Here is a 56,090-nt window from a genome sequence, read left to right as displayed (position 1 = left end):
TTGTTGCGGATGCAAATGGAAGGGCTGCGGCGGCGCCCAGGGCCGCTCTGCGTGTTAAGTTGATGGCCATGTCTTCGTCTCCCTGTCAGAACGCCAGATAATAAGTTAGTTCGTTGCGGGTCGTGCGCCAGTGTATAGCCCGGTTTGGCGCGCAATTGGATGAACATTACGTGTTCCATGGTTGTCGCCCCGCGATCTTGAAGCTGGGTATGGTGCGACCGATTCGAAACCCCTGCTGGACAAAATCGCGCCTTTGTGACAAGAGCCGCGCCAACAGGAGACATCCATGACAACCACCCGTTTCGCCCCGTCGCCCACCGGATACATCCACGTGGGCAACCTGCGCACCGCCCTGATGAACTATCTGATCGCCCGCAAAGCAGGCGGTACGTTCATCCTGCGCATCGACGACACAGACCCCGAGCGGTCGAAAGAAGAATATGTCGATGCGATCAAGCAGGATCTGGAATGGCTGGGTCTGCACTGGGACAAGGTTGAACGTCAGTCGGACCGGTTGGACCGCTACGCCGAAGCCGCCGACAAGCTGCGTGAGATGGGCCGGTTTTACGAGGCGTTTGAAACGCCGACCGAGCTGGATCTGAAGCGCAAGAAGCAACTGAACATGGGCAAGCCGCCGGTCTATGACCGCGCTGCGCTGAACCTGTCGGATGCCGAGAAAGAGGCGCTGCGGGCCGAGCGCGGCAACGGCGTCTGGCGCTTCAAGCTGGATCATGAACGGATCGAATGGACTGACGGTATTTTGGGCGATATCTCGATCGATGCGGCCTCGGTATCCGATCCGGTGCTGATCCGTGGCGATGGTCAGGTTCTTTATACGATTGCGTCTGTGGTGGATGATACCGAGATGGGTGTGACGGACGTGGTGCGCGGTTCGGACCATGTGACCAACACGGCGACGCAAATTCAGATCATCGAGGCGCTGGGCGGAACTTGTCCGCGTTTCGCGCATCATTCGCTGCTGACCGGCCCGCAGGGTGAGGCGCTGTCGAAACGTCTGGGCACGCTGGCCCTGCGCGATCTGCGCGAGCAGGGCGTGCAGCCGATGGCGCTGCTGAGCCTGATGGCGCGGCTGGGGTCGTCTGATCCGGTCGAGCTGCGCTCGGACATGGCCGAGTTGATCGATGGGTTTGATGTGAACCGCTTTGGGGCTGCGCCGACCAAGTTTGACGTGCAGGACCTGTTCCCGCTGACCGCGAAACACTTGCAATCGCTGCCGCTGGCGGAAGTTGCTGATGCTGTGGCCGATGCGGGTGTTCCTGCCGAACTGGCCGAGCCGTTCTGGGCCATGGCGCGTGAAAACATCACCACTCTGTCCGATCTGAAAGGCTGGTGGGAACTGTGCCGGGATGGGGCCGAGCCCTTGATCGCGGATGAAGACCGGGAGTTCATCTCGGACGCCATGGCGCTGCTGCCCGAAGGCCCGTTTGATGGTGAGACCTGGGGCACCTGGACCAAAGCGGTAAAAGAGGCGACGGGCCGCAAAGGCAAGGGCCTGTTCATGCCGCTGCGCAAGGCGCTGACGGGGATGGAGCGCGGGCCTGAAATGGCGGCACTGCTGCCCTTGCTGCAGGTGATCCGCGCGCGGGGCTGAATGCCGCTGACAATTTAGAACTTGAAAGAGGCAGGCAGTTCGTCTGCCTCTTTTTGTTGTTGTGGTTGGATGATCTTCACCGCCGCGCGCTGCAGGCGGTCATCCACAAAGGCAGTCTCGTCCGGTTTGAGTTGTTGGTGGCGCGGATACCTCGGTTCGGCCCGGTCATTCAACACAGGTGCGTCCCAGCCATCGGTCGTGGCAAAGAACCGGTCCACCCCGTCTGGTCCGAAAATGCGCAGGTACCCTTGCACCACAACGTCAATGTAGCTGAGCAGTAAAGGATGGTGATCGGTCGGCGCATTATGCCGGGCCTGCGGGACGGCATAGACCGCTATTTCAACATCATGGGTCAGCGGATGTGTGGCCGATTGTGTCACGGGAATCCGGTCGTAGGCCCATTCCCTTTCGTCCAGCGCGGCCCAGTCGTTCTTGGGAACATGCGCGATCATGCCTTCGATCTCGGACTCGGGGTCCGGAACCGCCGTCAGAAAGGCGACCGGGCGCAGATCGGTATGTTTCCAGGCCCGCCGCCACCCCTTCAGTTTTGCCGGTCGCGGGTCGGGAAAATCATGGGTGGCCAGGTTCACAAGGCTGCCATAGCCAAAGAAATAGGGGTCTGCCATCTGCGAACGCGCCTTTCGATCGATTGATGTATGTCAAACCGCTTTTTTCCCGGACATGCAATAAGGCTGCATCATTATGTGAGGGAGGCCCATATGCGGATTACCAAACGAACGAATATTGCTGTGCGCCTGCTAATGTATTGCGCGGCGCACCCGGAGCGGCTGGTGACGAAATCCGAGATCGCCGAAGTGTGCAACATCTCGGAAAACCATCTGGCGCAGGTGATCAATCAACTCGGACAGTTGGATTATCTGAGCACGCAGCGCGGCCGGAATGGTGGCATGTCTCTGGCACGCCCGGCGGATCAGATTCGCATTGGTGCCGTATTCCGGCATGTGGAAGGATCGCTGCCGATTGCCGAGTGTTTTGCGGATGCCGACAATACCTGTCCGCTGACCGACGCCTGCCGCTTGCGGGTGGCCTTGCAGGACGCCGCCGAGGTGTTTTACGCATCGCTCGACGACATCACGCTGGATGCGCTGGTCTGCGATAATGATCCGCTGCTGAAAATCCTGCAGCCGGTCGCGTGTATGCGTTAAACTCAGTCGCTGGCGCGCAGAATGCGGGCGGGTCGGACGGATAAGGGGCGCAGCGCAAAGATCAGCCCTGCGCCAAGGGTGACGATGACCCCTGTGATCACGATGCCCAGTGCCGAGGGCCAGATCACCGCGAACCCGGTGTCGAAGATATAGGTCGCCACAGCCCAGCCGCCCAAGATACCGACCAGCAGGGCGACGCAGCCTGCCGCAGCCCCCAGCAACATCGCACGCAGGGTGAAGCTGAGCAGAATGCGGCGGCGGTCGGCCCCGATTGTTTTCAGGATCGCAGCCTCGTACCGGCGGGCCGGTTCACCGGCAGCGGCCGCGCCGATCAGCACCAGAAACCCGGTCAGCAGCGAAACCCCCGCCCCATAGGACGTTGCCGAGGCCAGCCCTGCCAGCAGGCCCGAGACACGGTCTATGGCATCGCGCACCCGGATGGCGGTTATATTGGGGAACTGACCAGCCAGATCGCGCAGGATGGCGGCCTCGGCCTGTTCTTCGGCATAGACGGTTGCGATGAAACTATGTGGTGCGCCCGCCAACGCCGACGGGTTCATCGACATGATGAAGCCGATGCCGGCGGTCGAAAAATCAACCTCGCGAAAGGATGTGATGGTTGCGGTGATGTCGCGGCCCAGAATGTTCACGGTCAGCGTATCGCCAAGTTTCAGGCCCATTTCCTCGGCCTCTTCGGCGGCAAAGCTGATCTGGGGGTCACCTGCATAGCCCTCAGCCCACCAATCGCCTGCCGTGATGCGCGCATTCTCGGGCGGGAGAGCAGAGTATGTAACGCCCCGGTCTCCCTCCAGAACCCAGTGGCTGCCTGCAACCTCGCGTGCGGGTTGACCGTTGATCCGGGTGATGATCCCCCGCAGCATAGGCGCGCTTTCAAGGCGACTGACAGCGGGGTCGGTTTCCAGACGCTCGGTAAAACCGGGCATTTGATCCTTCTGGATGTCGACAAAGAAATATGATGGCGCAACGTCCGGCAGATTGCCCGAGATGGCATTGCGCAATGTACCATCGATCTGGCCCACGGCAGCAAGCACAGAAAGGCCCAGACCAAGGGACAGAACCACAGACCCCGCGCCTTCGCGTGGGTCCGAGATGGCGGCTAGCGCCCATCGCAGTGGCGGGTGGCCGCGCGACCACGGAACGCCCTTGCGGGCCAGCCAGCGAATTGCGAAAGCGGCCAGTGACAAAAGGAACAGCGCCCCGACCAACCCGCCGCTGGTCCAAAGCGTCAGCCGCGCCGAGCCGCTGAACCACGCCGCCGCCGCGATCAGAATGGCCAGACCCAGCCCGGTGGCCAGCACATAGACCAACCGGGGTATCTGCCGGGCCGAGGTCAGGGCGTCGCGGAACAGGGTGGCGGCGCGCACCTCCTCGGTTCGGGCCAGCGGCCAGAGGGTGAACAGAAACGCTGTCAGCAAGCCATACAGCGCAGCCTCGGCAAGGGGTTGGGGATAGATCGAAAACACCGCCGGGACGGGCAATTGGCTTTCGATGATGGGGGCCAGCAGGACAGGGGCCAAGCCACCCAGGGCCAATCCGATTACGATGCCGATCCCGGACAACAGCCCGATCTGGATCATATAGGTCTGAAACACGGTCGCCCGATCCGCCCCCAATGTGCGTAGTGTGGCTATGGTTTCCGTTTTCTGCGATAGGTACGCCCGAACCGCGGCGGACACGCCGATACCGCCCACGGCCAAGCCAGACAGGCCCACCAGAACCAGAAAGGAGCTGAGCCGCCCGACGAATTCGGCAATGCCGGGCGCTCCGTTTCGGGCATCCGTCCAGCGCATTCCGGTGCCTTCAAAGGTCTGGGTGGCCTCGGTTGCGGTTACCTCAAGATCGGCCGTTTCCGGAAGGTCCAACCGGTATTTGGTCGAAAACAAAGTGCCGGGTTCCAACAAGCCAGACGCGCTAAGATCTGCGGTGCGAACCAGCGTTCTGGGGCCAAGGCCAAACCCGTCTGCGGCCCCGTCAGGCTCGGCGGTCAGGGCGGCCCTCAGAACGAAATCCTGCGTTCCCAGCGCAAATACATCGCCCACCGAAAGGCCAAGCCGGTCCATCAGGACCTGTTCCATCACCGCGCCCGGCAGATCGTTGTGCCCCTCCAACGCATCAGACAGCTGCATGTCAGGGTTCAGCCCAACCTCACCCAGCAAGGGATAGGCGGCATCAACGGCCTTCACCTGCGTCAACGCGCGCTCAGTGCCCGCGTCAAGCGGGGCAACCGCGAGCGACCGGAAATCGACAACCTCCGAGACCGCCTCGGCAGTGTTTTCCATCCATGCACGCTCTTCTGCGGTGGCAAAACGGTAAGTGAATTCCAGTTCGGCGTCGCCGCCCAGCAGCGCCGCGCCTTCCTGTGTCAGCCCGGTCTGGATGGCGTATCGGACCGATCCCACAGCGGCGATGGCCGCGACGCCAAGGGCCAGACAGGCCAGAAAGATGCGAAATCCGCGCAGACCTCCGCGCAGTTCCCGCCGCGCCAGCCGCCCGGCCAGTCGCAGGCTCATTCTGCAGCCTCTTTCCGCGCATCCTCGGCAATGCGCCCGTCGCGCAGGCGGACAACGCGGTCGCACCGGTCGGCCAGCGTATGGCTGTGCGTCACCAGAACCAGTGTTGCGCCGTGTCTGTCGCGCAAGCCAAACAGCAGATCGACAATGGCGGCACCGTTCGCCTCATCCAGATTTCCCGTGGGTTCATCCGCCAGCAGGATCTGCGGGCGCGGGGCCGAGGCCCGGGCCAGTGCCACGCGTTGCTGCTCACCGCCCGACAACTGCGCCGGATAATGGTCGCGCCGATGCGACAGGCCAACCGAATCCAACTCGGCCTCGGCCCTGGCAAAGGTATCCTTGTGACCGGCCAGTTCCAGCGGCGTTGCTACGTTTTCAAGCGCAGTCATGGTCGGGATCAAGTGGAAGTTCTGGAACACCACCCCCATCGTATCCCGCCGGAACCGCGCCAGATGATCCTCATCCATCCCTGTCAGGTCCTGCCCCAATGCCGTGACCGACCCCCCGGTCGCCTGTTCCAAACCACCCATCAGCATCAGCAGGGACGACTTGCCCGATCCGGATGGCCCGACCAGCCCCAAAGTCTCACCCTGGTTTACCGACAGCGTGATGCCGTGCAGAATATCCACGCGCCCGGCATTGCCATCCAGCGACAAAGCAGCATTTTGGAGCGAGAGAACAGGCTGAGTCATAGATCTTTCCAAACGGAGGCAACACTTGTGGGATATGGAGCGGTTATGACATTGCGCAAGACTTTGATCGCAGGCCTTTTTGCAAGCTGCGGTTTTGCGGCCACAGCCGAACCTGTGATTATCGCCGCATTGGGGGACTCGCTGACGCAAGGCTATGGGCTGGTTGAAGAGGACGGGTTTGTTTCGCAACTGGAACGCTGGTTGCGAGCGCAAGGTGCGGATGTCCGGCTGATCAATGCGGGTGTTTCGGGTGACACTACGGCGGGTGGTGCTGCGCGGGTAGACTGGACCCTGACGCCCGAGGTGGATGGGATGATCGTCGCGCTGGGTGGCAATGATCTGCTGCGCGGGATCGACCCGGATGTGTCTCGGGCAAACCTCGAGAAGATCCTGACCACGGCAGAAGCGGGGCAAGTTGAGGTGTTGCTGGTGGGTATGCAGGCCCCCGGCAACTATGGCTCGGACTACAAGCAAAGTTTTGACAGCATCTTTCCCGATTTGGCGCAGCAATATCAGACGTTTTATGCTGACAGTTTCTTTGAAGGGTTGGCGGCGGTTGACGATCCGAATGCTGTTGGCGCGTTCATGCAGGCCGATGGCATTCATCCCAACGCCAAGGGCGTCGCCCTTATTGTCGAGGCTTTGGGGCCAAAAGTGCTACAACTGGCCAACGAGGTCGCAGAACAAGGGTAGCTCATGCCGGGACGGTTCTTTCTGACGCGACCTATCGCCGAAATCGCCGATTTGCTTGGAGTTTCGGCGGATGTCCCCGAACAACCGCCCCGCAGCAACATCCAGCCTGGTCAAGAGATGCTGGTGCTGACGCAAACCGGGCTGGTGCCGATGCGCTGGGGCATGATTCCGGTCGGTCGGGTCAACGCCCGAGGGCGCCCGGTGATGGAGACCATCATCAACGCCCGTTCTGAGACCGTCTTCGACAAGACCGCGTTTGAGGGCGTTGGCCGCGCAGTTATCCCGGTGGATGGGTGGTACGAATGGACCGGAGAGAAACGCCGCAAGACAGCGTGGCGTATCTTGTCGGCTGACGGTGCGCCACTGTTCTTCGCGGCGATTACCGATACATGGCAGGCCCCGGGCGGGTTGCAGGTCGATCAGTTTGCAGCCGTCACCTGCGAGCCGAATGGCGACGTGAAACCCATCCACCACCGGATGGGTGTGCTGCTGGATCGCGCAGGCATCGATTCATGGCTGACCGGCTTGGAAGATCAGGCCAAACAGTTAACGCGCCCGTGGCCAGACGGGCTGTTGCATATCGAAGAAGCAACAGATGTTGACTGGGCCGCGCCCTGACCAGCCGGTCAGACCACGGTTACAACCGTTCCAATCGGAACCCGGTTATACAGATCGACCACATGTTCGTTCAGCATACGGATGCAGCCGTTCGAGGCCGCCCGCCCGATGGTCTGCGGCTGCGTCGTCCCATGAATGCGGAAATAGGTATCGACCCCGTTCTGGAAAAGATAGAGTGCACGAGCGCCCAGAGGATTGTCCCCTCCGCCCGGTTGCACATAGTCGTTGTCCTTGAACTTGGCGTAAGCCACCGGATCACGTTCGATCATCTCATCGGTGGGCCGCCACGTGGGCCATTCCTTCTTGACGTCGATGGTTGCGGTGCCCGTGAACTCCAGTCCCGCCTTGCCCACACCGCAGCCGTAACGGATCGCCTTGCGCGGTTCGGTCACGTAATAGAGGTAGAAGGATCGGGGCACGACCAGCAACTGACCGGGGACGAATTGCTTCTTGATCCGCACAAATTGCGGTGTCGGATCATACTCGACCGCCTTTTTGGCGCTGGCGATACCCGGCAGCAGGCTGGCAGCCGTTCCGGCAAGAAACACACGGCGTGTGAACATGGGTGAGCCTCTTCAAATGACCAATGCAATCATGACTATACTGTCAGGATGATAGCAAATCTGGTCATTTCTAGGGCAAATATCATTTCTAGGGCAAATATAACGAAAACGTGATGTGTTTCGCTCGCGCGCTGCGCCGCACGAAAAAAGGGTGAGGATTGCGCCTCACCCTGTGACCGGCTTAGGCCAGCTCGATATTGTCTGCGCTTTCGCGCCCGTCACGACCCGAGCGCAGCTCGTATGTGACTTTCTGGTTGTCGGCCAGACCTGTCAGGCCCGAACGCTCGACAGCCGAGATGTGAACGAAGATGTCTTTGCCGCCATCTTCGGGTGCGATAAAGCCGTAGCCTTTGGTGGTGTTGAACCATTTTACGGTGCCTGCGGGCATATCCGTTGTCTCCTGATTGGTGCTGCCCACGTGGATGCGGCAGCCTGGCGTCGTAGTCTGGATCGAATGACTGAGCGCCGTGGAAGGAGACAGTAGGTCGAAATAGAAAAACGTAAGCCCTTTGCATATGGCATTGGGGTGGGCATGTGGCAAGGGTGGATTTGGTTAACGATTTGGTAGCCATGAGTGCGGCAGGATGCCCGCATGAGCAACTATCGCCGCGTTCGAATACCCGGAGCGAAGTACTTCTTCACTGTCTCACTGGCCGACAGATCATCGGATTTGTTGGTGCGAGACGTTGCACATTTGCGCGCGGCCTTTGCCGTGACTCAACGTGAGAGACCGTTCTGGTGTGATGCGTTTGTCGTGTTGCCGGATCATTTGCACGCGATTTGGACCCTGCCGCCGGGGGATGCGGATTATTCAACGCGGTGGGGAGCGATCAAGGCGCGGTTTACGCGCGGGGCGAAGGTGTCGGGAATGGTGGGGTGTAACCCCACCCTACGAACGGAGTCTAAAATCGCGAAGGGAGACGCCGGGATTTGGCAACGCCGGTTTTGGGAGCATACGATTCGGGACGAAAGGGATTACCGCAATCATATGGCGTATTGTTGGGGGAATCCGGTGAAGCACGGGTTTGTCGAGCGCCCGACCGATTGGCCGTATTCGTCAATCCATCGCGATATTCGTGCGAGTCGGGTTGATCCGGAGTGGAGTGGCGTGGTCACTGATGGCGCGTTCGGAGAGCCGTAGGATGGGGTTTCACCCCATCATTTGAGAGTTTGGGGTTTGGAAGTGGTTTGGTGCGCGGGAACAGATCGTGCGGGTGTTCGGGTAGGGTCGTTGAGTGAGTAATGGGGTGAAACCCCATCCTACGCTTGCTAGAAAAGGCACTCGGAGATATATGCTCCAAGACGTGCGACTTTGCTGCTGGAGCTTTCAATTGCAACGGTACAGGAAAAAACGAGCGCATTCTTCGACGAATAGCGAACCGGGACAATCACATACCGATTGAATCCTTCTTCGTGGCTCATGTTTGAGATAAAGAACACGCCGACGACCCCATGTGCGCCGTTATCGTCGCCAAAACTACTATTGGCGATGACGTCGTCAAAGAAGCGTTCTTGTTCGAATCTGACGGTGGAGTGCCACGATCCGTCGTGAAAGTCACCTACCTGCCGATATTCTCCCTGATTTCCCAAACTTGGAAGATAGCGGTCATCATGTCCAAGTTCGAACTCCACCACGTCCGGAAACTCTTCTGAGTAGTAAATGGCGTCAGGATGATCGCACGCATCATGATCCACGATGAGGTCGAGAACTACCAAAGACCATGCATTATCGTTCAAGAATTGAAGAAATTCCTGTCTTTCAGCTTCGCGATTTCCGAAGCCGTCGCTGACTTGTTCGGGTGAACAAGATGTAATGTGCGTGTTGAGGTAGGGTGCAGTTCTTGTGGCCCAAAAGTACTCATACAAACCTATGAAAGTCGCTAGCACCCCAATTGCCGCTAGCGACCATTTTGCGAAACGAAAAGCGGTGTTCATAAACCCCAAATGGGAATTTAGAACATTGATTTCAAGCGGAAATCACCGCGCAAACTTCTTATGCTTTAACCGTTTGGGCTCCAACGCATCCGGTCCCAACCGCCGCTTCTTGTCCTCTTCGTAATCCTCGAAGTTGCCCTCGAACCATTCCACGTGGGCATCACCCTCAAACGCCAGAATATGCGTGCAAATCCGGTCGAGGAAGAAGCGGTCGTGCGAGATGACGACGGCGCAGCCGGCGAAGTCGACCAGCGCGTCTTCCAGCGCGCGCAGGGTTTCGACGTCGAGGTCGTTGGTGGGTTCGTCGAGCAGCAGGACGTTGCCGCCCTCTTTCAACAGGCGGGCCATGTGGACGCGGTTGCGCTCACCGCCGGAGAGCAACGAGACCTTCTTCTGCTGGTCGCCGCCCTTGAAGTTGAAGGACGAGCAATAGGCGCGGGAATTGACCTGCGCGTCGCCCAGCTGGATGATCTCGGCCCCGCCTGTGATCGCCTCCCACACGGTGTCGCCGTCTTTAAGGTCGTCGCGGGACTGGTCGACATAGGACAGCTCGACCGTGTCGCCCAGCGTGATGGTGCCGCTGTCGGGCTGTTCCTGACCTGTCAGCATTTTGAACAGCGTCGATTTACCCGCGCCGTTGGGGCCGATGACGCCGACAATGCCGCCGGGGGGCAGGGCGAAGTCCAGCCCTTCGATCAGTTGCTTGTCGCCCATGTGTTTCGACAGACCCTCGACCTCGATCACCTTGCCGCCGAGGCGCTGGCCGTTGGGGATGACGATTTGGGCGCGGGTCAGCTTTTCGCGTTCGGACTGGTCTGCCAGCTCGTTATAGGCGTTGATCCGGGCCTTGGATTTGGCCTGCCGGGCCTTCTGACCCTGACGCATCCATTCCAATTCGCGCTGCAGGGTTTTCTGCTTGGACTTGTCCTCGCGCGCTTCCTGTTCTAGCCGTTTGGCCTTTTGTTCCAGCCATGCGGAATAGTTGCCCTCGTAAGGAATACCCCGGCCACGGTCGAGTTCCAGAATCCAGCCGGTGATGTCATCCAGAAAATAGCGGTCGTGGGTGACGATCAGGATGGTGCCCTTGTAGTCGATCAGGTGCTGTTGCAGCCAGGCGATGGTCTCGGCGTCCAGGTGGTTGGTCGGTTCGTCCAAAAGCAGCATGTCGGGCGCTTCCAGCAGCAGCTTGCAGAGCGCCACGCGGCGTTTCTCACCGCCCGAGAGGTTGGCGATTTTGGCATCGTCCGGCGGGCAGCGCAGCGCCTCCATCGAGACGTCGATCTGACTGTCGAGGTCCCAGAGGTTTTCCGCGTCGATGGCGTCCTGCAGGGTGGTCATTTCCTCCATCAGCTCGTCCGAGTAGTTCTCGGCGATCTCCATGGCGATCTCATTGAAGCGGTCGACCTTGGCCTTTTTCGCAGCCACGCCCAGCATGACGTTTTCGCGGACGGACAGGGATTCATCCAACTGCGGTTCCTGCGGCAAATAGCCGACCTTGGCACCCTCGGCGGCCCATGCCTCACCGGTGAAGTCGGTATCCAGACCGGCCATGATTTTCATCAGTGTCGATTTACCCGCGCCGTTGACGCCGACAACACCGATTTTCACGCCGGGCAGAAAGCTCAGGTGGATGTTTTCAAAGCACTTCTTGCCACCGGGATAGGTCTTTGAGACACCCTGCATGTGGTAGACATATTGATAGGCGGCCATGTCGCGTCCTCTGGGTCGGGGAAATTGGGTTAAACCGCTGGATATCTGAGGCGGGCGGGCGGGGCAAGCTGGTGCTTTTGTGAATTTCGATTGGTGTCGGACTCACTTAAACAGGTTTGGCTGAACAAGGGGTGCGAATTGTCTGAACTGGCAGAGTTGATAGCAGGTTGGTCGCAGCCGGGGAGCGTCGAATGGATCGGGTTGCGCCCTGACCGGCGGGCCGCAATGGTCACTGCGAAAGAAGCGGTGATCTCGGAGGTCGGCCTCACCGGCGACCGCAGCCGCGCAGGCAAACGGGCGGTGACTCTGATCCAGCAAGAGCATCTGGCGGCGATTGGGTCGTATCTCGGGCAGGGGCCGGTCGCGCCAGAGATTCTGCGGCGCAATCTGGTGGTTTCCGGGATCAATCTGGCGGCGCTAAAGGGGCGAGAGGTGCAGGTGGGCGAGGCCGCTCTGCGCTTTACCGTGATTTGTGCGCCGTGCAGCCGGATGGAGGAGGCGCTGGGCAAAGGGGGTTATTCTGCCGTGCGGGGGCATGGTGGTTGGTGTGCGGAAGTCCTCCGGCCCGGGCGCGTCAAGCTGGGTGATGCGGTGCAACCGGTTGATTGACAACGCCCGCCAGTTCTGAACATCAGCGTGGGATGGAGCGATACGACATTCCATATGCGCGGCCCGGGCAGGTGATCGGGTTGTTCGGCGGGTCTTTTGATCCGCCGCACAAGGGCCATGTGCATGTGACGCTTGAGGCGATGAAGGCGTTTGGGCTGGATCGGGTGTGGTGGCTGGTGTCTCCGGGGAACCCGTTGAAGGAGCGCGGACCGGCCCCTCTGGCGCAGCGGGTTGAGGCCGCGCGGGGGGTCATACAGCACCCGGATGTCGAGATCACGGATATCGAGGCGCTGACCGGAACGCGAGCGACGGCGGACACTCTGGCCGCGCTGCGCCGGTTATATCCGCAGGTCAAATTCGTCTGGCTGATGGGGGCCGATAATCTGGCGCAGTTTCATCGCTGGAAAGACTGGCGGCAGATCATGGACAGCGTGCCGGTGGGTGTGGTGGCGCGTCCGGGGGATCGGATCAGTGCCCGGATGTCGCCTGCGGCGCGACTCTATGCCCGCTACCGGATCGACGGGCAGGCGCGGCATTTGCTGGGGCGGGCACAGGCTCCGGCCTGGTGTTTCGTGAATGTACCGATGGTCGATGTCAGCTCGACCGAGTTGCGCAATCGCGGCGATTGGCGCAACGGAGTGTTGCCGGAATAGCCACATCACCTGCATATTATCATGCGATGGTTGTCTGATTTTAATCTCTGGGATTTTAATTGCCCCATGGTTGATCGCATTTCACGACGGTTTTTTCTGGGGGGTATCGGGGCGTCCCTGATCCCGGCGACGGGATTGGCGCAGGGCCCTTTGGTCTCGCTTCGGCCGCAGGCGCGCGGGCCGCAGCTGACCGGCGCCGAACGTCTTGTCCGGGCGGCCGGTCTGAAAGGCGACGTCGTGTTCGCGGTGGCCGATGTTGGCACCGGTGCGCAGCTTGAGGCATTTCAGGGAGAGATGGGATTGCCGCCCGCCAGTGTGGGCAAGGCGCTGACGGCGCTTTACGCGCTGGACGTGCTTGGACCCGATCACCGCTTTGAAACAACCCTGATCGCGGATGGGCCGATTGAAAACGGCATATTGCAGGGGGATCTGATTCTGACAGGCGGAGGCGATCCGTTGCTGGACACCGACCATCTGGCCTCGATGGCGGCCAATCTGCGCGAGGCGGGTATTACTGAGGTGCGCGGTGCGTTCAAGGTCTATGACGGCGCGCTGCCGTTCGTGTTCAGCATCGATCCCGGACAGCCGGATCATCTGGGCTACAGCCCGGCCATCAGCGGTATTTCACTGAATTTCAACCGGGTTCATTTCGAATGGAAGCGGGACGGCACCGATTACGACGTGACAATGGATGCCCGCACCGCCAAGTATCGCCCGGATGTTGACATGGCAACGATGCGGGTCGAAGGGCGCAGCCTGCCGATTTACACCTATCAACCTAGTGCGCGGCAGGATCGGTGGACCGTCGCCAAAGGGGCCTTGGGCAATGGTGGCGCACGTTGGTTGCCGGTGCGCAAACCTGCGCTTTATGCGGGGGATGTGTTCAGAACTCTGGCCCGTGCCAACGGGATCGTTCTGGATCGGGTTGAAATCACACGCGAGGCGCCGGAAGGCACCACGTTGGTGGTCCATCAAAGCGACAGCTTGGACACTATCCTGCGCGGAATGCTGAAATACTCGACCAATCTGACGGCCGAGATGGTGGGAATGGCGGCGACCAAGGCGCGCGGGGTGATGCCGCAGGACCTTGCGAAATCGGCAGCAGAGATGAACCGCTGGGCGCTTGAGACCTATGGTGCCGATCAGATTGCAATGGTGGATCATTCCGGGCTGGGCGACGCATCGCGTATGGCGCCGGGGGCTTTGGTTGCGGCCTTTGTGCAGGCGCGCAAGACCGGGGCGTTGCGGCCCTTGCTGAAGCCGTTTTCCCTGACCGACAAGAACGGCAGGCCCGTGAAGGATCATCCGATCAAGGTGGACGCCAAAACGGGGACGTTGAATTTCGTTTCAGGTCTGGGCGGCTTTCTGACAACGGCGGATGGATCGGAACTGGCCTTTGCGATCTTTACCGCAGATGTCGATCACCGCGCGACGATCCCGCGTGCCCTTCGCGAACGCCCCGAGGGCGCGCGTGCCTGGAACCGGCGGTCGCGCAAATTGCAACGGGCGCTGATTGAGCGCTGGGGCGCGCTTTACGGCAGTTGAAACCGTCAGACCACGTGACGGGCGCGTGCGCCACGCTCAATGGCGGCGGCGTGCAGGCGGTCAATGCTCAGCTCATACCGGATTTCTTCCAGCAGGCGCAGCTCGGTCTCGGCCAGTGATCCGTCGGCAGCGGCCACGTCGCAGGCCAGCGCATAGGCGGTTTCATTCAGACGCTCGGGCAGGTTGTCCCGGATCAGGCCAAACAAGGCGTCCAGACCATCTTCCTGCTCGAACAGGTCGAACACGATTTGCGAGACATGCCGGGTGCGGTCCGCGTCATACCCGGCAAAGACCGGCAGCATGTTCACCGCGCCCTGGATCTTGACCAGCTCAGCCGTGCGGATGTTTTCGTCCGATGCGGAGACCGCGACCATGATCGCCACAAGGCAATCCTGCGGGGACATGGGATGAGGGGTTTGATCGGTCATGAGCTACGTCCTGATTGAAGGCCTTCAGAGGCGCACGATAGGCACCGGTGTGCGCGGGTTCAACAGCTTGTTTGGTCGCAGATCGCGCGGCGATAAGATTTGATAAGGACCTGAGCGGGATGGGTCATCCCTGTCCTGCACGTCATTGTCAGTCGAACGTGGAGACTGATGAGAAGTCCGAGGCGATGCGGATCATACCCGACAACTTGCCCTCACCGATCTTGAGGCCCTCGCATTGCTGTCCAATCAAGGCGGCGGGGACCGAGGTTGCAGCTTGCAAGGCGTCCTCTGGCGGGATGCCGACTTTGTTGACCATCACGCCCAGTGCTGTGGTCAGATCCAGATCAGCGCCCGCCAAAGTGCCATCCGACAACGTCAGGATCCCGTCACGACGCAGGATCGTGCGCCCGTTCAGTTGGAACTCAGTTTCGCGTGTCCCGGCCACAGCCATGGCGTCGCTGACCAGATACAGCCGACCCGGCCCGCGCTTGGCCGCCCACGCGGCGCGGATTGTCTCCGGGTGAACGTGAACGGCATCGGCAATCAACCCGGACGAGGCCGCACCATTGGCCAGAACCGCGCCAACCAACCCCGGTTCGCGATTGCCCAGCTGGCTCATGGCGTTGAACAGATGCGTCGCACAGCGCGCGCCAGCCGCGAAGTAGCGCATGCAGGTGTCGAAACCGGCGTCTGTGTGCCCCAGCGAAACCAGCGCTCCGGCCTCGGTCAACGTGCTGACATGCTGTTCGGACACGGATTCCGGGGCGATTGTGACTTTCAGGCAGGGCAAATTGGCGGCGGCAGACAGCAAGGCATCAAGATCTTGCTGCCCCATCGGTCGGATCAGGCTGGCGTCATGCGCGCCTTTTCGGGCAGCCGACAAATGCGGCCCTTCCAGATGCAAACCGGCAATGCCGGGAATACCCGCGCGAAGGGCTTGGATGGCAGCATCTATGGCAGCCTGAGTTTTATCGGCGGTATCCGTAATCAGTGTCGGTAGCAGCGAGGTGACCCCCAACCGGCGATGGGTGCGGGCCATTCGGCGCAGCGTGTCTACCGAGGGATCGTCATTGAACAACAGCCCATCGCCGCCATTGACCTGCAGATCGACATAACCGGGGCTCAGAATATCTCCGCCAAGGTCAACGACACGTCCCGCGTTAGAGATGTGCGTATCCGGCCCGAACTCTGCCACGCGCCCATCGACGACCCGCAGCGCGTGGTTCTGCCACAGCTTTGACCCGTCAAAAACAAGCCCATTCCGGAATGTCGCCACATCCTGTGTCATACCGTTTCCGTTACCTTGTTCAGATGCCGCGGCGTGTCGGGGTTGATCCCGCGCTGGACCGCCACGGTTTCAACCATCCCGTAGAACGAAACGATGGCCGCAATCGGGTCGGTCAGCCAGTGATCGGTTCGCACATAAGGCAGGCGCGTCGCCGTGTTGACCTTGTCGGACAGGGCAAACACGCGCGCGCCCTTGGCGGCCATTGCGTCCGCCGTCTGCGCGACGCTGTCTTCAGCTGCGTCTGCGGCAGCAAAGGCGATCACGGGAAAGTCCTGCTCGACGATCGAGACCGGGCCATGCAGCACCTCGGCCGATGAATAGCTTTCGGCGTGGATCAGGCAGGTCTCCTTGAATTTCAGCGCGGCCTCGTTCGAGATCGCCCAGCTTGGCCCCCGGCCCAGCGTAAACAACGATCGGCCGTCGACGGCCTCTGCCGCAGCGGACCAATCGCATTGGGTCGCCGCCTCCAGCCTTTCCGGCAGGGTCATGATCGCTGCGATCAGCGCGGCGTCCTTTTTGATTTCGGCTATCAACCAAAGGCCCGCGACCAGTGACGTGACGAAGGTTTTCGTTGCCGCGACGCTCAGCTCGGGGCCTGCGTGGATCGGCAGCGTGGTGTCGGCAATTCCGGCCAGCCGGGACGTCGAGTCATTGGTGATCGCAACCGTAAATCCGCCGGTCTTGCCCAGCACTTCGGTCATGCGCGCGATGTCGGGGCTTTGCCCGGATTGCGAGATCGAGATGCACAGGGCGCCTTCGGCCTGCAACGCGACATCGTAGATCGAACTGACGGATGGGCCGACCGATGCCATGGGGCGTTTCAGGATCAACTCGCTGGCGTATTTCAGATAAGTGCAGGCGTGATCCGAAGACCCCCGCGCCACGGACAGCAAATAGCGCGGGTCGATCTGCCGCGCCGTATCGGCGGCTTGCGCGATCGCGTCACCGCCCTGGGTCAGAAGCCTGTCGACAGCGCCGGGGATTTCCAGAATCTCGCGGCGCATCTGCGTGATTTGATGTGGCATTCAGATCGGCCTTTCCGGTCTACAAGCGCAATTCGGCGACGAAATCATACGCATCGCCGCGATAGATGGAGCGGGTGAGTTCCGCGACCCGCCCGCTGTCAAGGAATGAGGTGCGTTCGATGCGCAACCCGGCATCCCCTTCGGCAACATCCAGCAACTCGGCCTCGCGCGCTTCCAGATTGATGGCCGAGATTTTCTGCACCGCGCGCGTCGGGCGGTTGCCGGACTTGGCGAGCAGATCATACAGGGACGTGGACACCTCGGTCGGATTGGGCAGCAAATCCAGCGGCAGCGCGGCGCGTTCCAGTGCCAGCGGGCGCCCATCCGCCTCGCGCAGGCGATAGATGCGCGAGACCTGATCGCCGGTGGCAAGATCCAGCGCCGCCACCTCTTCGGGTGTAGCCATGAACACGCCGCGTTCCAGCCAGCGAGAGGTCGTCTCCATCCCCCGCCGGGTCATGTCTTCGGTGAATGAAGTCAGTTGCTTTAGCGACTGCTCCATCCGTGTCACCGGTTCGCGAATGAACGAGCCAGAACCTTGCCGCTGTTCGATTAGACCTTCACGGACAAGTTCCTGAATGGCCTTGCGGACGGTGACGCGGGACAGGTCGGTAATTTCGGCCAGTTCGCGTTCGGGCGGCAGGGACGAGTTCGGTGGTAGGATACCCGAGGCGATGCCTTCTTCCAGACGCCGCCTGAGCTGCACATAGCGTGGCCCGCCGGTTTCGCCGAGCCAGGTCTTAGACCGCAGGAATTCGATGGCGCTCATGCGATGACCTCCTCAGCGAAATCACGGGCCAATGACAGAGCGCCGTCCAGAGGCGACTTGAGCGGTTGGGTCACGCAGTCCTGCATCGAGGTCGGCAGATACGCGCGGAATTCCGGGCCGATCCCGCCGGTCAGACAGACGGGAAGTCCGGGCGCCCAGCCGATCTGTTTCAGGCTGCGTTCAATCTCATCCGCTCCGGCCTGCATGGTGGATTGGGCTAGATGATCGCCTTCTGCCGCCAGTTCGGTGACGGTTTTCGCCAATTCGCCAAACTCATGCGGGCGGGCGGTTGAGGCGAAGTGAACAAGCCCTGCTGGGGATTGGAATTGGGTCAGAAAACGTTGGGCCACGGGGGCATCCGGAATGCGACCATCCACGCTTTCCAACGTCAGGCGCAGGGCGTTTCGGCCGATCCATTGTGCCGAGGCTTCGTCCCCAAGAACAGGGCCCCAACCGCCTGCGAATTTCGCGGTTGCACCAAACTGTGCGGCATAAAACGACCCCGTCCCGCAATGGGCCAGAACGCCGTCCTGCCGTCCCAATGCGCCGCGCAAAGCGGCGCGCCGGTCGTCTTCGATGCGCAGGTGCGACAAGGGCAGGGCCTGTCGCAACCGATCCGCGATGGCTGGCCCGGTCACGCCTGCCAGCCCGACAAAGGCCGGTGTGTTGTGGATCACGTCTTGAGGCAGGCCGGATTTGGCTGCCAGCAAGTCCAAACCTTGCACAATCGACCGGACGGTGCCGTCAAAATCGCTGGATACATTGGCCGATCCGGTCTCGACCGAGGTCACGGTTTGCCCCTGCGCCAGCGCGATCCGGCACCGGGTGCCTCCGCCATCGATGGCGAGAATTGGGGTTTGAGATTCGGCAGCCATAGGAGACTCCATTAAGATACCTGTGCGGGTAAGTAAATACCTTTTAAATACCAAAAACGCGAAAATCGCCTGTATTTTATCGCCAGGAAGGTCTCAAAAAGATTCTTGTGGACAAAAGGTATTATAAAGGTATTGTTTCCGGAGTTGGAGGGGGGGAATCAGGTGCATTCCACACAGACAGAAGCGTTGCACGGATTGGCAAAGGGGCTGGATGCACGCCCGTTGGCCGATGTTGCGGCTGTGCTGGCGGATGCACAGATCGAGGCCGCGACGGCGGTCCGGGCTGCCGTTCCCGAAATTGCTGCCGCAGCGGCGCAGATGGCGACGACCCTCCGTGGCGGTGGCGTCCTGCACTATGCGGCGGCGGGGTCTTCCGGGTTGATGGCGGCTGCAGATGCGCAGGAGTTGGGCGGAACCTTCTCGATCCCGCCTGCGCAGTTGCAGATCCATTTCGCGGGCGGTTTGCCAACGGGCGTCGAAATGCCGGGCGCAACCGAGGATGATACCGCCGGGCTGGACCGTGATCTTGAGACCCTGACGGCGCGCGACCTGCTGATCGGCGTTTCGGCCAGCGGCACGACGCCTTTTACCGTCGAAGCCGCCCGGATCGCCCGGTCCCGAGGGGCCGCCGTTGTGGGGATCGCCAATAATGCGGGCTCGACCTTGCTGGAGCTCGCGGATCACGCGATTTGCCTGAGCACGCCGCCCGAAGTGCTGTCCGGCTCGACCCGAATGGGCGCGGGGACGGCGCAGAAAATTGCGCTGAACATGCTGTCGACGCTGATGGCGATGGAATTGGGCCATGTTCATGACGGGATGATGGTCAACCTGCGGGCCGATAACGCAAAACTACGGGCGCGTGCAGCGTCTATGGTGGCGCGGATCGCGGGCGTTGATGTTGCTGCGGCATCCGCCGCGCTGGATCAGATCGGGGGGCAGGTCAAGCCCGCTGTTCTGGTGGCAAACGGGGTTGCCCCCGATGCGGCCCATGCGCTGCTTCATGAAACCGAAGGAAACCTGCGGGCCGCGTTATCGCGGCTTGAATGACAATAACTTGGGAGGACTATGATGAAACGCAATTCACTAACGCTGGCGCTGGCCACCACTGCCCTTGTGGCAACGGGCGCCTATGCCGAGGACGTCACGCTGACCATTGAAAGCTGGCGCAACGATGACCTGACATTGTGGCAGGACAAGATCATCCCGGCCTTTGAGGCCAAGCATCCCGGCATCAAGGTCCAGTTCACGCCCTCTGCACCTGCCGAGTACAATGCCGTTTTGAACTCGAAGCTCGACGCAGGGTCTGCGGGTGATCTGATCACGTGCCGTCCCTTCGATGCCTCTTTGGCGCTGTATGAGGCGGGGCACCTGACCGACCTGTCTGATCTGGATGCGATGGGGAACTTCTCGGACGTGGCGAAATCGGCATGGCAGACGGATGACGGATCGGCCAGCTTTTGCGTGCCGATGGCGTCGGTGATCCACGGGTTCATCTACAACAAGGATGCCTTCGCTGAACTGGGTCTTGAGGCTCCGACCACCGAAGATGAGTTCTTTGCGGTGCTCGATGCTTTCAAGGAAGACGGCAATTACATCCCGATGGCCATGGGCACGAATGACCAGTGGGAAGCGGCCACCATGGGCTATAACAATATCGGCCCGAACTATTGGAAGGGCGAAGAAGGCCGTCTGGCTCTGATCGCGGGCGAGCAGAAGCTGACCGACGCGCAATGGACTGCGCCTTATGCGACGCTGGCGCGCTGGGCGGATTATCTGGGCGACGGGTATGAGGCGCAGACCTATCCCGACAGTCAGAACATCTTCACCCTGGGACGCGCAGCGATTTATCCCGCCGGTTCGTGGGAGATTTCGGGCTTCAACGCGCAGGCCGATTTCGAGATGGGCGCGTTCAAGCCGCCGGTCCAGAATGCGGGCGACACTTGCTACATCTCGGATCACACCGATATCGGCATTGGAATGAACGCAGCCAGCGAAAATTCCGAGGCCGCGCGCACTTTCCTGGCCTGGGTTGCCAGCCCTGAATTCGCCGAGATCTTTGGCAATGCCCTGCCGGGTTTCTTCCCGCTGTCCTCGACCCCGGTCGAGTTGGAAGACCCGCTTGCCAAGGAAATCGTCGGGTGGCGTGGCGAGTGTGAAAGCACGATCCGTTCGACCTATCAGATTCTGTCGCGCGGTACGCCGAACCTTGAGAATGAAACCTGGGGTGCCTCGGTTGCCGCCATCAAGGGCAGTGCCTCACCGGACGAGCTGGGCCAGCAGCTTCAGGATGGTCTGGCCAGCTGGTACGCGCCGCATCAGTAAGCCCACCGCTGTTGCACACATCCCGGGCGCATCTGTCGCCCGGGTCCTTCTACCCCCGGAGATCGAACCATGAACCCCGGCCGCATTCGCTGGCATATCGTCGTATTCCTTGCGCCAGCCGTGATCGTCTACACCGCCGTGATGATCTTTCCCCTGTTCAACACCCTGCGTCTGGCGCTGTATTCGCGCATCGATCAGGAGAGGGTGTTTGTCGGGCTCGACAATTTCAGAACGCTGTTTTTCGATCCCATCTGGGCCGAGCAATTCTGGAACGCGCTGGGCAACAATTTCTGGTTCTTTCTCATCCACATGCTGGTACAGAACCCGATCGGCATCGCGTTGGCTGCGCTGCTCAGCCATCCGCGCCTGCGCTTTGCTGCGCTTTATCGGTCGGCCATCTTCATCCCAACGATCCTGTCTTTTGTGATCGTCGGGTTCGCCTGGAAGCTGATCCTGTCACCCATCTGGGGCATCGCGCCATCAATGCTGGATGCGGTCGGGCTGAAATTTCTGTTCGCGCCGTGGCTGGGCAAAGAGGAATACGCCCTGACGACGCTGGCGCTGATCTCGGTCTGGCAGTTTGTCGGTATTCCAATGATGCTGATCTATGCCGCGCTGCTGACCATACCCGAAGAGATTCTTGAGGCCGGAGAAATAGACGGCATCACCGGAATGTCCGCGTTCTGGAAGATCAAACTGCCGCTGATCCTGCCCTCGATCGGGATTATCTCGATCCTGACTTTCGTGGGGAACTTCAACGCGTTTGACCTGATCTATGCCGCGCAGGGCGCGCTGGCCGGGCCAGATTTCTCAACCGACATTCTGGGTACCTTCATGTACCGCACCTTCTTCGGCTTCCAGTTGCAACTGGGCGACCCGCATATGGGATCGGCCATCGCAGGGGCCATGTTCGCGATCATTCTGGTGGGCGTCTGTATCTACCTGTTCGGTATCCAGACCCGGATGCGGAGGTATCAGCTATGAGCAAAGCGCGTACGAATCCATTGAACGCATTCGGGATGCACGGGGCGCTGATCCTGTACACGCTGATCGCGCTGTTCCCGGTCTTTGTCATCCTGATCAACAGTTTCAAAACTCGCAAAGCGATCTTTCGTGAGCCGCTGGCTTTGCCCGATGCCGACAGTTTCTCGCTGATCGGGTATCAGACGGTCATGAAGCAGGGGGATTTTTTCCTCTACTTCCAGAATTCGATGATCGTGACGGTCGCGTCGCTGTTCCTCATCCTGCTGTTCGGCGCGATGGCGGCCTACGCGCTGAGTGAATACCGTTTCAAAGGCAACCTGCTGATGGGCCTGTATCTGGCGCTGGGCATCATGATCCCGATCCGCATCGGCACCGTTGCGATCCTTGAGATGATGGTCGCCACCGGTCTGGTCAATACGCTATGGGCGCTGATCCTGGTCTACACGGCGCAGGGGTTGCCGTTGGCGGTGTTTATCCTCAGTGAGTTCATGCGGCAGGTTTCAGACGATCTGAAAAACGCGGGCCGGGTCGATGGGCTGTCGGAATACGCGATCTTCTTCCGGCTGGTCCTGCCACTGGTGCGCCCGGCCATGGCGACGGTTGCGGTGTTCAACATGATCCCGATCTGGAACGACCTCTGGTTCCCGCTGATCCTTGCCCCGGCTGAGGAAACCAAAACGCTGACGCTGGGCTCTCAGGTCTTCATTGGCCAGTTCGTGACCGACTGGAACGCAGTCTTGTCGGCCCTGTCGATGGCGATCCTGCCGGTGTTGATCCTGTACGTAATCTTCTCGCGGCAATTGATCCGCGGTCTGACTTCGGGGGCTGTCAAATGATCCGTGTTCTTGTTGCCGGTCTTGGGAATATGGGCCTGAGCCACGCGCTGGCCCATCACCACCACCCGAAGGCCGAGATTGTTGGCCTGGTGAACCGCAGCGGAGAGGTCTCGCATCCCGATCTGGCCGGGTATCCCGCGTTTGACGATTTCGAGGCGGCGCTGGCGGACACCACTCCGGACCTTGCCGTTATCGCAACCTATACCGACACCCACGTGGACTATGCCTGCAAGGCGATGGAGGCAGGGGCGCATGTGTTTGTCGAAAAGCCTCTGGCCATGACCGTGGCCGATGCCAAACGGGTTGTCGAAACCGCGCAGCGCACCCGGCGCAAACTGGTCGTCGGGTACATCCTGCGTCATCACCCGTCGTGGATTCGGTTGATCGAAGAGGCGCGGGGGCTGGGTGGGCCATATGTCTTCCGCCTGAACCTGAACCAGCAATCCTCGGGCGCGGAGTGGGAGACGCATAAGGCGCTGATGCAGACCACCAGCCCGATTGTGGATTGCGGCGTGCATTACGTCGACGTCATGTGCCAGATCACCGATGCCGATCCTGTCCGCGTGCATGGCATGGGCCTGCGCCTGACCGACGAGATACCGGAAGAGATGTATAATTACGGCCAGTTTCAGGTCGTCTTCGCCGATGGCTCAGTCGGGTGGTACGAGGCCGGCTGGGGTCCGATGATGTCCGAGACAGCGTTTTTCGTAAAAGACATCGTCTCGCCCAACGGATCGGTCTCGATCACGGATGGCAACAAAGGCGCGTCTGCAGATATCGACGGCCACACCAAGGTTGGCAGCATTCTTGTGCACAGGCAGGATGGGGACCGCACCGTCGAGATGCCGGATGAGCCGGGCCATCAAGAGCTCTGCGATGCCGAGCAGGCCTACATGTTGCGCGCCATCACGGACGACATCGACCTGACGCGCCACATGAACGACGCCGTGCAATCGCTGGCCATATGCCTGGCCGCGGATGAAAGCATTCGCACCGGCCACCCTGTATCTCTGAAGGAGGACGCCACATGACCGCGCTGACCCTGAAAGATGTGAACAAGTCCTTTGGTGAGGTTCACGTTCTGAAAGACATCAATCTTGACGTGGAAGAGGGCGAGTTCGTCGTTTTCGTCGGCCCCTCGGGCTGTGGCAAGTCCACCCTGCTGCGCGTGATTGCGGGGCTTGAGGATGCAACCTCGGGCGAGGTGCGGATCGGCGATGAGCTGGTCAATCTGACCCCACCGTCCAAACGCGGGATCGCGATGGTGTTCCAAAGCTACGCGCTCTATCCGCATCTGAACGTGCGCGGGAACATGACGCTGGCCCTGAAGCAGGAAGGTCAGTCCAAGGCGGTGATCGAAGAGCGTATCGCCAAGGCCAGCCAGATGCTGGATCTGGGCCCCTATCTGAACCGCTACCCGTCCGAGCTGTCCGGTGGGCAGCGTCAGCGGGTCGCCATCGGCCGTGCCATTGTGCGCGAGCCCAAGCTGTTTCTGTTTGACGAACCGCTGTCCAACCTTGATGCGGCGCTGCGCATGAATACGCGGTTGGAGATTGCAAACCTGCATCGTCAGCTTGGCGGGTCGATGATTTACGTCACCCATGACCAGACCGAGGCGATGACCTTGGCCGATAAGATCGTTGTCCTGCGTGACGGGCGCGTCGAACAGATCGGCTCGCCGATGGAGCTGTATAACAACCCGGCCAACCAGTTCGTTGCCGGGTTCCTGGGCTCACCTTCGATGAACTTCTTCCCCGCCGGGTTGATGCAGGACGGGGATGACAGGACCATGGGTGTGCGCCCCGAGGATCTGGTGCTGGACGACAACGGCACGCTTCAGGCCAAGGTCAGCCATGTCGAACATCTGGGCGGCGACACCAATGTCATTGCCAAGGTTCGGGATCACCAGATCACCGCCCGCCTCTTCGGGCAGCATCGGGTCGAAGAAGGGCAGGACATCCGCCTCGCCTTCAATCCGCAGAGCGTTTACATGTTCGACCAAAGCGGCGCGCGGTTGTCCTGAGCTTTGATCAGGTCTTGCGCCCTTGCCAGCCCAGCAGGCTGAAACAGGCGAACAGCACAGCCGCCACGCAGACGATTGAGGGGCCGGCTGGCGTGTCGAACACATAAGCCGCCCTCAGGCCGACGATCGATGAGGTCGTCCCGATAAGGGCGGCAATCACGGCCATGGACTCGGGCGATCGCGCCAGACTGCGCGCGGCGGCGGCTGGGATGATCAGCATGGCGGCGATCAGAAGCACGCCGACCACCTTGATCGCAACCGCGACTGTTACCGCCAGCGACAGGGTCAGGATCAACTGCTCGCGCTTGGGGTTGTAGCCGCTGGCATAGGCCAGTTCCTCGTTCAGCGTCGCGGTCAGCAGGTGGGACCAACGCCAAGAAATCAGCGCCACCACCAAAGCGGCTCCACCCCAGATGACGGCCAGATCGCTTTTGGAAACGGCCAGAATATCGCCAAACAGATAGGCCATCAGGTCGATCCGCACCCCGGACAGGAACGAGACGGCGACTAGGCCGAAGGCCAGTGCCGAATGGGCCAAAACACCCAGCAGCGTGTCCATGGCGTAGCCTTTGCCGGACAGCAGCGTGACTGCCAGCGCCATCACCAAAGCAACGGCCAAAGCCCCGGTGAACACAGACATCTGGAAGGTCAACGAAAGGGCAACGCCCAGAATTGCGGCATGGGCGGTTGCATCGCCAAAATAGGCCATTCTGCGCCACACGACGAAACAGCCCAGCGGGGCGGCGGCAAAGGCCACACCAACGCCAGCAAGCGTTGCGCGGGTCATGAAATCATCAAGCATTATTCTGCAGCTTCCTGAGAGTTCGGGCCATGATCATGTTCGTGATCATGATCATGGTCATGACGATACAGCGCCAATGCACCGCCTGTCCCGGTGCCAAACAGCGCCCTGTATTCGGGGGCCGAGGCGACCACGGCGGGCGAGCCTTCGCAGCAGACATGACCGTTCAGACAGATCACGCGGTCCGACGCGCTCATGACCACATGCAGTTCATGGCTGATCATCAGGATGGCGCATCCGGTTTCCCGGCGCACGTTTTCGATCTGGCGGTAAAAGGCGGCAGAGCCGGGTTGGTCCAGCCCTTGAGTGGCTTCATCCAGCAGCAGAACTTCGGGTCGGTTGATCAGCGCACGCGCCAGCATGACCCGCTGAAACTGACCGCCGGACAGCTGCGACATCTGCCGTTTCAGCAGGTCCGGGACACCGGCGGTTTTCAGGGCCGCCGCGCAATCCTGTTTTGAAACCCGATCCGTCAGGCGCATGAACCGCTCGACCGAGATCGGCAGCGTCGGATCGATATGCAGCTTTTGCGGCACATACCCGATCCGCAGCCCTTTTTTGAGCGTGATATGCCCCGCAGCGGGTTGGGTCGCGCCAATGATGGCGCGCAGCAGGCTGGTTTTGCCCGACCCGTTCGGACCCACGATGGTCACGATCTCGCCCGGCTCAACGGCCATGTTTACGTGGCGCAATACGGTGTTTGCGCCGTAGCGGACGCTGAGATCCTTTACAGAAACCAAAGTCATGATCAGGCTTTCTCGGTGCAGTCGGGGCAGATGCCTTCGGCTTCGACGACGGTGCGTTCGATCTCGAACCCGACGGCGCGCGCGGCAGCGCCTAGCGCGCCTTTGGCGGGGGCGGAATACGCCTCGGCCACGGCATCGCATTTGCGGCAGATCATGAAGGCCGGGGAATGCGAAGCCCCGGGATGCGCGCAGGCGACAAAGGCATTCAGTCGCTCGATTTTATGGGCAAACCCATGCTCGACCAGAAAGTCCAGCGCACGATAGGCCACCGGCGGTTGCGACCCGAACCCTTCCTCGCGCAAACGGTCGAGAATCGCATAGGCCCCAAGCGCCCGATGCTCTTGCAGCAACATTTCCAGAACCTTCTGCCGCACAGGTGTCAGGCGCAGCCCTTCTGCCTGGCAATGCGCCTGGGCATTGGCCAATCCGGTTTCAACGCACGAGGCGTGGTCGTGCTTGTTGAACCCAAGCAGGGTGGCCCCTTCGGCCGTGGCGGGCGGTGTCTCACTTGTCATGTTATTATATATCATGTATTTCGCTGGTAACGTTATAAAATCACATAGGGTTCCCGATGTCCAGAAAGCTCCTTCCCGTTTCGATCACAGCCGCGTTGATGGGGGGCACGGCGATTGCCGATGTGCCGAATGTGGCAGTTGATATTGCGCCGGTGCACTCGCTTGTGGCGCGGGTCATGCAAGGTGTTGGCGAGCCGGACCTGATTATCCCGGCCGGGGCATCCCCGCACGAATACAACCTGCGCCCATCCGAAGCTGAGGCGCTGCAAGAGGCGGATCTGGTGTTTTGGCTGGGTGAGGATCTGACGCCCTGGATGGAAAGCGCAGTCGAAACACTGGCCGAAGGTGCAACTGTTACGACGCTGCTTGAGGCCGACGGCACCGTTCTGCTGGATTTCCGTGAAAGCGCGCTGTTTGAGGCGCATGATCACGGGGACCATGATGACCATGATGATCATGACCACGAAGACCACGCGGATGACGATCATGACGACCATTATCACGACGATCATGAAGATCACGCCAAGGATGATGACCACGATCATGACCATGATCACGACCACGATGATCATGCCAAAGATGAAGACCATGACCATGATCACGAAGATCATGCGGACTTGGATGGTCACGACGACCACGATCGCGACGACCACGATGATCATGCCGACGCCAAGGATCATGATGACCATGATCATGAAGACCATGCGGGGCATGACGACCATGACGATCACGACGGCCATCACCATGGCGCGCATGACCCGCACGCCTGGCTGTCGCCCGAAAACGCCGGAACTTGGTTGAACGAGATCGCGGCCCAACTGTCAACGGCAGACCCTGATAATGCCGGTGCCTATTTCGCCAATGCGGCCGCCGGGCGGGAAGAGCTTGAGGCGCTTTCGACCGAGGTTGCACAGATGTTGGACCCCGTTCGCGGCGGCAGTTTTATCGTCTTCCACGATGCCTATCAGTACTTTGAGGACGCGTTTGATTTGCCCGCCTCGGGTGCGATCTCGATTGGCGACGCAGCCGATCCCAGCCCCGCGCGGATTACCGAGATTCAGGGCAGGATCACGGAAGAGGGGATCGATTGCGTTCTGGCCGAGCCGCAGTTCAATCCGGGGATCATTGAAACCGTTCTGGGCGGCACCGACGCGAATACCGGCGTCATTGACCCGCTGGGCTCGGACCTTGAACCCGGCGTGGACCTGTACCCTCAGGTCATCCGGAACATGGCAAAGACCCTGGCCGAGTGCCTTTAATTCCTGATCATCCCGGACAATGCCGAGAGAGTTGTCCAGGATATCCAAAGTTGGGGGTGACGCGGGTTAACTGTTCCGTTTCGTCAAAAGTGGCGTTGCCTCCAACAACCGGCTGAGGCCGGCTGATAACTCCGGAAAATCCTGCATTCCTACCACGTGAAGTTGTGCCCTTGATTGGCGCTACAGCGCGGCTGATAAGATTTTCTGTTGCCGAAACCGGTTTCGGCAACAAAAAATGAAGACATGGGAGCGAATCTTACAAATCGGCAATACGAAACGGCGGGTGAAAATCCGCAATCTTCGCGCCGTGTAAAGATCAATGAACTTGCGGCCCGTCTGGGCTTGTCCAAAAGCACGGTTTCGCGGGCTTTGAACGGTTATCCGGACATTTCCGAAACCACCCGAAAGCGGGTCGAAACCATGGCGCGCAAGCTTGGGTATCGCCCGCTCAGCCACGCGCAGGCCATTCGGACCGGGCGTGTTCGGGCGCTGGCCATGGTGCTCAACACAGATGAGCCGGACGGTCACAACCCGTTCCTGCAAGAGTTTCTGGCAGGCGCATGCGAGGCGGCCAGCGGTTTCGGCTGGACCATGACGATTTCAACGGCGCATTCGGAGCAGGACACGCTCAAGGTGCTTGGCCGTCTGGTCGAGGAACACAAGGCAGACGGCTTTATCCTGCCGCGTACCGCCGTCAACGACGCGCGGGTTCGGTTCCTGCGCAATCTGGGCGTGCCGCATATCCTTTATGGGCGCACCGGCTATGGCGGGGCCAAAGTGCCGGATGATATCTCGTGGTTCGATATTTCGGGCGAATCCGCGATGCTCAAGTCGGTTCTGCGGCTGGCAAGCCATGGGCATACGCGCATCGGCTATGTCGGCAGCGATCCCAAGTTCAACTACAGCCATCTGCGTCGGGACGGATATATCGAAGGGCTGCGCATTGCCGACCTGCCATTCGACCCCGATCTGATCCGCGAAGGCGCGCGGACACGCGAAGAGGGCGCAATCGAAGCGCGTGCCCTGATGGCGCTGAACCGTCCGCCAACTGCGATCATCTTTGCCACCGATCTTGCGGCATTGGGCTTCTATCCCGTTGCTGCTGACCTTGGCTTGCAGATTGGCCGGGACGTTTCGGTGACCGGATATGACGGTGTTCCGGAGTGCCAGTACGCCAACCCGGCCCTGACAACCTTCAGCGTCGATTCTCGCGCTGCGGGTGAGCGTCTGGCCACCCTGCTTATCCGTCAGATCCGGGGCGAAGCACCGGGCACACTGCGCGAGCTGGGTGAGGCGATGCTGATCGAACGGGCCTCGGACGGTCCGCCGCTGCTGGGCTCGGACGCGCTGGCAACGAAAATCAAAGAGACGACAGAAAGTAAATTGGGAGGAAACCAATCATGAAACTCACGCCGAAAGCAGCCAAGCTGATGTTAGGCTCGTCCCTGGCATTGGCGCTGACCGCGATGTCCGTGCAGGCGGATACGATCCGCTTCTGGACCACCGAAGAACAGCCCGAGCGTTTGGCCAAGCAGCAAGAGATGGCCGATCAGTTCAAAGCCGAAACAGGCACCACGGTCGAGGTCATTCCGATCACCGAAAGCGATCTGGGCACGCGCGCAACAGCCGCGTTTGCCGCCGGGGACCTGCCCGATGTGGTCTATCACCCGCTGCAATACGCGCTGCCCTGGGCCGAGGCCGGAATTCTGGACACCGAAGCCGCAACCGAAGTGATCGAAGAGCTGGGGGCAGATACGTTCGCTCCTGGCGCGTTGGGAATGGCTGCGTTCAACGATGAAACCGCATCTGTTCCGGTGGATGGATGGACCCAGATGGTGGTCTATCGCAAGGACCTGTTCGAAGGGGCCGGTTTGGATGCGCCGGACAGTTTTGCGGGCATTCAGGCCGCGCTGGAGGCTTTGCATAACCCGCCCGAGATGTATGGCTTTGTCTCGGCCACCAAGGTTGACGAGAACTTCATGAGCCAGGTGCTGGAGCATGTCTTCCTGGCCAATGGCGTCTCACCGGTTGGTCCTGACGGGTTCCAGCCGCTGGATGAGGCCAAGACCACCGAGGTTCTGGATTTCTACAAAGCCATCTCGCAGGCGTCACCTCCGGGTGAGCTGTATTGGAAGCAGTCGCGCGAGCTGTATTTTGACGGCAAGGCCGCGATGATCATCTGGTCGCCCTTCATTCTGGACGAACTGGCCGGCCTGCGTGACAGCGCCCCGCCGACCATCAACGACGATCCGACCTCGCGCGATCTGGCCAGCAAGACCGGCATCGTGACCAAACTGTCGGGCCCGTCGAACCCTGACGGTGCGGCTTGGGGCGATGTGCGGTACTTTGGCATCACCAACGACGCGGATACCGATGCGGCGATGGAGTTCGTGAAATTCGCCATGGACGAAGGCTATACCCAAACACTGGCCATCGCGCCCGAGGGCAAATTCCCGGTCCGTCGCGGCAACGCCGACAACCCGACTGCGTTTTCCGAGGCGTGGGCGGATCTGCCTGTAGGTGTCGACCGCAAAGCGCCGCTGGGTGAGCTGTACGAACAGGCCATGATCGACGAAATCGTCGGCGGTCTGGACGTGGCCCAGCGCTGGGGCGTGGCCGAAGGCCAACTGGCGCTGGCCTCGAAAATGGTCAACAGCCAAGCGATTAACCGCGTTGTCCGTCAATATATCGACGGCGAAATTGACGCCGCAGCTGCTGTTGCAGCCATGAACGAAGAACTCGCCAAGGTCGAGTAACGCCACCTTCCAATGGCACTGCAGCGGCGTTCGCGCCGCTGCCCCCATCCCTTCGAGGTATCCCAAATGTCTTCGGCCACCCCACCGACCGGAACCGGGGCGTTAGCCAAACGCGAGGCGCGTCTGGCCTGGACGCTGCTGGCTCCGACCGTGATCAGTGTATCGCTTGTGGTGATCCTGCCTTTGCTGGCAATCATCTGGATCAGCTTCAAGCCCTTCACGCTGTCCGACCTGCGCCCACCCGCGCCTGTTGTCCGCGAAAGCCTGCGCGGATCGGGCGACGATCTGCAAATCGAATACCGCCTGCGCAATTCCAGCCAAGAGATCGCCATCGAAGGCGTGACCCTCAGCGATGTGTTGCCGGATGGCGTTGCACCAATTGGCGAGGTCGCAGCGCCCTGTGCCCTGAACGGGCAAGAGTTGTTCTGCGATTTCGGAACGCTGGAAGGCGGTCAGCGCGAGCGCATCCGCATCCCTGTCTCCGTCGATGGCGACCCGGACGTGTTCGAGGATCTGGTCGAAGGGTCCGAACCGGCCACCACCGGCAGCGGGCCGAGCGTTCTGACGAATTTCGAATTCAGCCTTGAAAACTTCGCCCGCGTATTTGATGGGTCTGAATTCTGGGGCGTGCTGTGGGTCACTCTGTTCTACACGGTCTTTGGCACCATTGGCGCATTGGTCATGGGCCTGTTCGCGGCGCTGCTGCTGAACAAGAGCTTCCGAGGGCAGGGCTTTATCCGCGGCCTGTACCTGTTCCCCTATGTGGCGCCTGTCATTGCCGTTGCCTTTACTTGGGTGACGCTGTTCGATCCTTTCTCGGGCTCGGCCAATGCGCTGCTGGTGCAGATGGGCCTGACCAGTGATCCAATCAACTTCTTCGGCGAACGCCCTCTGGCCCTGATCATGGTCACGGTGTTCGAGATATGGCGCTATTTCCCGCTGTCCTTCCTGTTCATTCTGGCGCGGATGCAGTCCATCGATTCCAGCATGTATGAGGCGGCGGATATGGATGGGGCGTCACCGTTCCAGAAGTTCTGGCTGCTGAGCATCCCGCAACTGCTGGGTATCCTGTCGGTGCTGTTCCTGCTGCGCTTTATCTGGACGTTCAACAAGTTCGACGACATCTTCCTGCTGACCGGCGGCAACGCGGGCACCCGCACGCTGACCGTGAATGTCTATGAACAGGCCTTTGCGGTCTCGAACATCGGGGCAGGCGCGGCCGTGGCTGTGGTGATCCTGCTGTGCCTGATCGCCTTCAGCTTTGTTTTCTTCAAATTCATCAGCCGTGAGGAGGGTTTGTGATGCGCAACGGCTTTGTCACTGGCCCCGTACTGGGCGCGCTTTGGTTGGTGGTGATTGCCACCACCATCGCGGTCACCATGTCCTTCGCAACAGGGGCGGCGTTCCGCCCGCAGGTTCTGCTGAGCCTGATCTGGGGCGCGGTCGCGGGCCTGGCCTATGTCCGGTTCCCGGAACGCCATGCCCCGGCACGTCTGGGCGTGTCGGCCCTGTTGTGCCTGTCCTGCCTGACCGGCTTTGGCCCGGTTCTGATCGGATCGGACACCACCCTGCAAGCCACGCTGGTTACCGTGATTTCGCTTGCGGTGGTGATGCACCTGTCGATGGCGGAAATCCTGAAAGAGCTGCCGTTCGGCGAACTCACCCGTCATGAATTCGAGGACGCGGTGATCCGGTTCTGCACCGGCTTTGGCTACATCTTCTTCACCGCCATTGTCATCATCCCTTTCTACGTGATGGTTATGACCAGCCTGAAATCACAGCAGGCGCTGTTGCAGAACCCGCTGGATTTCTCGGTTGATCTGTCACAGGGCTGGGCGTTGTTGCGCAGCTATTCCGAGCTGTTCCGGGACTTCAACTTCGGCACCTATCTGTGGACCTCGTTCTACGTTTCGGTCCTGACGGTGTTCATCACGCTGGCTTTCAGTGTTCCGGGGGCTTACGCGGTGGCGCGGTTCCGGTTCAAAGGGCAAAAGGCGTTCTCACGCTCGATCCTGCTGATCTATATGGTGCCGATGATCGTTCTGGCGTTGCCGATCTACATCGCGTTCTCGCTGACCGGCCTGCGCAACTCGATCCTTGGCATCGTGATGATCTACCCGGTCACGACGATCCCGGTCGCGCTGTATATGCTGCAAGGCTACTTCCGGGGTCTTCCGACTGAGGTGGAAGAGGCCGGTCTGATGGATGGCCTGTCGCGTCTGGCCGTGATCTGGAAGATTACCTTGCCGCTGAGCCTGCCTGCGCTGGCATCTGTGTCGCTTTACGTCTTCATGATCGCCTGGAATGAATTCCTGCTGGCCTTCATGCTGCTGGACGATCCGTCGAAATTCACCCTGACCCGAGGGGTGACGATGCTGAACTCTTCCGAAATCCCCCGACAGCACCTGATGGCCGGTGCGGTGATTGCCACAGTCCCGATCATGGCGCTGTTCCTGGGGCTTGAACGTTTCATGACCAAGGGCCTGACTGCGGGGTCTGTCAAAGGATGACCGAAATGAACCAACATACCAACCCCGACCGCGAGGCGCGCAACATTCTGGTTGCCAATGATCGCGGCGGTTACACCATCCCCACCGAAGGGCTGTATCCCTATCAGTGGAACTGGGACAGCGCGATTGCCGCACTTGGTTTTGCCGAGTTCGACATCGACCGCGCCTGGGTCGAGCTTGAGACGTTGTTCTCGGGCCAGTGGGATGACGGCATGGTGCCGCATATCCTGTTCCACCAACAGGATGACGGCTATTTCCCGGGCCCCGATGTGTGGGGCTGCCATGGGCCGATCCCGTCCTCGGGTATCATCCAGCCGCCGATTGCCGCGACGATGGCGCGCAAAATCTGGGAACAAGACCCAGACGCGGGTGAGGCGCGCATCCGGGCGCTGTTTCCGGCCATGCTGGCCTGGCATCGCTGGATCGTGAAATGGCGTCTGGACGAGCATGACGCCGTATGCACCACCCATCCCTGGGAGGCCGGTCGCGACAATGCGCCCGACTGGGACAAGACCATGGCGCGCATGGACGCATCCGATGTTGGTGAATACCAGCGCCGCGATACAGCCCATGTGAACAGCGAGGATCGCCCGACCAAGTTCGACTATGACCGCTATATCAAACTGGTGCAGATCGGACGCGATGCCCAATGGGATCAGCAGAGATTGCTGGCGGACAACCCGTTCCGCGTGGCTGACCCGACCATGACATTCACCACATTGCGCGCCGCGCGGGATTTGCTGGCGGTCAGTGAGGCGTTGCATCTGAATGCCGATGGTTTGGCGGATGACATAGCGCGGCTTGAGGCCGGCGCGCTGTCGCTGTGGAACGAGGATCTTGCGTCCTTCGACTCGCGCGATGCCCATTCGGGCGAATGGTCGGGCACTGTGTCTAACGCGTCCTATATGTGCTGGTTCGCGGGTGTCGACTCGGATGCCATGCTGGACCGGATCAGGACGGTGCTGAACACCGTCCCGCATCCGGTGCCAAGTTACGATCCAACCATGCCCGGCTTCGACGCCCGCCGCTATTGGCGCGGGCCGACCTGGGCAATCATGAACATGATGATCGGCTTTGGCCTGAAAGACATGGGCCATACAGCCGAAGCAGACCACTTGCGCCGCAAAACGGCCGAGCTGATCTCGAGTTTTGGGTTTGCTGAATACTTCGATCCAACAACCGGCAGCCCCGCTGGTGGTAACGCATTCACCTGGACAGCCGCTGTCTGGCTGCACTGGGCAGGGAGGTCCTAATGGGTAGCATCGAACTTAAAGGCGTCGAAAAGTGGTTTGGCACCGCGCAGGTCATCAAAGGCATCGACTTGCAGATCGAAGAGGGCGAGTTCGTCGTGTTTGTCGGCCCGTCCGGCTGCGGCAAGTCCACGCTGTTACGCATGATCGGCGGGCTTGAAGATATCTCGCGCGGTGAGCTGTTGATCAACGGCAATGACGTCACGGATCATCCGCCCTCCAAGCGGGGTCTGACCATGGTGTTCCAGTCCTATGCGCTTTATCCGCATCTGACCGTGGCCGAGAATATGGGCTTTTCGCTCAAGGTCGCAGGGGTCGCCAAGGCCGAAATTCACGAGCAGGTCGGCAGGGCGGCCGAAGTTCTGAAACTGGAACCGTTTCTGGAACGGCGGCCCAAGGATCTGTCCGGTGGCCAGCGGCAGCGCGTTGCCATCGGGCGCTCGATCGTGCGGGATCCGACCGCGTTTCTGTTCGATGAACCGCTGTCGAACCTCGACGCCGCGTTGCGGGTCGAGATGCGGTACGAGATCGCGAAACTGCATCAGAACCTCAAACGCACGATGATCTATGTGACCCACGATCAGGTCGAAGCGATGACGCTGGCAGACCGGATCGTGGTGCTGGAATACGGCAAGATCGCTCAGGTCGGTACGCCGCGCGAATTGTATGAACGCCCGGCCAATCTGTTTGTCGCCCAGTTCATCGGCAGCCCGAAGATGAACATCATGCCCTGCACAACACGGGATGGTGCCTATCATCTGGACAACGGCGGGTCCGGCACGTTCGACCTGTCGGGCGAAGCGACCCGCGTAGGCATCCGCCCCGAACATATCGAGGTGGTCGCCCCCGGTGCAGGTCAGACGGATGGCACCATCGAGGTGGTCGAGTATCTGGGTGCCGATACGTTCCTGATCGTCGATTGCGGCTTTGAAGAGAAAGTGACGGTTCGTCTGAACGGCGATACGGATCTGACCGCAGGAACCGGGATCGGGCTGCATTTCCTTCCCGAAAAACTGCGTTTCTTCGATGCGGACGGGCAGGCTGTCGAGGGTTAGGGTAAAGGCATAAATCGGGTACCCCGACGCGCCGATCACCCGGCGCGTCGCTGATACTGGCGTCTTGCGGCGGTTGCGCATGGTGTCGCAAAGTGCAAGGTGCACCTGTCTCCGTTAAGGGTATTTGCATCATGGCCCACCCGCCGATCCTTTGGTCTTTTCGCCGCTGCCCCTACGCGATCCGGGCACGCCTGGCGATCCTCAGCGCCGGTGTGCAGGTCGAATTGCGGGAAATCCTGTTGCGGGACAAACCCGAGGCCTTTCTGGACACATCTCCCTCGGCCACGGTTCCGGCCCTACGGATGAATGACGGGGTGCTGGATGAAAGCCTTGAGGTCATGCTCTGGGCCTTGAACCAGAATGACCCGGCCCGTCTATTGGACATGCCACAGGCAGGTTGGGATTTGATCGAAACCAATGACGGCCCGTTCAAGGCGGCTTTGGATCACGCGAAATACGCAACGCGGTATCCGGATCTGAACCCCGCCACCGAACGCGGAAAAGCGTCAGCGCATCTTATAAAGCTTGATGCGCAACTCAACGGACAGCGCTGGCTGTTTGGCGAACGTCCAACTCTGGCCGATCTGGCCATTTTGCCTTTCGTGCGCCAGTTCGCCTTTATCGACAAACCGTGGTTCGACGCGCAGCCTTGGCCGAATCTGATCGGTTGGCTGAAGCGGTTTCTGGAGAGCACATCTTTCGAACAGGTTATGACAAAATACCCGACATGGTCAGAAGGGGACGCACCTCTTTGGTTTGGCTCATCGACCCAGCCAATGCCCGGGGCGCGGGAAGCCAGGGTCTGACACGCGCCGACTGACGCCGGGGCGCTATGGCTGCTGTGCGTTACGATCCAAGGCGGAATTTGGTCGGTGTCATGCCGGTCTGGCCGCGAAAGAAACGCGTGAAGTGGGACTTGTCTGAATAACCAAGCATGAGACCGATCTCGGCAATTGTCCTCTTGTTTTCTCTAAGATGCTCTTTGGCCACATCGACACGCAGCCGTTTGACCTCGCGGGTCAAGGTTGTCCTTTGGTGCCTAAGTGCTTTCAGTAACCGCTCGGGCTGTATACCCAACAGCCCGGCCACCACCTCTGGCCCCAGATTGGTTTCGTCCAGTTTGTCGCGCAGGACGGATCGCAAAGCAGCCACCACAGTTACTTCCTCGTGCCGCCGGGGTGAAAACTCAGCGGTGGTGGCATCTTGTGAGACATGGTGCAAAAACAACCATTCCACAGGAAAGCTGATCTGCATTCCGGGATCGGTTCCAAGACCAATCTCAATCCCCTTGTAGCCAATGGGCAGGCCATTGATGTATCTGCTTTCCCATCGCACTCGGGACGGATCCCATGACGATCCGACGACGGTCTGCAAGAGGCGCACATAGATGGCGGCGCCGAAGCCGGTCACCTGAACAGGTGGGACCGTTGGTTCCTGTTGCCTCTGGATCCGATAGATCGCCTTGTCCGCGTCAACGACAAGGCTGTGCCTTACAGAATTGGACTCGCGCGGGACAAGCCCCACGAAACGGGCGAAAAATTCGAATAGGGTATGTGTCGATTGCAGGGCCTGAGCGAACGGAGGCCACGCCTGCAGGTCGAACGTTTCCCCCACGTTCAACCCAAGATACCGATCCCCGGCCAAGTCCGCGAAGGCATTTATCAGACCATAGACCAGCTCTGAATGGACATAGACAGATGGGTCAGACAGCAGCTCAGCCTTCAATCCGACCTGATCCAGGGCGGGTTGCGGATTGATCTTGCGGTCAGTGAGATATTGTAAAAACGGAGCCGCCAAAGCGAGACGGATAAAGCCTTCGCTATGTTCCGAAGTCGAGGAGTTGAAAGGCAAGCTTGTCACCCTTTGTCGGTTTGTTCAGTGGCCACTTTTACAGTCACATTCGAACATCCTAATTCGAAACTGGCAACCGGGCCAAGAATTTCCGGGCTACAGTTAGGAATTGGTGAATATGAAAGGGAGACCCTATGCCCGGCTTACAATTGCCCCTTCGCACAACGGTGATCTTTGCGGCGGCCCTGACAGTGTCGGCGCCCGCACAGGCTCAGGACCAAGCGGAACCTCAAACGCTGTTTACCAACGTCCACGTCTTTGACGGTGTCAACGAACAGCGTATCGAGAATGCCAGTGTTCTGGTCGAAGGCAATCTGATCACGTCGGTTTCAACGGATGCTATCGATGCCCCTGATGCCATCGTGATCGACGGCGGCGGGCGCACGCTGACACCGGGCTTTATCGAGAACCACGCGCACCTGATGCTCATGGGGCCATCGATTGCTGAGATGGAAACCAACTCGACCTGGGAGGATTTCGCCATCCACGGGACCCGGATGGCCGAAATGTACCTGATGCAGGGCTTCACGACCGTTCGTGATGCCGGGGGCGCTGGCGGCGGGCTGCGGCGCGCAATAGACGCCGGCCAAATCGTCGGCCCCCGCTTTTATCCTTCCGGGGCATTTCTCGGAACACGTGGTGGTCACGCCGATTTCGCATCCTTCACATCTCCGCCGGGCGGGGTGACCAATTTTGGCACTCTGAATATGGCCCAACAGGTCAACGGTGTTGACGAAATTTACATGTATGGCCGCAACAACTTGCGCATGGGTGCCACGCAACTGAAGTTCATGCAATCGGGTGGGGTGATTTCGGCATTCGATCCATGGCAGTTGCTCGCCGGTTCGAAGGAAGAGATTGAGGCCGCTGTTCAGGTTGCCAACGAGTACGGCACCTATGTCATGGCACATTCCTACCGCAAAGAAGCGATCATCAATGCCTTGAATGCAGGGGTCAGAACCATTGAACACGGTTTTCACTTTGACTGCGAAATTTCTGCTTTGATGAAAGAAAAAGGAGCCTACATCACGACGAACATCACGGCATTTGATCCGGGGCTTCTTGACGTTCCGTCCGTGAAAAACAACCCCAACAGTTTGAGAAAAGCCAAATCAGCCTCGGCAACCTTCGAAGCCTACATTCCAAGCATGAAGGAATGTCCGGCGCCGCGCGGTTTCCAAACCGATTGTGTCGGCTCGGTCGAAGCGTGCAACATCCAGATCGCCTACGAGAAACACTTGAACAACCATTTCTTCGGCCCCTATGCGTCGATGGTAACCCTGACTTCGGTAGGTGGCGAGATCGCGGCACTTAGCGGTGATTTCATGAACCCCTATCCGGAAGGAAAACTGGGCGTGATCGAGGAAGGCGCCTATGCCGACATCCTGCTGATAGACGGCAACCCGCTTGAGGATTTCTCGGTCGTTGGCACCGGCGACCAGTGGTTCGGCGCAGACCCGAGGCCCGAAAGCCCTGAAACGATCCGTCTGATTATGAAAGACGGCGTGATCTACAAAAACACACTGGATTGATCGGTAGATAGACGTTGGAGAGTTTCATGCGCCAATGGCTTCAAGTTTTTACCATCGCAACGCTAGGAATGGGTTGTCATTCCGCCATGGCGGCATCCGGCACTTCGCTGGACTGGTCTGACCTGCCGGATCCGTCAACGCAGATCTTTGACGACCCGTATCGCGATCTTGCCCCCGAACAGTTCGACGATGTCCTTTTCGTCGTGCGCCTGCGCGGCAGACTGCAACAGAAGGTCGGCAGCGTTGAGGAAAGGCAGAAATGGCAAGAGCTGCTGACTGAAACCGAGGGCGCATTGTCGGCAGACGGAATTGATGTCGACTGGCTGCTCGATCAGCGAGAGGTTGTGACAGAACGCCGAAGAAAGGCTGGCACACAAGGAAATCCGCAATTCGATGGCCAGACAATCACACTTGCGGGCTTTGCCATTCCAGCCCCGACCGATCCTGACGGGCGATCTGTGGTGTATCTGGTTCCGGAACGCGGGATGTGCAGTCACATGCCCCCGCCGCCGCCGAACCAGATGATCCGCGTACGGTTGAACGGCGATTGGACGCCCAGCTATTTTCATGAACCGGTGAGACTTACAGGAACGCTGACGATTGACCCTTCGGTTCAGAACATGATGGTCGTGGATGGCTTGATGCCCATGAGTGCGACTTTCCAGTTGGAGACGGATACAGTCGAAACGCTGGAGACTGAGTCAGACAGTCTGGAATGGAAACAGCGTGCCGCCGATCGCATCCGTGCGGCGGGTAATCGCAAGACGGGCGGGGCGCGCGCATCGGAATGATCAGAATCCTGCTTGCATTATTTTGTTTTGCTTTTTCTGGTTCAGCGATGGCGCAGGGATTATCCGGACCCTCTTCCGTTGAAGCTGATCTTGAGCCTGGAGATGGTCTGACCGACCCGCAGTACCGGTCGGATTTTCCGCGCAACATCGCTGCTGGCTGGTTCCAGTGGAAGGACAGGCTGGCCGAGGACGGGTTTCGGTTCAACATTGATTACCTGGCGTTGGGCCAAACAACGAATGCTGATCCGGGAACCGGCGAAGCGGCCAGTGGAATTGCGCGTATCTATGGCAGTTGGCAGGCGACTGAACGGGGTTCGCTGACGTTCAAGATCGAACACCGGCACAGTTACACGGATGTTTCCCCGCAGTTTCTTGGCTTGGATGGCGGCGCGCGCGCGATTACGGGAACAGCATTCAACGACAACGGTTTGCTGTTGACCAACCTGTTCTGGACCCAAAGGGCCAGAGATGGCTCTTGGACATTGCAAATCGGGCAAATCGACGTGACGGACTTTGTGGATATCTACGGGCTGGTCAGCCCTTATAGTGGGTTCCAGAACCTGTCCTTCAACACCAACCCGACCATTAACACGCCCAATCAAGGTCTTGGCGTTGCCGGTGGGATAAAGCTCAGCAAAAACGTCTATGCCGTCGCCAGTGTCTCTGACGCAAACGCCGACCCGTCTGATCCAAATTTCGATGTGTTCAGCGATGGCAAACTCTTCAAATCACTCGAACTTGGCTACACCTCTGGCTTTGATCGCATCTACTTCGACAATATCCACCTGACCCTTTGGCATGCGGATGCAGCCGACGATGGCAGCCGTCCGGAGGACTATGGCGCCGCGTTCTCCGCGGCCTGGTTTATCGACAACAGATGGATGCCATTCTTTCGGGCCGGGGCCTCAAAAGGGACAGCCGCGCTTTATGACCGGTCGGTCTCGGCCGGTTTGGGCTATTACGGTCGCAATACCGATCTGGCCGGGCTTGGCCTGAATTGGGCCGAGGCAAGAGGCATAGACGGCACACAGTTCACGCTTGAGGCATTCTATCGCTTTTCAATCTCACCCGGGCTGCAGATCACTCCATCGCTGCAGTTCATTTCCAACCCGCTCGATAACCCCGATCAGGACAGCATCACGCTGATAGGTCTACGAACCCGGATCGTTTTCTGATGCGGGTCTCATGCAGCATCTGTCTTGGATTTCTATCTGGAGGTACCGCAATGAAGACTCTGTTGACCGCAAGCATAGTCGCTTTTGCTTTTGCTGGCGCATTGCACGCAAGCGAAGAAAGCAAGACATGGGACGCATCAGATGAAGCGAAGCAATTTGTTCAGGACACAATCGTGCTTGGCATGTTGGCCAGCCCTTACGGGACCGGTTGGACCGAGTATGAGCAGCTGCACACTTACTTCACACGGGCCCGGGAAAACGGCATCACGGGGCATGAGATGACGCTCGCTGCGGCGGATATGTCCTTTGAGACTTTTCTTGAACAGCATTACCATTTCCGCGCGGCGATGGCGCAGCAACCGGAAAACTACCTGATCGTGAACGAAACCCGCGATATTGAAGCCGCCCATATTCAAGGAAAGACGGCGGTCATCTGGAACAGCCAAACGGCCACGATTCTGGACGGCGATCTAAAGAAGATGGCCCTGCTCAAGGATATGGGGATCAAGAGTATGATCCTGGCCTACAACGACATCTTCTGAACCGGATCAGGGCAATTGGCGGCCTATAACGGGCGCGACATCGGGCTGACCCCTTGGGGGAAGTCTGTCATTGATGAAATGGTGCGGTTCGGTATCCTGCTGGACCTCAGCCACACTGGTTCCAAAACAGCTAATGACGCCATGGATTACATGGATGAGACCTACCCCGGTGTACCCTATGTTTACACGCATTCAGTCCCTGCCGGTCTTTATGCGACCGAACCCAATGCCACGCCGCGCGGGTGTTATCGGGCGATTCCCGATGATGAGGCGCTGCGCGCGGCCAAATCGGGGGGATATGTTTCTCCGACATTCACCGAATGGATGATGGACGGTGTCTGGCCCGAGGATATCTCTCCCAAACAAGCCGCTGATATGATCGACTACTACGTTCAACTTGTGGGCGTCGACCATGTCGGGATCGCAACGGATGACATGTTCTCGCTCGAACTGGTCGTGGAGTTCGCGACTGCAAACGCGAGCATGTACGATGACGGAGGGTACATGATCGATGCCTTCAACAAAGGGGCGACCGGCAACGGCGAACTTGCCAAAATTCTGGCCGCGATTACCGATGATCTTTGGGCGCGTGGCTATTCCAACGAAGACCTTGCAAAGATCTATGGCGGCAACAAGATGCGGGTCCACGCGCAAGTCTGGGAAGGCAAACCGCCCGAGCAGTTTCTGAAGGAATACCCCGAGCGTTTGCGCCTCAGGCAAGAGCTTCGTGATGGGTTCTATTCGCGATAGAAACGCAAGCGTGTGCATGAAGCTGGTCGACTAGGCGTGGCCAATTTCATTTTGGGCAAGTTGGCCCGGCTCTCAGCCTTTCAACGCATCGACAGCCGTTTTCAGCCGCGTGTTCGCCCACAGGTTAGCTGCCGCCGCGGAACGGATATCAGAGTTGAACAAACCCATCGGACCCATCACCGCGGGCCGGAACCCGCGCGCAGAAACCGGCGAGGTGACTGTCAGGCAATCCACTGGTGCAGTGCTGGGATGGGGATGGTGGGTGATGAGAGACTCGAACTCCCGACATCTTCGGTGTAAACGAAGCGCTCTACCAACTGAGCTAATCACCCGTGACGGTGCATGTAGCCAAGCCTGCGCGCGGGCGCAAGAGGGTCGGGTGGAATTTCTTGAATAGATTTGTTTCACCGGGAACGGTGGGAGGACCGCACGCCCAATGCCTGGGCCTTTGGCCAAAAACGTTGTCCGATCGAAGTTTTTTCTACCTTATCCAAAGTGCGTCAGGAAACGCGCTTGCGTGGCCCATGCAGCCTCCGATATTCCCAAACAGGATGGTAACTTTCCAGCCGGGAGATTTAATGGCCCTTTCAATGGCCCGCCGAACAGTTTTGGCCTTTATGGTTCTGATCGCAGTTCTGCTGGCTCCGATACGGGCCGGGGCAGAGGGGATACTGGTATTCGCCGCAGCCAGCCTGAAAACCGCGCTGGATGAAATTGCGTCGGACTACACGCAGCAGACGGGCGTGGATGTGACCGTGTCTTATGCGGCCTCGTCGGTTTTGGCGCGCCAGATTCAATTGGGTGCTCCGGCGGATGTGTTTATTTCTGCAAACCGAGATTGGATGGACGCGCTGCAAGGGGGCGGAGGGATCGACTCTAAATCGCGGGTGGACCTGTTGGCAAATGGGCTGGTTCTGATTGGACCGGCGGGCCGGGCGTCGGATGGACAGCTTTCACCCGGATATGATCTCTTGGGTCAACTGGCGGGTGGTTATCTGGCCATGGCTTTGGTGGACGCGGTGCCTGCGGGCATTTATGGCAAAGAGGCGTTGCAGACTCTTGGCTTGTGGGATGCGGTGCAGGGGCAGGTGGCGCAATCGGACAATGTCCGCGCCGCGCTGGCTTTGGTTGCAACCGGCGCAGCCCCGCTAGGGGTTGTCTACCGATCTGATGCTATCGCTGAAACGCGTGTCGGCGTTGTGGGCACGATACCACCCGAGGCGCATCAACCGATTATCTACCCTGCCGCTTTGACCGGTGCTGCCAACAAAGACGCCGCAGGGTTTCTGGATTATTTACAGACCAAGAACGCTGAGGTCGTGTTTCTGAACCAGGGCTTTGCCCTGCCGGGTGAGTGACGCAGATGGAGTGGTTGGGTCCGGCAGAATTGGAGGCGTTGAAGCTGTCATTGCGGGTGTCCTTCTGGGCGACGCTGGCAACTTTGCCATTCGGCATATTTGTGGCCTACGCGCTGGCGCGCTGGCGGTTTCCGGGTCGTCAGGTTTTGAACGGGTTGGTGCATTTGCCGCTGATCCTGCCGCCTGTCGTCACTGGATACCTGTTGTTGCTGACCTTCGGCATTCAGGGCCCGATGGGCCGGTTTCTGGCCGAGTTTGGAATTGTCGTCGCGTTTCGCTGGACCGGGGCGGCTTTGGCCGCAGGGATCATGGCCTTTCCGCTGATGGTCCGCGCCATTCGCCTGTCGATCGAAGCTGTCGACCCACGGCTGGAACAGGCCGGGTCAACGCTTGGGGCCTCGCGTCTGATGGTATTCGCGACCGTGACCCTGCCAATGATCCTGCCGGGGATCATTGCGGGCTCGATCCTCGCCTTCGCCAAAGCGATGGGAGAGTTCGGGGCCACAATCACCTTTGTGTCCAACATTCCGGGGCAGACCCAGACCTTGCCCTCGGCCGTTTACGCCTTCCTGCAGGTGCCGGACGGTGAGGCTGCTGCGACCAGACTGGTGATTATTTCGATCATCATCGCCATGTCTGCGCTGCTGCTCTCGGAATATGTAGGGCGCCGCGCCGCTGCCCGGGTGGCCGGGACATGAGCCTTTCTGTTCGCCTGCAACACAGCCTGCCGGGGCTCGATCTGGATCTGACCTTTGACGCGCCGCCGGGGGTGACGGTTCTATTCGGACGCTCCGGGTCGGGCAAAACCACGGTGGTCAACGCCGTCGCCGGGTTGCTGCGGCCACAGGCCGGTCGGGTCGCCGTGGATGATTGGGTTTTGTTCGACACCGATCACCAGAACTGGCTGCCCCCGCACAAACGGCGTCTGGGCTATATCTTTCAAGAGGGGCGCCTGTTTCCGCATCTTACCGTGCGCCAGAACCTTGCCTATGGCCGCTGGTTTGCACAGCGCAAGGCAAAGCGGGAAAACCCCGACAAGGTCATCGAGATGCTGGGCATCGGTCATCTGCTGGATCGCCGTCCGGCCATGCTGTCGGGCGGTGAGAAACAGCGCGTTGCCATCGGTCGGGCCTTGCTGGCCAGCCCGCGCCTGATCCTTGCGGACGAGCCTCTGGCCGCGTTGGATGACGCGCGAAAGGCTGAGATCCTTCCCTATTTCGAACGCCTGCGCGATGAAGTGTCGGTCCCGATCCTTTATGTTACCCATTCGGCGGCCGAGGTTGCGCGTCTTGCGACGTCGGTGGTCGCGCTGCAGGACGGCAAGGTGGCGCGTCACGGTCCGGCGTCCGAGGTTCTGTCCGACCCGTCCGTCGCCCCTGCCGGTATTCGCGCCGTGGGGGCCGTGCTGCAGGTGCGGGTGCGGGAACATCATTCTGACGGTTTGACCGAGTTGGATGCCGGTGGCGAGCGGTTGTTCCTGCCGCGCATCGCGCATCAGGTCGGGGAAACCCTGCGCATTCGTATCCCCGCGCAAGAGGTTATTCTGTCCAGCAACCCGCCCGAGGGTCTGTCGGCCCTGAATGTGCTGAGCGGGCAGGTGGATTCGATCCGCGCGGGTGATGGGCCGGGGGCGATTGTGTCGGTAAAAACGCCAGCGGGCATTGTTCTGGCGCGGGTCACGCGACGCTCGGTCTCGGCGTTGGGTCTGCAACCCGGCGTGGCGTGCCATACGGTGATCAAAACCGTTGCGCTGGCACCACAGGATGTTGGCGGGCGGATCTTGCAGGACAAATGACAGGGGGTCCTCTGACCGCTTTACTCATGCTGCACGACATCTATGTTATTGACAGAGAACGGAGTTCATTCAGGGTGTTTTGCCTATGAGACTTTTATCAGCTCTTTTGGTCACAGGCGGGATGGTTATGCCCGATTTGGCGCAAGCTGTCGGATTTGGCCTGAGCGTTCAGCCCCAGTACCGGACCGAGATCACTCAGGTCGGTGAGGGAACCTACAGCGTCAAAGCCATCGGTTCGTCCGCCCCTGTGAACTATTGGTGTGGCATTGGCGATTTTGCGATCCGTTCGCTGGGCGTGCCGAACAACCAGCGGATTTACATCTCGAAAGCCTATGAGCCGGGTGTGCGGACGGTTGAGTTCTCGCTGACCCCGCCGCCTGGTGCGGATACGAACCCCGGATACTCGATCACCGTCAAACGGGTGGGCGAGAATATGTCGGCATCCTCGGCGCAGAACTACTGCTATGACAACTTCATAGATTTCGGGTTCTGAGCTTTAGATCCATTTCGCCAGAGGCGGCAGGCTCATAAGCACGGCATCCGGGTCATGCCCGGTCTCCAGACCGAATTTCGTGCCTCGGTCATAGACCAGATTGTATTCGGCATAGAGGCCGCGATGCACCAGTTGCGTCTCTTTATCGGCGTCCGAGAATGACTGCACCCGGCGCTTTTCAACCAGCGGCAGGAAGGCAGGCAGAAAGGCTTTGCCGATGTCCTGCGTCAGGGCGAAATCGGCCTGCCAGTCGCCAGTGCAGTAATCATCCATGAAGATACCGCCAACGCCGCGGGCGCGTTTGCGGTGGGGGATGTAGAAATATTCGTCGGCCCAGTCTTTCAGTCGCGGGTAATGGCCGGGGCCGTGCGGGTCCAGATGGGCCTTTTGCGTCGCGTGGAAATGGGCCGTGTCCTCATCATACTCAATGCAGGGGTTCAGGTCCGATCCACCGCCGAACCACCAGGCGTGCGGGGTCCAGAACATGCGCGTGTTCATATGCACCGCCGGGATATGCGGGTTCTGCATATGCGCCACCAGACTGATGCCCGACGCCCAGAACCTCGGGTCTTCGGTCATTCCGGGGATACCCTTGCGCGCCGCCATTGCCTGCTGCGCGCGTTCGCCCAGCGTGCCAAAGACGGTCGAGACATTGACCCCGACCTTTTCAAACACACGCCCACCGCGCATCACCGACATCAGACCGCCGCCTGCGTCCGAGCCATCCTCGGAGTGGCGGGTGGTTTCCTTGACCTCGAACCGACCCGGTCGGGCGTCCGAGAACGGGCCTGTGTCGTGGCTGTCTTCCAGCGCTTCAAAGGCGGCAACAATGTCATCGCGCAGTTGACGGAACCAGGCAGAGGCAGTGGTTTTTTCTGTATCGAACATGAGGTCTTAGTGAGCTGGCGCGGCAACAGGATCCAGCAGGGTCCGGCCACCGTCGATTGTCAGGATTTGCCCGGTGATGAAGCCGGCAGCGTCGGATGCGAGAAACTGGGCCGTTTCCGTCAATTCGGTGGGTGCAGCGATACGGGCCAGCGGGGTATGCTTTTCAATGTCATCCCGGAAGTCGCGGTTTTCCTTGAGCGTGGACTGCAAGGATGCACTCATGACTGATCCCAGCGCGATGGAATTCACGCGTATCCGGTTCGGGGCCAGTGCAACGGCCAGCGAGCGTGTCATCTGATCCAGCGCAGCCGTAGACACCGAATAGGCCATCAGATCGGGATGGGTTCGGCGGGCGGCAATCGAGGACAGGTTGATGATCGATCCGGCCGGGTTTTCGTCCTCGTCCCCGGCCTGTTTGATCATGCGCTTGGCCACCAACTGGCTGAGACGCAACGCGGGCATCAGGTTCTGGTTCAGCAGCGAGCGGACCGAGTCGTCATCGGGGTCCAGCGGATCGGACGGGATCACCTGCCGCGCGCCGTTGATCAGAATGTCCACCTGATCGAACGCGTCCAGCGTGGCCGACAGAAGGTTGGCGATGGTCAGTTTCTCGCGCAAATCGCCTGCGAAATAGCGGATATTGCTGTCATCTGCCTGCTCGCCCAGTTCCTCGACCAGACGCTTTTCGTCCATATCGGCGAACATCACATTCGCCCCGGCATCGGCAAAGTGGCGTCCAATGGCCAGCCCGATCCCATTGGCCCCGCCTGTGACGATTGCTGTCTTGCCAGCTATGGAAAAGGACATCCGAATCCTCCTGAGTTGGGGGCAGGTTAACGGGCCTCAGCGTCGAGGGCGAGAGGCATGAAAGACCTTGAACCGATTGTCACCGGCAACCTCTTCCACATGCGCGAAAGTCTCGGCCAGCGTGGCCTCGTAGGGCAGGTGGCGATTGGCGACCATCCACAGATCGCCATTGCGGGTCAGGTTGCGGGCGGCAGCGGTGATAAACCCCTGACCCAACGCGGGATCAGCGCTGCGCGAGGTGTGAAAGGGCGGGTTCATGATGACGGTATCGCAAGGCTCGCTGGCCTTCCACGTCACAGCGTCTGCCCAGTGAAACGCGGCCCGGTCGTCGGTCACATTGGCGCGGGCACAGCCGAGTGCGACATGATCCGCCTCGACCAGATGCAAAGATGTGATGCGGTCGCGCTTCAGCAATTCGGCTGACAGATACCCCCAGCCGGCCCCAAGATCGGCAACACGTGGCCCCAGCTTTGCGGGCAGGGTTTGCAACAGAAGCGCCGAGGCTGGATCGATGCCGTCCGCAGAGAATACGCCGGGCGCAGTCCGGTACCCCTCGACCAGTTGCGTTTTCGGCGCGGCCCAATCGGCAAAAGCCTGAGGCTCGGAATGGAACCAGAATATCTTGCCATGCGCTTTGGACAGCGGCCCTTCGACAGACACACGCTTGCGCACGTCTTTCAGGATACTATCCACGCCGTTGGTTTTGGCACCATCGACGACGACCAGGCCACCGGCGCGGGTGCATGCCTGATGGATCAGCGCGCGGGCCAGAGCCTTGGCGCGGGGCAGGAACACAATCGCGTCCTGATAGGCGGCGTCAGCTTCGGCTACTGCGGCAAAGCCCAGTGACGCAAAGTGATCGTGAAACGGTTTGAACGGCTGCACGACCTGCGTATCACGCGGCAGGTCGGACAGATCCTGCTCGGGCGTCGGGCCGATCACTGTCAGCGGGTGTGACAGCGTCAAACCGCTTTGCAAGGCGAGATCGAGGCGAGGGGACATCTTCGAATGCGTCGAACAGCAGCGCGGGGCTTACTCTTCGCGCTCCATTGTACATTGCAGCGGATGCTGATGGCGGCGAGCAAAATCCATCACCTGACCCACCTTGGTTTCGGCAATCTCGTGGCTGAACACGCCGACAACGGCGACGCCCTTCTTGTGCACGGTCAGCATGATCTCGAACGCCTGCGCATGGGTCATGCCGAAGAAACGTTCCAGAACGTGAACCACAAACTCCATCGGTGTGTAGTCGTCATTCAGCAGCAACACCTTATACAGCGGAGGGCGCTTGGTCTTTGGCCGCGTCTGAACCAGAACGGACGAGTCGGCGTCGTCATCCGATTTGTCAGACATCATCCAGGGGTTTTCCAGCATCGCGCGCTTCTGTCCGATTCAGGCATTGGGTTTATCTGAGCGCTTATATAACGTCGATGGGCGCAGAGAAAAGAGGAAGAGAGCGTATTCTGAATGGTGGAAAAACTGACCACAATCGGGTTCGACGCGGATGACACCCTTTGGCATAACGAACGGTTCTTTCAACTGACGCAGGCGCATTTCGCCAGCTTGCTGAAAGACCACGCCGACCGCGATCACCTGATGGAGCGTCTTCTGGCCGCCGAGAAACGCAATATCCGTCACTATGGTTACGGCATCAAAGGCTTTGTCCTGTCGATGATCGAAACGGCGATTGAGGTGACCGAAGATCGTGTGCCTGCATCCGTGATCCGTCAGTTGATCGAAGCCGGGCAAGAGATGTTGGCCTATCCGATCGAGTTGCTTCCCCATGCCCGCGAAGCCGTTGAGGCGGTCACCAACGAATATCGCGTTGTTTTGATCACCAAGGGCGATCTGATTGATCAGGAGCGTAAACTGGCCCAGTCGGGGTTGGGCGACTTGTTCGACGCGGTCGAAATTGTCTCGGAAAAGACAGCCGACACATACCGGTCGATCTTCACCGTACATGGCGATGGCCCGGCATCGGCCATGATGGTCGGCAACTCGATGCGGTCGGATGTTGTGGCCCCGATTCAGGCTGGTTCCTGGGGCGTTTACGTGCCGCATGGACTGGTGTGGGAGGTCGAGCATGCCGACGCCCCCGTTGATGATCCGCGATTCCGTGAGCTGCGGGATTTGGGCGATCTCAGCGATCTGATCCAGGAACTCGGGTAATGTTGCCATTCGGCCTCAGTTCCGAAAAATCCGCTTTGGGATACGCCACGTTCCCGCCAACTTCGCCGATGTAGTAGGGCCAAGGTCGCGCCGCGCCTAGATATAGCTGCGGATGCGGACCATAACGAAACTGCGAAAACCGCAGCTTTCGGTTTATTTCACACGGCCCCTGTGTTAGCCTTTCTGACAAGCAGAATAAATTTTAGCTGACCGGGAAAACCCGGCGGCGCGAGGCAGACAGAGGCAAAGATCGTGCAGATTCGGCGGACAGTTCCGGCCCGAATGGGCTTATTTCTCATCGCATTGTTGATGGTGCTTTCTTTTGCGCCGCTTAAATCTTTGGCCGCACCCTACGCTGCCATGGTGATCGATGCCCGCACGGGCGAGGTTCTTCATTCCCGCAACGCGGACACCCGACTTCATCCGGCATCGCTGACCAAGATGATGACGCTGTATATCGCGTTCGAGGCGGTGCGGAACGGCGAGATCACATTGGATACCCCGGTTCGTATCACCCGGGCTGCGGCGGCAGAGCCACCTTCGAAACTGGGCCTGCGCTCGGGCCAGACCATCGCCTTCCGGTACCTTATTCGCGCGGCGGCTGTGAAATCGGCCAACGACGCAGCAACCGCCATCGGCATCGCGCTCAGCGGGTCCGAGGCCGCCTTTGCGCGTCGCATGACCCGCACGGCCAAGGCCATGGGCATGAGCCGCACGACCTTCAAGAACGCACACGGATTGACCGAGTCGGGGCATTTGTCCACCGCGCGCGACATGACCACGCTGGGGCGTCATCTGCTGTATGATTACCCGCAGTATTACAACCTGTTCTCGCGCCAATCGACCCATGCCGGGATCAAGACGGTTCCCAATACGAACCGCCGCCTGCTGGCCGCATACCGGGGCGCGGATGGGATCAAGACAGGCTACACCCGTGCTGCGGGCTTTAACCTTGTAGCCTCGGCCAAGCGTAAGGATGAGCGCATCATCGCAACCGTATTTGGCGGCAAATCCAGCGCCTCGCGCAACGCCAAGGTGGCTGAATTGCTGGATATGGGCTTCCGTCGTGCGCCGTCACGCGCGCCGATCCGCAAACCTGCGCGGCCCTCTTATGCGGGCAATACGGGGCTTGGCGGATCGACTCAGGTGGCCAGCATCAGGGGAGCACCCAAAGCCAGCCTGCGCCCGGTTCTGCGTCCAAGCGCGGCCACGCAAGTTGCCAGCGCAATCGCCGAGACGGCAGATCAGGATCGTGACCGTATCCAAAGCGGCATCGCTGCGGCAATTGCCGAGGCTGATATTGCACCCACCGCTCCTCCGGTCGAAAGCTCGGACACACGCCCTGCATTGCGGCCCGACAACCTGGTTCAGGCATCGACACAACCTGCGGAACAGCCCGAACCCGAGCAGGAGGTCGTCACCCGCCTGTCCACATCCGGCGGGCATCTGTGGGGCGTCAATGTCGGTCGCTACACCACGCGATATGAGGCCGAGAAGATCTTGCTGAAAACAGCGCTGTCGGAAATGACCACGCTGGAGGGCACGCTGCGCAAGGTTAACCAAAGCTCGAAAGGGTTCGAAGCAACGTTCCAGGGCATGACCCGCGAACAGGCCGATCTGGCCTGCCGCCGGTTGCAGGCGCGCAATGTTACCTGTTTCATGATCGGGCCGTCATAAGACCCGGCATATTCTCTCCTGATGGGTCTGGGCTGCGAGGTTTCGCAGCCCTTTTTTCATCCGGGAATGTCAGTCGAACACATGCCCATGTTCATACTGCTCATCCTGCCCGGCAGCCGCCGTTAGTGCGGCCACGTTGTCCTTGGTAAAGAACCCGTCATAGTGGTGGCAGCGTTCGATATATTCGGTGATCAGCAGCGTGTTCTTCGAGTGTTTTGAGAAGATCTGTTTCAGGTTCGGATCATCTTTGCACTCACCCACCACATGCGCCAGGAACGGCACGCCCTTGTCTTTCAGCGTGTTGACGACGAAATCGACATTCTTCTCGCCCGCGCCATGATCGCCGTCTTGTATCTCGACCGCCATGTGGTGCAGGCGACGGCCGAAATTGCGCACGAAATCCTCGGTCGGCATCGGCAGCTTGGCGAAGGAATTCACAAAGGACGGTGTGTTGTTGGCGGTGAACACCTTGGCCGGGGATTTCTTGTCGTCATCCACATTGGCGTTGCGGTTCACATTGGTGGACGAGTTCATGTCGAAGATGTTGTATGCGCCCCAGAAATAATAGGGCACCATGGTCAGAAATTCGAGGATCGCATCCTCACGCTCACCCGCCAGAACCCGCGTGGCAAGGTGGTCGATCCCCAGCATCAGTGGCCCAATCTTGCTGTCCTCGGCAAACGCGGCCGCCTCATCCAGTTTCGCTTTCTCGGCATCGCTGAGCAGAACGCGATCCCCGAGGCCCAGACTGTCTGGATCATTGAAATCCAGCGTCGAGTAACCGACCCGATTGCAGGTGAAATCGGACGGGGTGGTAAACCGAAACCCGTCCAGCGTGTAAAAGGGGTTCTCGGTGTCGCCCGCATACTCGAACCGAATGTTCTGATCTTCCAGCGTCTTGGTAAGCGCGCCTAGATCGCTGGCGGCAAAGACCTCGCCCACATACCGGGTTTGGGGCGTATTGCGGGCCAGCGGATACATGCGGTTGATACGCGGGATGAAGTCTTCAAATGTTTCGCTCAGCGGTGCCATCACTATCAGTGCCGGGTAATCGGCATGTGAATGCAGGACCGAGAACTTGTGTGTCCTCCCCAAATAGCTGGCCGAGTGGCGATAGGGCGTCATCACATACAATTCGACCAAGGTATCGAACAGAGCGGCGGTTTCGACCTGTATGACAATCGCCCGCATGGGGCCAACCTGATCCGCGATCCCCGAACTTGTCCGCCGTTCATAGATCATCGGCAGGTATTCGTGAAAGAAGTCCGAGTTCTTCTTGTCGCCTCGGGGTTCATAAGACATCAGATCGAAAGACATTGGCGCCTCCTTGCGGAAATCTGGCTGCAAGCGTGTTGCTGCAATAACGGTATTCAGAACATGCACTTGCAGGCATGCTAGGCGCTGAACCCCGTTCGGGCAACAGCCAGACCCTGGACCGCCTGGATTACGGCCAGATGGCTATCTGGTGAACTTTGTCACCTCGACCCCGCCCGCAATCAGGTTTTCCCGGATCGAGTGGGCAATCTGCACAGCCGTCGGCCCGTCGCCATGCAGGCAAATCGTATCGATTGAGGTCTCAAGCCGTTTGCCGGATTCAGTGATGATCGCGCCCTCGCGAACCATGTTCAGGATGCGCGGCCCGGCAACCTCGGGGTCATGGATCACCGCGCCGGGCCGGCTGCGATCGACCAGAGTGCCGTCGTCGTTATAGGCACGGTCGGCAAAGATCTCGCCCACCCATTTGCAGCCAAGCTCGCGTACCGCTTCTTCCTGCTTTGTGACGGCGAGCACCATGATGATGATTTCCGGATCGACATCCAGCGCCCCCTGATAGCAGGCCCGCGCCATGTCGACATCGACCGAGCACATATTGGCCAAAGCTCCATGCAGTTTCAGATGCCGCACCTTGGTGCCAACAGCAGCCGCCATGCCCATCGCCGCGCCCAGCTGGTACCGCACCAGATTGCGCAGGCTGTCATGGGGCACTTTCATATTGCGCCGGCCAAAGCCCTGAAGATCGGGAAAGCCCGGATGTGCGCCAATGCCCACATTGTTCTCGGCGGCTAAGGCCATTGTCTTGGCCATCACGTCCCAGTCGCCCGCATGAAACCCGCAGGCGATATTGGCTGAGGTGATGATCTTCAACAGGCTTTCGTCATCGCCCATCTTCCACGGGCCAAAGCTTTCGCCCATATCAGCATTCAGATCCACGCGCGGCATCTAACGGTCTCCTTGGTCGGTGGCAGAGATCACTCCGCCGATCAATTGGTAGGACAACAGGTCCGGAATGTCATGCGGGTCGCGCACCAGCGGTTCAACGCGTCCCGGCAGGCGGGCAAGATCCGCCCGAAAGGCCGCATCTAGTTCCATCGCCTGATCCATCGTCACGAATTCGAACCGGACCGAGCCACCTGCCGGGGTTTGCGCGGCGCGCGGCATATCGCTGGGCAGCACGGTTGCAATCCGGGGGTAACCGCCTGTCGTCTGGCATTCGGGCAGCAGGATGAACGGGTTGCCGGTTCCAGTCATCTGGATGTCGCCGGGGGTGATCACCTCGGACAGGATATTCAACTGCCCTTTCGCGGTGAACCCCTCACCGTCGCTCTCCATCTGCATGCCCATCCGGTTGGCGCGGGCACCCCGCCGGAACTGGGTTTGCGTGAAGCGGTCCAGCGTCGTGTCATCAAACAGTGGGGTTTGAAAGCTGGCCACAACGCGCAATGTGCCGCCGTTGAACCGGTCGCTGGGGGGCAGCTTGCGTCCGGCCTCGCCTGCATCCGGCCCCGCGGGAAGCGTATCGCCCGCCTCGGCCGCGCGCCCGATTTTAGCCGTCAGATGGGTGGCGCGTGAGCCAAGAAAAACATCGGTATCGATGCCACCACCCACATGCAGGTAGCCATAGTTGCCCTGCAGGGTCGCACCAATCGTCAGGCGTTGCCCGGGTTCCAGATGATGAGATGCGTTCCAGACAACTGGCGCGCCATCGATACTGGCCTGCATAGGCGCGCCGGTCAGCGCGACCTGCGCGGGCTGAGTGGCTTCGAACTCGCCCCCCATGCCTGCCATTTCCAACGCGGCCAAGTCCGGGCTTTGCCGCAACAAGGCCGCGCCTTCATGCAGCGCCAGAATGTCGGCGGCCCCGGACCGGGACAGCCCCTGATCCAGATACCCCGTGCGCCCCTGATCCTGAATGGTGCATGCGGGGCCGATACGTCTAACAATCAGGCTCATGACGCAATCTCGTGACACGTTGCGCCGCCAAGGCCGTCTTCGTTGTTCGAGCGAATGTTCTGCAATTCGTCACGCGAAATGGGATCAAACTGCAATTCGTCGCCGGGTCTCAGGGTGAAGGTCTCTTCCATCTCGGGCCGAAAGCACCGGAACGCAGTTTGACCGATATGCCGCCATCCGGTCGGTGTGGGGCCTGAAAACAGAACAAACTGCGAGATCGCAAGGACCAGGGCCCCCTCAGGCACCATCGGGTTCAACTCTTGCAGGCGCGGTATGTCGAACTCGGGCCCAAGGGGGCCGAGGTAAGGCTGACCTGGCGCAAAGCCAATCGTCAGAACCCGCACGCGGGACTGGCTGAGGCGGCGAATGGCCTCGGCGGTGCTCAATCCGGCGGCGGCTGCCGCTTCATCCAGTTGCGGGGCAAGATCGGTGCCATACACAGTCGGAACCCGCCACAACCTGCGCCCCGTCGGCAAGGGCGTCGCATACCAATCCTGCTGTTCCAAAAGCTGATGGAGGCAGGCTGAGATTTCACCATAGGTCAGCTGCTGCGGATCATACCGCACATAGGCCGATCCAAGAGACGCCGAGGTCTCAACAACCCCGCTCAGGCCCAAGGCATCAAACGCGGCCCGAAACGCCAGCGCGGCCCGGTTTGCGGTATCCGACATAGTGTCTGCAAACGTCACCAGGGCCCCGTCAAAGCCGACATTGTGTATAGCAGGAAAAGTGGGGGTGAGGGTCATATCCGTCCCGCATTATCGTCATTGCTCATTCCCTGGGAACCAGAGCGCATCGCGCAGAAATGCGCAAGGTCGGGTGCGGTGTCGGGGTGGCTTTTCAATGCTACCCAAATCTATCCTGCGCACATCATGCCGTTGGGCGCGGGAAACTATCCCGATTCATCGATTCATGCGGTGTTGAGCAAGGCCGATTCACCACACCGAGTCGCGTAGCCTAGTAGTCGGTGGCCATCGATGCCCTATATATAGTGGTGGACTGTGTAGGCCTTGGTTCGGAACAGCGACTGCGAGGCCCCACAAGTACCGGGCTGGTGCAGAGCTTGGTGTTTGGTGGGTGGTTAAACAATTGAAAAATATACATTTTCATTGGCTATGCAAAAAAATGCGCCAGAATGCATTTTTCTGCTTGCGGCTATGAAAGGTTATGCTTAGAACGCCCTTCACCGGCGCTGCTGAGGCGCTGGGACGCGGCGGAAGCGGCGGAGACGCATCGGAGAGACGGTGGGCATTCGGAGGTT

56 protein-coding genes, 1 tRNA gene and 1 pseudogene (1 of these 58 running past the window's edge) are annotated in these 56,090 nt (G+C 59.8%); 32 read left to right on the top strand and 26 right to left on the bottom strand.

The genetic code is table 11. From position 1 onward, the window contains the following. Positions 1-70, bottom strand: the 5' portion of a protein-coding gene (locus ACR0E6_RS19895; RefSeq protein WP_480586538.1) for an MBL fold metallo-hydrolase. Its footprint begins 863 nt before the window's first position; only the first 70 of its 933 coding nucleotides appear in the window; its start codon is at positions 68-70; its stop codon lies beyond the left edge, outside the window. Between the two features lie 216 nt (positions 71-286). Here ACR0E6_RS19895 and gltX point away from each other — a divergent pair, with 216 nt between their 5' ends. Then, positions 287-1,612, top strand: a complete 1,326-nt coding sequence (gene gltX, locus ACR0E6_RS19890; RefSeq protein ID WP_480586535.1) for a glutamate--tRNA ligase — start codon at positions 287-289, stop codon at positions 1,610-1,612. Positions 1,613-1,626: 14 nt separating this feature from the next. Here gltX and ACR0E6_RS19885 read toward each other — a convergent pair whose 3' ends face one another. Next, a complete protein-coding gene (locus tag ACR0E6_RS19885; protein ID WP_480586533.1) occupies positions 1,627-2,238 on the bottom strand; it encodes a gamma-glutamylcyclotransferase family protein in 612 nt (203 codons plus the stop codon). Positions 2,239-2,331: 93 nt separating this feature from the next. Between ACR0E6_RS19885 and ACR0E6_RS19880 the strand changes: the two genes are divergently transcribed. After that, a complete protein-coding gene (locus tag ACR0E6_RS19880; protein WP_170455522.1) occupies positions 2,332-2,778 on the top strand; it encodes an Rrf2 family transcriptional regulator in 447 nt (148 codons plus the stop codon). 2 nt (positions 2,779-2,780) lie between these two features. Here the strand turns inward: ACR0E6_RS19880 and ACR0E6_RS19875 are convergent, their stop codons facing one another. Both ACR0E6_RS19875 and ACR0E6_RS19870 read right to left on the bottom strand, forming a co-directional pair. Beyond that, the gene (locus tag ACR0E6_RS19875) at positions 2,781-5,309 is read right to left on the bottom strand and encodes an ABC transporter permease (protein WP_480586530.1); all 2,529 of its coding nucleotides are present in this window, start codon (positions 5,307-5,309) and stop codon (positions 2,781-2,783) included. Next, positions 5,306-6,001, bottom strand: a complete 696-nt coding sequence (locus tag ACR0E6_RS19870; RefSeq protein ID WP_480586527.1) for an ABC transporter ATP-binding protein — start codon at positions 5,999-6,001, stop codon at positions 5,306-5,308. The genes ACR0E6_RS19875 and ACR0E6_RS19870 overlap by 4 nt, the downstream gene beginning before the upstream one ends. A gap of 45 nt (positions 6,002-6,046) precedes the next feature. Here ACR0E6_RS19870 and ACR0E6_RS19865 point away from each other — a divergent pair, with 45 nt between their 5' ends. Together ACR0E6_RS19865 and ACR0E6_RS19860 are read left to right on the top strand one after the other, a co-directional pair. Then, positions 6,047-6,694, top strand: a complete 648-nt coding sequence (locus tag ACR0E6_RS19865; protein ID WP_480586524.1) for an arylesterase — start codon at positions 6,047-6,049, stop codon at positions 6,692-6,694. 3 nt (positions 6,695-6,697) lie between these two features. Further along, on the top strand, positions 6,698-7,312 hold the full coding sequence (locus ACR0E6_RS19860) for an SOS response-associated peptidase (protein WP_480586521.1): 615 nt from the start codon (positions 6,698-6,700) through the stop codon (positions 7,310-7,312). An 8-nt stretch (positions 7,313-7,320) separates the two neighbouring features. Here the strand turns inward: ACR0E6_RS19860 and ACR0E6_RS19855 are convergent, their stop codons facing one another. Both ACR0E6_RS19855 and ACR0E6_RS19850 read right to left on the bottom strand, forming a co-directional pair. Further along, positions 7,321-7,875, bottom strand: a complete 555-nt coding sequence (locus ACR0E6_RS19855) for a L,D-transpeptidase (protein WP_170455512.1) — start codon at positions 7,873-7,875, stop codon at positions 7,321-7,323. A 181-nt stretch (positions 7,876-8,056) separates the two neighbouring features. Further along, the gene (locus ACR0E6_RS19850) at positions 8,057-8,263 is read right to left on the bottom strand and encodes a cold-shock protein (protein WP_170378838.1); all 207 of its coding nucleotides are present in this window, start codon (positions 8,261-8,263) and stop codon (positions 8,057-8,059) included. Between the two features lie 204 nt (positions 8,264-8,467). Between ACR0E6_RS19850 and ACR0E6_RS19845 the strand changes: the two genes are divergently transcribed. After that, positions 8,468-9,016: an REP-associated tyrosine transposase gene (locus ACR0E6_RS19845; protein WP_480586516.1), complete on the top strand. Its 549-nt coding sequence runs from the start codon at positions 8,468-8,470 to the stop codon at positions 9,014-9,016. Positions 9,017-9,144: 128 nt separating this feature from the next. Here ACR0E6_RS19845 and ACR0E6_RS19840 read toward each other — a convergent pair whose 3' ends face one another. Next, positions 9,145-9,810, bottom strand: coding sequence for a hypothetical protein (locus ACR0E6_RS19840; RefSeq protein WP_480586514.1), 666 nt, complete (start codon positions 9,808-9,810; stop codon positions 9,145-9,147). A 42-nt stretch (positions 9,811-9,852) separates the two neighbouring features. Then, the gene (gene ettA, locus ACR0E6_RS19835; protein ID WP_480586511.1) at positions 9,853-11,520 is read right to left on the bottom strand and encodes an energy-dependent translational throttle protein EttA; all 1,668 of its coding nucleotides are present in this window, start codon (positions 11,518-11,520) and stop codon (positions 9,853-9,855) included. Positions 11,521-11,658: 138 nt separating this feature from the next. On the opposite strand from ettA, the gene ACR0E6_RS19830 reads away from it, so the two are divergent. The 3 genes from ACR0E6_RS19830 to dacB all read left to right on the top strand — a co-directional run bounded on the left by ACR0E6_RS19830 (position 11,659) and on the right by dacB (position 14,327). Beyond that, positions 11,659-12,129 (top strand): MOSC domain-containing protein, encoded by a 471-nt coding sequence (locus tag ACR0E6_RS19830; protein WP_480586508.1) that lies wholly within the window; start codon positions 11,659-11,661, stop codon positions 12,127-12,129. 32 nt (positions 12,130-12,161) lie between these two features. Continuing rightward, entirely contained in the window at positions 12,162-12,782 is a 621-nt protein-coding gene (locus tag ACR0E6_RS19825; protein WP_480586505.1) for a nicotinate-nucleotide adenylyltransferase, read from the top strand. 66 nt (positions 12,783-12,848) lie between these two features. Further along, complete coding sequence (gene dacB / locus ACR0E6_RS19820; RefSeq protein WP_480586502.1) at positions 12,849-14,327, top strand: D-alanyl-D-alanine carboxypeptidase/D-alanyl-D-alanine endopeptidase; 1,479 nt, start codon at positions 12,849-12,851, stop codon at positions 14,325-14,327. A gap of 5 nt (positions 14,328-14,332) precedes the next feature. On the opposite strand, the gene ACR0E6_RS19815 is transcribed toward dacB, so the two are convergent. The 5 genes from ACR0E6_RS19815 to ACR0E6_RS19795 all read right to left on the bottom strand — a co-directional run bounded on the left by ACR0E6_RS19815 (position 14,333) and on the right by ACR0E6_RS19795 (position 18,712). Next, positions 14,333-14,755 carry a tellurite resistance TerB family protein gene (locus tag ACR0E6_RS19815; protein WP_170455499.1) on the bottom strand — a complete coding sequence of 141 codons (423 nt, stop codon included), beginning with the start codon at positions 14,753-14,755 and terminating at the stop codon, positions 14,333-14,335. 148 nt (positions 14,756-14,903) lie between these two features. Further along, entirely contained in the window at positions 14,904-16,043 is a 1,140-nt protein-coding gene (nagA, locus tag ACR0E6_RS19810; RefSeq protein ID WP_480586500.1) for an N-acetylglucosamine-6-phosphate deacetylase, read from the bottom strand. After that, positions 16,040-17,068, bottom strand: a complete 1,029-nt coding sequence (locus tag ACR0E6_RS19805) for an SIS domain-containing protein (protein ID WP_170737118.1) — start codon at positions 17,066-17,068, stop codon at positions 16,040-16,042. Before ACR0E6_RS19805 ends, nagA begins: the two co-directional genes overlap by 4 nt. A 19-nt stretch (positions 17,069-17,087) precedes the next feature. Next, positions 17,088-17,837: a GntR family transcriptional regulator gene (locus tag ACR0E6_RS19800; RefSeq protein WP_170737116.1), complete on the bottom strand. Its 750-nt coding sequence runs from the start codon at positions 17,835-17,837 to the stop codon at positions 17,088-17,090. Then, on the bottom strand, positions 17,834-18,712 hold the full coding sequence (locus tag ACR0E6_RS19795; protein ID WP_170522388.1) for a BadF/BadG/BcrA/BcrD ATPase family protein: 879 nt from the start codon (positions 18,710-18,712) through the stop codon (positions 17,834-17,836). The genes ACR0E6_RS19800 and ACR0E6_RS19795 overlap by 4 nt, the downstream gene beginning before the upstream one ends. A 162-nt stretch (positions 18,713-18,874) precedes the next feature. Between ACR0E6_RS19795 and ACR0E6_RS19790 the strand changes: the two genes are divergently transcribed. From ACR0E6_RS19790 to ACR0E6_RS19765, 6 genes are all read left to right on the top strand, one after another. Continuing rightward, the gene (locus ACR0E6_RS19790) at positions 18,875-19,759 is read left to right on the top strand and encodes an N-acetylmuramic acid 6-phosphate etherase (RefSeq protein WP_480586496.1); all 885 of its coding nucleotides are present in this window, start codon (positions 18,875-18,877) and stop codon (positions 19,757-19,759) included. Between the two features lie 21 nt (positions 19,760-19,780). Beyond that, positions 19,781-21,034: an ABC transporter substrate-binding protein gene (locus ACR0E6_RS19785; protein ID WP_480586493.1), complete on the top strand. Its 1,254-nt coding sequence runs from the start codon at positions 19,781-19,783 to the stop codon at positions 21,032-21,034. 69 nt (positions 21,035-21,103) lie between these two features. After that, positions 21,104-22,018 carry a carbohydrate ABC transporter permease gene (locus tag ACR0E6_RS19780; protein ID WP_170455486.1) on the top strand — a complete coding sequence of 305 codons (915 nt, stop codon included), beginning with the start codon at positions 21,104-21,106 and terminating at the stop codon, positions 22,016-22,018. Beyond that, a complete protein-coding gene (locus ACR0E6_RS19775) occupies positions 22,015-22,854 on the top strand; it encodes a carbohydrate ABC transporter permease (protein WP_480586491.1) in 840 nt (279 codons plus the stop codon). The genes ACR0E6_RS19780 and ACR0E6_RS19775 overlap by 4 nt, the downstream gene beginning before the upstream one ends. Then, a complete protein-coding gene (locus ACR0E6_RS19770; RefSeq protein WP_480586489.1) occupies positions 22,851-23,885 on the top strand; it encodes a Gfo/Idh/MocA family protein in 1,035 nt (344 codons plus the stop codon). The genes ACR0E6_RS19775 and ACR0E6_RS19770 overlap by 4 nt, the downstream gene beginning before the upstream one ends. Next, a complete protein-coding gene (locus ACR0E6_RS19765) occupies positions 23,882-24,877 on the top strand; it encodes an ABC transporter ATP-binding protein (RefSeq protein ID WP_170737105.1) in 996 nt (331 codons plus the stop codon). Before ACR0E6_RS19770 ends, ACR0E6_RS19765 begins: the two co-directional genes overlap by 4 nt. Positions 24,878-24,884: 7 nt before the next feature. Here ACR0E6_RS19765 and ACR0E6_RS19760 read toward each other — a convergent pair whose 3' ends face one another. From ACR0E6_RS19760 to ACR0E6_RS19750, 3 genes are read right to left on the bottom strand one after another with little or no spacing between them, the layout of a single operon-like run. Beyond that, positions 24,885-25,679: an iron chelate uptake ABC transporter family permease subunit gene (locus ACR0E6_RS19760; protein WP_170455477.1), complete on the bottom strand. Its 795-nt coding sequence runs from the start codon at positions 25,677-25,679 to the stop codon at positions 24,885-24,887. Beyond that, positions 25,679-26,425, bottom strand: coding sequence for a metal ABC transporter ATP-binding protein (locus tag ACR0E6_RS19755; RefSeq protein WP_480586486.1), 747 nt, complete (start codon positions 26,423-26,425; stop codon positions 25,679-25,681). Before ACR0E6_RS19755 ends, ACR0E6_RS19760 begins: the two co-directional genes overlap by 1 nt. 2 nt (positions 26,426-26,427) lie before the next feature. Continuing rightward, positions 26,428-26,940 carry a transcriptional repressor gene (locus tag ACR0E6_RS19750; protein WP_480586484.1) on the bottom strand — a complete coding sequence of 171 codons (513 nt, stop codon included), beginning with the start codon at positions 26,938-26,940 and terminating at the stop codon, positions 26,428-26,430. 56 nt (positions 26,941-26,996) lie between these two features. Between ACR0E6_RS19750 and ACR0E6_RS19745 the strand changes: the two genes are divergently transcribed. The 8 genes from ACR0E6_RS19745 to ACR0E6_RS19710 all read left to right on the top strand — a co-directional run bounded on the left by ACR0E6_RS19745 (position 26,997) and on the right by ACR0E6_RS19710 (position 36,576). Beyond that, positions 26,997-28,199 carry a zinc ABC transporter substrate-binding protein gene (locus ACR0E6_RS19745; RefSeq protein ID WP_480586482.1) on the top strand — a complete coding sequence of 401 codons (1,203 nt, stop codon included), beginning with the start codon at positions 26,997-26,999 and terminating at the stop codon, positions 28,197-28,199. A 243-nt stretch (positions 28,200-28,442) separates the two neighbouring features. Then, a complete protein-coding gene (locus ACR0E6_RS19740; protein ID WP_480586480.1) occupies positions 28,443-29,603 on the top strand; it encodes a LacI family DNA-binding transcriptional regulator in 1,161 nt (386 codons plus the stop codon). Next, positions 29,600-30,955, top strand: a complete 1,356-nt coding sequence (locus ACR0E6_RS19735) for an ABC transporter substrate-binding protein (protein WP_480586477.1) — start codon at positions 29,600-29,602, stop codon at positions 30,953-30,955. The genes ACR0E6_RS19740 and ACR0E6_RS19735 overlap by 4 nt, the downstream gene beginning before the upstream one ends. 66 nt (positions 30,956-31,021) lie before the next feature. After that, the gene (locus ACR0E6_RS19730) at positions 31,022-32,257 is read left to right on the top strand and encodes a carbohydrate ABC transporter permease (RefSeq protein ID WP_480586474.1); all 1,236 of its coding nucleotides are present in this window, start codon (positions 31,022-31,024) and stop codon (positions 32,255-32,257) included. After that, positions 32,257-33,465 carry a carbohydrate ABC transporter permease gene (locus ACR0E6_RS19725; RefSeq protein ID WP_480586470.1) on the top strand — a complete coding sequence of 403 codons (1,209 nt, stop codon included), beginning with the start codon at positions 32,257-32,259 and terminating at the stop codon, positions 33,463-33,465. Before ACR0E6_RS19730 ends, ACR0E6_RS19725 begins: the two co-directional genes overlap by 1 nt. A 5-nt stretch (positions 33,466-33,470) precedes the next feature. After that, on the top strand, positions 33,471-34,718 hold the full coding sequence (locus ACR0E6_RS19720) for an MGH1-like glycoside hydrolase domain-containing protein (protein WP_480586468.1): 1,248 nt from the start codon (positions 33,471-33,473) through the stop codon (positions 34,716-34,718). Next, a complete protein-coding gene (locus ACR0E6_RS19715) occupies positions 34,718-35,770 on the top strand; it encodes a sn-glycerol-3-phosphate ABC transporter ATP-binding protein UgpC (RefSeq protein WP_170737070.1) in 1,053 nt (350 codons plus the stop codon). The genes ACR0E6_RS19720 and ACR0E6_RS19715 overlap by 1 nt, the downstream gene beginning before the upstream one ends. A gap of 131 nt (positions 35,771-35,901) precedes the next feature. Further along, positions 35,902-36,576: a glutathione S-transferase gene (locus ACR0E6_RS19710; protein WP_480586465.1), complete on the top strand. Its 675-nt coding sequence runs from the start codon at positions 35,902-35,904 to the stop codon at positions 36,574-36,576. Positions 36,577-36,616: 40 nt separating this feature from the next. On the opposite strand, the gene ACR0E6_RS19705 is transcribed toward ACR0E6_RS19710, so the two are convergent. Continuing rightward, positions 36,617-37,621, bottom strand: a complete 1,005-nt coding sequence (locus tag ACR0E6_RS19705) for a helix-turn-helix domain-containing protein (RefSeq protein ID WP_480586462.1) — start codon at positions 37,619-37,621, stop codon at positions 36,617-36,619. A gap of 362 nt (positions 37,622-37,983) precedes the next feature. On the opposite strand from ACR0E6_RS19705, the gene ACR0E6_RS19700 reads away from it, so the two are divergent. The 4 genes and pseudogenes from ACR0E6_RS19700 (at position 37,984) to ACR0E6_RS19685 (ending at position 42,411) form a co-directional block, all read left to right on the top strand. Further along, the gene (locus ACR0E6_RS19700; RefSeq protein ID WP_480586459.1) at positions 37,984-39,153 is read left to right on the top strand and encodes an amidohydrolase family protein; all 1,170 of its coding nucleotides are present in this window, start codon (positions 37,984-37,986) and stop codon (positions 39,151-39,153) included. A gap of 26 nt (positions 39,154-39,179) precedes the next feature. Further along, positions 39,180-39,944, top strand: a complete 765-nt coding sequence (locus tag ACR0E6_RS19695) for a DUF3299 domain-containing protein (protein WP_480586456.1) — start codon at positions 39,180-39,182, stop codon at positions 39,942-39,944. Between the two features lie 47 nt (positions 39,945-39,991). Beyond that, positions 39,992-41,119, top strand: coding sequence for a carbohydrate porin (locus tag ACR0E6_RS19690; RefSeq protein WP_480586453.1), 1,128 nt, complete (start codon positions 39,992-39,994; stop codon positions 41,117-41,119). Beyond that, a pseudogene (locus ACR0E6_RS19685) lies at positions 41,119-42,411 on the top strand (membrane dipeptidase). The gene ACR0E6_RS19690 and the pseudogene ACR0E6_RS19685 overlap by 1 nt, the downstream one beginning before the upstream one ends. A gap of 256 nt (positions 42,412-42,667) precedes the next feature. Here ACR0E6_RS19685 and ACR0E6_RS19680 read toward each other — a convergent pair. Further along, a tRNA-Val gene (locus tag ACR0E6_RS19680) sits at positions 42,668-42,743 on the bottom strand. Positions 42,744-42,989: 246 nt separating this feature from the next. On the opposite strand from ACR0E6_RS19680, the gene modA reads away from it, so the two are divergent. From modA to ACR0E6_RS19660, 4 genes are all read left to right on the top strand, one after another. Next, positions 42,990-43,769, top strand: a complete 780-nt coding sequence (gene modA, locus ACR0E6_RS19675) for a molybdate ABC transporter substrate-binding protein (RefSeq protein WP_480586450.1) — start codon at positions 42,990-42,992, stop codon at positions 43,767-43,769. Between the two features lie 5 nt (positions 43,770-43,774). Continuing rightward, positions 43,775-44,467: a molybdate ABC transporter permease subunit gene (gene modB, locus ACR0E6_RS19670; RefSeq protein ID WP_480586447.1), complete on the top strand. Its 693-nt coding sequence runs from the start codon at positions 43,775-43,777 to the stop codon at positions 44,465-44,467. Beyond that, entirely contained in the window at positions 44,464-45,564 is a 1,101-nt protein-coding gene (modC, locus tag ACR0E6_RS19665; protein WP_480586444.1) for a molybdenum ABC transporter ATP-binding protein, read from the top strand. Before modB ends, modC begins: the two co-directional genes overlap by 4 nt. An 85-nt stretch (positions 45,565-45,649) precedes the next feature. Then, positions 45,650-46,057 (top strand): hypothetical protein, encoded by a 408-nt coding sequence (locus ACR0E6_RS19660; protein ID WP_170455441.1) that lies wholly within the window; start codon positions 45,650-45,652, stop codon positions 46,055-46,057. Positions 46,058-46,060: 3 nt separating this feature from the next. Here the strand turns inward: ACR0E6_RS19660 and hemF are convergent, their stop codons facing one another. The 4 genes from hemF to clpS are packed head-to-tail and all read right to left on the bottom strand — an operon-like array spanning position 46,061 to position 49,126. Then, entirely contained in the window at positions 46,061-46,945 is an 885-nt protein-coding gene (gene hemF, locus ACR0E6_RS19655) for an oxygen-dependent coproporphyrinogen oxidase (RefSeq protein WP_480586441.1), read from the bottom strand. 6 nt (positions 46,946-46,951) lie between these two features. Then, positions 46,952-47,752 (bottom strand): SDR family oxidoreductase, encoded by an 801-nt coding sequence (locus ACR0E6_RS19650; RefSeq protein WP_170455437.1) that lies wholly within the window; start codon positions 47,750-47,752, stop codon positions 46,952-46,954. Positions 47,753-47,788: 36 nt separating this feature from the next. Beyond that, on the bottom strand, positions 47,789-48,754 hold the full coding sequence (locus tag ACR0E6_RS19645; RefSeq protein ID WP_170623919.1) for a class I SAM-dependent methyltransferase: 966 nt from the start codon (positions 48,752-48,754) through the stop codon (positions 47,789-47,791). 30 nt (positions 48,755-48,784) lie between these two features. After that, positions 48,785-49,126: an ATP-dependent Clp protease adapter ClpS gene (gene clpS / locus ACR0E6_RS19640; protein WP_170455433.1), complete on the bottom strand. Its 342-nt coding sequence runs from the start codon at positions 49,124-49,126 to the stop codon at positions 48,785-48,787. Positions 49,127-49,219: 93 nt separating this feature from the next. On the opposite strand from clpS, the gene ACR0E6_RS19635 reads away from it, so the two are divergent. Beyond that, the gene (locus ACR0E6_RS19635) at positions 49,220-49,921 is read left to right on the top strand and encodes an HAD family hydrolase (protein ID WP_480586438.1); all 702 of its coding nucleotides are present in this window, start codon (positions 49,220-49,222) and stop codon (positions 49,919-49,921) included. Between the two features lie 282 nt (positions 49,922-50,203). Next, positions 50,204-51,598, top strand: coding sequence for a D-alanyl-D-alanine carboxypeptidase family protein (locus tag ACR0E6_RS19630; protein WP_480586435.1), 1,395 nt, complete (start codon positions 50,204-50,206; stop codon positions 51,596-51,598). Between the two features lie 69 nt (positions 51,599-51,667). Here ACR0E6_RS19630 and ACR0E6_RS19625 read toward each other — a convergent pair whose 3' ends face one another. The 4 genes from ACR0E6_RS19625 to ACR0E6_RS19610 form a co-directional block, all read right to left on the bottom strand. Continuing rightward, on the bottom strand, positions 51,668-52,915 hold the full coding sequence (locus tag ACR0E6_RS19625; protein ID WP_480586432.1) for a hypothetical protein: 1,248 nt from the start codon (positions 52,913-52,915) through the stop codon (positions 51,668-51,670). 141 nt (positions 52,916-53,056) lie between these two features. Then, a complete protein-coding gene (locus ACR0E6_RS19620) occupies positions 53,057-53,818 on the bottom strand; it encodes a LamB/YcsF family protein (RefSeq protein ID WP_480586429.1) in 762 nt (253 codons plus the stop codon). Beyond that, positions 53,819-54,829: a 5-oxoprolinase subunit C family protein gene (locus tag ACR0E6_RS19615; protein WP_480586426.1), complete on the bottom strand. Its 1,011-nt coding sequence runs from the start codon at positions 54,827-54,829 to the stop codon at positions 53,819-53,821. After that, positions 54,826-55,575: a 5-oxoprolinase subunit B family protein gene (locus ACR0E6_RS19610; protein WP_480586423.1), complete on the bottom strand. Its 750-nt coding sequence runs from the start codon at positions 55,573-55,575 to the stop codon at positions 54,826-54,828. Before ACR0E6_RS19610 ends, ACR0E6_RS19615 begins: the two co-directional genes overlap by 4 nt. Positions 55,576-56,090 lie beyond the last annotated feature (515 nt).

Source organism: Ruegeria sp. AP12 (genome assembly GCF_056540025.1).
This window is presented reverse-complemented; position numbering and strand designations above follow the sequence as displayed.

Coding starts and splice junctions, on each gene's coding strand:
- gltX (WP_480586535.1), top strand. CDS start 287: ATGACAACCACCCGTTTCGCCCCGTCGCCCACCGGATACATCCACGTG.
- ACR0E6_RS19885 (WP_480586533.1), bottom strand. CDS start 2,238: ATGGCAGACCCCTATTTCTTTGGCTATGGCAGCCTTGTGAACCTGGCC.
- ACR0E6_RS19880 (WP_170455522.1), top strand. CDS start 2,332: ATGCGGATTACCAAACGAACGAATATTGCTGTGCGCCTGCTAATGTAT.
- ACR0E6_RS19875 (WP_480586530.1), bottom strand. CDS start 5,309: ATGAGCCTGCGACTGGCCGGGCGGCTGGCGCGGCGGGAACTGCGCGGA.
- ACR0E6_RS19870 (WP_480586527.1), bottom strand. CDS start 6,001: ATGACTCAGCCTGTTCTCTCGCTCCAAAATGCTGCTTTGTCGCTGGAT.
- ACR0E6_RS19865 (WP_480586524.1), top strand. CDS start 6,047: ATGACATTGCGCAAGACTTTGATCGCAGGCCTTTTTGCAAGCTGCGGT.
- ACR0E6_RS19860 (WP_480586521.1), top strand. CDS start 6,698: ATGCCGGGACGGTTCTTTCTGACGCGACCTATCGCCGAAATCGCCGAT.
- ACR0E6_RS19855 (WP_170455512.1), bottom strand. CDS start 7,875: ATGTTCACACGCCGTGTGTTTCTTGCCGGAACGGCTGCCAGCCTGCTG.
- ACR0E6_RS19850 (WP_170378838.1), bottom strand. CDS start 8,263: ATGCCCGCAGGCACCGTAAAATGGTTCAACACCACCAAAGGCTACGGC.
- ACR0E6_RS19845 (WP_480586516.1), top strand. CDS start 8,468: ATGAGCAACTATCGCCGCGTTCGAATACCCGGAGCGAAGTACTTCTTC.
- ACR0E6_RS19840 (WP_480586514.1), bottom strand. CDS start 9,810: ATGAACACCGCTTTTCGTTTCGCAAAATGGTCGCTAGCGGCAATTGGG.
- ettA (WP_480586511.1), bottom strand. CDS start 11,520: ATGGCCGCCTATCAATATGTCTACCACATGCAGGGTGTCTCAAAGACC.
- ACR0E6_RS19825 (WP_480586505.1), top strand. CDS start 12,162: ATGGAGCGATACGACATTCCATATGCGCGGCCCGGGCAGGTGATCGGG.
- dacB (WP_480586502.1), top strand. CDS start 12,849: ATGGTTGATCGCATTTCACGACGGTTTTTTCTGGGGGGTATCGGGGCG.
- ACR0E6_RS19815 (WP_170455499.1), bottom strand. CDS start 14,755: ATGACCGATCAAACCCCTCATCCCATGTCCCCGCAGGATTGCCTTGTG.
- nagA (WP_480586500.1), bottom strand. CDS start 16,043: ATGACACAGGATGTGGCGACATTCCGGAATGGGCTTGTTTTTGACGGG.
- ACR0E6_RS19805 (WP_170737118.1), bottom strand. CDS start 17,068: ATGCCACATCAAATCACGCAGATGCGCCGCGAGATTCTGGAAATCCCC.
- ACR0E6_RS19800 (WP_170737116.1), bottom strand. CDS start 17,837: ATGAGCGCCATCGAATTCCTGCGGTCTAAGACCTGGCTCGGCGAAACC.
- ACR0E6_RS19795 (WP_170522388.1), bottom strand. CDS start 18,712: ATGGCTGCCGAATCTCAAACCCCAATTCTCGCCATCGATGGCGGAGGC.
- ACR0E6_RS19785 (WP_480586493.1), top strand. CDS start 19,781: ATGAAACGCAATTCACTAACGCTGGCGCTGGCCACCACTGCCCTTGTG.
- ACR0E6_RS19780 (WP_170455486.1), top strand. CDS start 21,104: ATGAACCCCGGCCGCATTCGCTGGCATATCGTCGTATTCCTTGCGCCA.
- ACR0E6_RS19775 (WP_480586491.1), top strand. CDS start 22,015: ATGAGCAAAGCGCGTACGAATCCATTGAACGCATTCGGGATGCACGGG.
- ACR0E6_RS19770 (WP_480586489.1), top strand. CDS start 22,851: ATGATCCGTGTTCTTGTTGCCGGTCTTGGGAATATGGGCCTGAGCCAC.
- ACR0E6_RS19765 (WP_170737105.1), top strand. CDS start 23,882: ATGACCGCGCTGACCCTGAAAGATGTGAACAAGTCCTTTGGTGAGGTT.
- ACR0E6_RS19760 (WP_170455477.1), bottom strand. CDS start 25,679: ATGCTTGATGATTTCATGACCCGCGCAACGCTTGCTGGCGTTGGTGTG.
- ACR0E6_RS19755 (WP_480586486.1), bottom strand. CDS start 26,425: ATGACTTTGGTTTCTGTAAAGGATCTCAGCGTCCGCTACGGCGCAAAC.
- ACR0E6_RS19750 (WP_480586484.1), bottom strand. CDS start 26,940: ATGACAAGTGAGACACCGCCCGCCACGGCCGAAGGGGCCACCCTGCTT.
- ACR0E6_RS19745 (WP_480586482.1), top strand. CDS start 26,997: ATGTCCAGAAAGCTCCTTCCCGTTTCGATCACAGCCGCGTTGATGGGG.
- ACR0E6_RS19740 (WP_480586480.1), top strand. CDS start 28,443: ATGGGAGCGAATCTTACAAATCGGCAATACGAAACGGCGGGTGAAAAT.
- ACR0E6_RS19735 (WP_480586477.1), top strand. CDS start 29,600: ATGAAACTCACGCCGAAAGCAGCCAAGCTGATGTTAGGCTCGTCCCTG.
- ACR0E6_RS19730 (WP_480586474.1), top strand. CDS start 31,022: ATGTCTTCGGCCACCCCACCGACCGGAACCGGGGCGTTAGCCAAACGC.
- ACR0E6_RS19725 (WP_480586470.1), top strand. CDS start 32,257: ATGCGCAACGGCTTTGTCACTGGCCCCGTACTGGGCGCGCTTTGGTTG.
- ACR0E6_RS19720 (WP_480586468.1), top strand. CDS start 33,471: ATGAACCAACATACCAACCCCGACCGCGAGGCGCGCAACATTCTGGTT.
- ACR0E6_RS19715 (WP_170737070.1), top strand. CDS start 34,718: ATGGGTAGCATCGAACTTAAAGGCGTCGAAAAGTGGTTTGGCACCGCG.
- ACR0E6_RS19710 (WP_480586465.1), top strand. CDS start 35,902: ATGGCCCACCCGCCGATCCTTTGGTCTTTTCGCCGCTGCCCCTACGCG.
- ACR0E6_RS19695 (WP_480586456.1), top strand. CDS start 39,180: ATGCGCCAATGGCTTCAAGTTTTTACCATCGCAACGCTAGGAATGGGT.
- ACR0E6_RS19690 (WP_480586453.1), top strand. CDS start 39,992: ATGGCGCAGGGATTATCCGGACCCTCTTCCGTTGAAGCTGATCTTGAG.
- modA (WP_480586450.1), top strand. CDS start 42,990: ATGGCCCTTTCAATGGCCCGCCGAACAGTTTTGGCCTTTATGGTTCTG.
- modB (WP_480586447.1), top strand. CDS start 43,775: ATGGAGTGGTTGGGTCCGGCAGAATTGGAGGCGTTGAAGCTGTCATTG.
- modC (WP_480586444.1), top strand. CDS start 44,464: ATGAGCCTTTCTGTTCGCCTGCAACACAGCCTGCCGGGGCTCGATCTG.
- ACR0E6_RS19660 (WP_170455441.1), top strand. CDS start 45,650: ATGAGACTTTTATCAGCTCTTTTGGTCACAGGCGGGATGGTTATGCCC.
- hemF (WP_480586441.1), bottom strand. CDS start 46,945: ATGTTCGATACAGAAAAAACCACTGCCTCTGCCTGGTTCCGTCAACTG.
- ACR0E6_RS19650 (WP_170455437.1), bottom strand. CDS start 47,752: ATGTCCTTTTCCATAGCTGGCAAGACAGCAATCGTCACAGGCGGGGCC.
- ACR0E6_RS19645 (WP_170623919.1), bottom strand. CDS start 48,754: ATGTCCCCTCGCCTCGATCTCGCCTTGCAAAGCGGTTTGACGCTGTCA.
- clpS (WP_170455433.1), bottom strand. CDS start 49,126: ATGCTGGAAAACCCCTGGATGATGTCTGACAAATCGGATGACGACGCC.
- ACR0E6_RS19635 (WP_480586438.1), top strand. CDS start 49,220: ATGGTGGAAAAACTGACCACAATCGGGTTCGACGCGGATGACACCCTT.
- ACR0E6_RS19630 (WP_480586435.1), top strand. CDS start 50,204: ATGGGCTTATTTCTCATCGCATTGTTGATGGTGCTTTCTTTTGCGCCG.
- ACR0E6_RS19625 (WP_480586432.1), bottom strand. CDS start 52,915: ATGTCTTTCGATCTGATGTCTTATGAACCCCGAGGCGACAAGAAGAAC.
- ACR0E6_RS19620 (WP_480586429.1), bottom strand. CDS start 53,818: ATGCCGCGCGTGGATCTGAATGCTGATATGGGCGAAAGCTTTGGCCCG.
- ACR0E6_RS19615 (WP_480586426.1), bottom strand. CDS start 54,829: ATGAGCCTGATTGTTAGACGTATCGGCCCCGCATGCACCATTCAGGAT.
- ACR0E6_RS19610 (WP_480586423.1), bottom strand. CDS start 55,575: ATGACCCTCACCCCCACTTTTCCTGCTATACACAATGTCGGCTTTGAC.